This window comes from Paenibacillus sacheonensis (genome assembly GCF_009909195.1).
GTDB lineage: Bacteria > Bacillota > Bacilli > Paenibacillales > Paenibacillaceae > Paenibacillus_Z > Paenibacillus_Z sacheonensis.
Genome location: NZ_JAAAMU010000002.1, coordinates 519,042 through 576,712 on the forward strand (window position 1 = coordinate 519,042; position 57,671 = coordinate 576,712).

Here is a 57,671-nt window from a genome sequence, read left to right on the forward strand (position 1 = left end):
TGGGTCGACATTGTCTTCCCCGAGCTGCGGCAGGTTTACAAACACCTCATGGGCTCCAGATCGCTAGCAACCTTGCGTCTCTTTCCTACGCCTGCCGATCTTCAAAAACTCACGTTTCGTCAAGTCGTCGACGGTTGGAAAACGGTCATGAAGCGGCACAGCGGTGAACGAAGAGCTGGTGAACTACTAGCTCTAGCAGCGCGCTCAGTTGGCGCCAAACATGCCAAGAAAGCCTACAAGCTTTATCTACAACAGTTACTTGCCGAATACGATCTGGCTACGGAGCAGCTGCAGGTCATCGAAGGTGAAGTGGCGGCTACTCTGGCCCGGATCCCACTAGCCAAGCCGCTGCTGGCCATCAAGGGCATGAGCATCTTGTCTGCCGCCGGCATTCTGGGTGAAGCTGGCAACCTCAGCGGCTATTCACACGGCAATGCATTGCTGCGACATGCCGCCCTTAATCTCGCTGAAGCGAGTTCAGGCAAATGGAAGGGCCAAATGTCCATCAGCAAACGTGGCCGACCAAGGCTTCGGCATGCCCTCGTGGAGCAGCGTGCAACAGAGCAGTACAAAAAGGAGCGAAAACTCGCCCCTTCTGTTCCCATGCGCTTCGGTTGCCAAACTTGACAGTACGTCCCCTCTTCTATCCGGGTAGCCATTTTTTCCATTGGAGAGATCCTGTAAATAAGCGAGCATTCGTGAGAAAACTACATTTTACCGAGGGAGTTCAACGTAGCGCAGACGTTATTTCTCGCTTGATGCTTCATTAATGCGAATTCTAAGCTGTTCGCGGGAATGGGATCAAGTTCTTGTCAATTTCGGTAATGGGATCAAGTTCTTGTCATTTGGTTTTGACAAGAACTTGATCTCATAAAAAACAAAAAGCCGCAATATTCGCGGCCTTTAATGAGATAATGTTCTTGTCGCCCGGCACCTCTCCCGCGATTTTACGCTGAGCCTTCCTCCAAAAGTTTTACGCCGTATTGAAGCCGAATGACATCCGATGGCGGCGGCGACCTCATGAACCTTATACTGGGGATACCCCAGCATCTCCTTGGCCCTCGACAGCCGGCGCTCGTGAATATAGTCGGACAAATAGGAACCCGTCACTTGGTGAAAGAGTCTGGAAAAATACTTCGGATTGAAATACATTTTGTCTGCAAAGTCAACGACAAATCGTCGCCCAAGTGCTCCTGAATGTACTGTTGAACAAGAAAGATCGCCGCCGCGGACCGTCTCTCCTGCATCCTCTTCCCATCCTCCTTTGGAACTCAAAGAACGGCCTATTCGGTCGTTTTCCTCACAATATCGACCCAGCCGCCGCGTTGGAGGCAATTCCGCAGCGCAAACGACTGCATGATGCCGTCGATTCCTTCCTCGCTCAGTCCGACGAACTGTTTGGCAAACGGAACTTGAAGCTGAACCGGCGCGATGCATTCGCTCAGATAGAACAATAGGGTTCGGTTCAGCTCCTCCGCCGTCGGAGCCCCATCCAGACCGTCGGTTACTTCGTGGAAATGCGTGCCGAGGGCGCGGCATAAGCCGATCCATGCAGTCTCGTCCGAATTGTCCGCGAACGGATTGCAGTTCAGCGCATCAATGGCGCGGCTGACCGGAGCGATGCGCCGCGCCCATTCCGATTCGGGATCGACATAGACGATGCCGGTTTTGCCGAGATCCTTGTAAATGCCGAACGTCCAGGAGTCTCCCTGCTCTTCGGCGATCGAGAGGATATCTTCGAGAAAGCGCAGCCGCGACGCTTCCGAGACCGTCGACGGGAACGTCGCGCTTGTCTCCCCGAACCAGTTGGGCACCCCGTTTTTCCGCATGAAGTCGGTTCGCTCGATATATAACCGACTCAGCGCCTCCCGGTCCCAGTATTGACCGTGTCTGTCCTTCCCGGGATACTCCATATTCCCCATTCCGCAGTCGGAATATAAATGCAAGCTGTATACCGCATTCCCGTCAAACGGCTTTTCGATCCCCTCGAACCGGGACGAGTAGCCGTCGCCTTCGATAAACACGATATGCCGAGTATCCACTTCGCGGATCGCCCGGATCGACTCGCGGTAAAACTCGTTAAGCTGGTCGAGGTTCGGCGTGATCGGCTCGTTCAACAGATCGTAACCGGCAATGACGGGCTCATCGCGATAGCGGCGCGCGATTTCCCGCCATAGCGCGGCAGCGCGCTCCCGATGCGACCGGTGCTCCCAGAAGCCTGCCGTCCCGCTTATGTTATCCGAATGGAAATTCGGATTTTGCCCGCCTTGAGCGGCATGCAGATCAAGAATCAAATAAATGCCGTTATCGCGCGCCCAACCGATGGCTTTGTCAAGCCACGCGAACCCTTCGGACAAGTAGGCGAAAGGCTCGTCATCCTTCTCGAAATGCCGATAGTTGAACGGGATACGGACCAGATTGCACCCCAGGCTCCGGATGAACCGGAAATCGTTCTCGCTGATGAAATGGTTCATAAAACTCGTAAAAAAAAACATCCCGAGCTCCGGTCCGAGCACGCGTTCGACCGCTTGCCGCAAGCCCGATTCGTGCCCCGGCATGCCGATGATGAAGTTCTCCAAATTCAACCAGCTTGCGAACGAAAATCCGCGCAGCCGCACTTCGGAGCCGCGGCTGTCGACGATCCGCCGTCCGTCAACCTTCAGAAAATCCATTCCTGTACACCTCTTCCGTATGTAATCCATGAAACCTGGAGCGATACCGCTTGCTTCCAATTTTCGTTCATTGTAACAAAACGCACCCGCAAGTTATATAAGGCAATGCTCTAAAAAATATGGCATTCCTATGCCTTTACCCATGCAACGAATCCGGCGCTGCAAATTAAAAAGGGCAACCGCCGAATTCGGCAGCTGCCCTACAGCTCAATCGCGTTACTGGAACACCCTCACGTAATCGACATACATGTCGATCTGATCGTTATACTTGGCCAGATCGGTCGGCCAACCGCCGCCAAGCGCAAGATTCAGCATGAAGTAAAGCGGCGTGCACGCTTGGGAGAACGAAGGCTGGCTCCATACCTGAACGTTATCAATGTAGAAATAGATCGTCGTCGGCGTTACCTTCGTGCCGTACGTGTGCCATGTCGAAGCATTATCCCCGTAAGCAAAGTTGGATTCCGAGCAATTGGTCTGATGCGTCTCCGGACTGACTCCCCACCAATGAACGGAGCTGCACGCGCCCGTCGAAGCGTGTCCGTAAGCTTCTACCGTATCCAGCTCCGCGGTAGAGGAGACATGCGAGGGGCCGGTGCTGTTCTTCGACATGAGCCAGAAGGCAGGCCATGCGCCTTTTCCGTTCGGCATCAGAATGCGCGGCTCAAAATATCCGTTCGTGGCGGCGATCCCCGTTCCATCCAATCGGACGGAAGACAACAATCCACCAAAATGCGTACGCCCCCAGCCTTGCGGATCGACATACCCGGTCGGCGTTTTGGTCGAGCGAATGCGCAAGTACTGATTGCCAAGAATGGCGAACGGATTGTATGCCGACGCGGGATCCGCGAATATCGCGTCGCCGAAGTCGGATCCGTTCGGCCAGTCCGGTTTGACTGCGGCATACGTCGTTCCCGCTCCCGTTAGCCGAATACTGACCGCGCACTTGGTTCCCCAATGTCCATTCCCGCCAGCAGCCTCATACCGAAAAAAACTCCTTCTCGAGCATCATGCACAAAGCATGATAGATCGGAAGATGCCACTCTTGAACGACAGGCGTGCTATCGCTGGGCACGCGAATGGTCACGTCGCACAGCTCTTTCATTCTCCCGCCCGTTTTCCCGGTAAGACCGATCGTCTGCACCCCTTTAACCTTCGCGACCTGCAGCGCGCGAATGACATTCGGCGAATTGCCGGAGGTAGTGAGGCCCAGCAGCGTATCGCCGGGCCTTCCATAACCATAGACTTGCTGGGCAAACATCATATCCGGAGCGACATCATTGGAGTAAGCGGTTAATAGCGCAGATGGACTGGCAAGCGAAATGGCAGGCAGCGCCCCTTGCAAATGGCCGGACAGATAAGCCCCCTCTTCCGGAAAAGCCCGCGCAAACAGACCTTGCTCTTCTGCGGAGAGCACTCTCCTCGACATAAAGCCTTTCATTAGCTCGCCTACGATATGTTCGCTGTCGGACGCGCTGCCGCCGTTGCCGCAAATCAGCAGTTTGCCATCCTGCCGGAAGCTCTCCTTGAGCAATTCATAGGCCCGCACAATGTCTTGCCGGCATTCCTCCAGCTCCTGATATTTCTTCATCAACATTCCCATTACATCATCCATCTGCGCGCTCCTATTCCTGCCATTCAAGCAAGTTGGTCTCCACGAAGGGTTGGCGAATATCCTGCGGAACACGAATAGTCTTGATCTCGCACGGTTCAAACGAGACGGTGATGGTCCGATTCCAGCGCGGCAGTCTGATGACCGCTTCTGTTCGAATCTTCGCGGTTTCGTAGCAGCGAATGATCATATCCGCATTGTCTTCCGCCTTCTTGACTGCGCCAACGACGATATTCGCCTTGTCGATCTGCAGCAGCGATTCGGATTGCGGGAGCGAGCCTTCATGGAACGTTTCAAGCAGGATGACCGGAGGCTGATTCAACTCGGTTGCGCGGTGAACAGTCTCTGCCATCTCCCAAGTTCCTTGATGCGGGTATAGGGCATACTTGAACCTATGCAGCCCCTGATCCATAAACGAGTACAAGCCTTCGGGATCCGGAACGGCAGGGGCATGCTGCGCATAGACGGGACTGCGCAATACGGTCAGGCAGATTTCATTGTTATGAATACTGTAGCTGTACTTGGAATCATTCAGAATGCTAAGCCCGTAAACTTTTCCCGTTCCTGGAATCAGCCCGCTCATATCCACCCACGCCTGACCCGGAACCTCTTCGCCATGATGAGGACGCTCGATATGCCCATAAGGGATTTCATACGTGTAGCGCGTATTCGATAGATGAACCGGGAAGGCGAGCTTCAGCATCTTGAACTGCTCTCTCCAGTCGACGGTTACCTGCACGTCGATCTGATCTTGGTCCGGATACATGATGTAATCCTGAATTAGCTTCGAGCTGCCATACTGGCTGGTTACGCGAATCACCGTTTTGACCGGTCCATGCTCGACGCGTCTGACGCTGACTGCTTTGAAGGCTCCGACTTCGTTCGCGTAGCGCGTTACATCATGGCTCCATGTGTCGCTGTGATCGTCAATTACGACCGGACGGGCAGGCGCCTTCATATACTCGAACTGCGCAGCCTTGTCATAGAGACTTGTAATGAAGCCGGTTTCCGGATCGAACTCGATCCGGAAATAGCCGTTCTCCATGGCATAATCATTGGATTTCAACGGGGATGTTAGTTTCTTATCGACCGTAGCGACCGCGTTCGGCGTTAATTTGAACACGGCATAACCTAACGATGGAAGTTCTGCCCAGAAGCTGATCCGGCAGCGACCCAGGGTGGTTGCCAGCGACTGCACCAGCTGATAAGGAATGGAACGACCCGTTTCGTCCAGCAGCGCATACGACTTGTCAAAGCTGGCAAGCTCCAATTCTACATTTACTTTCGTGGTCCAGGTGTTCGGATTGAAGACCACGATCGGCTTCATGCCCTCCACTTGTTCAATCCCTATATTCCAGGCAAGCGACTGTATGGCATAGTTCAAGCCGCGTTCTGCGATCGCAATCGCCTCTCCGTATTCATTGCGGGCATCCTCATAGGCCGGTTCAATGCTCGTTCCCGCAAGAATGTCGTGAAATTGATTGAAGAGCACATTCTTCCAGGCCCGGTCAAGATCGGCCGGATAAGGCTGATCCGTCATCCAGTTGGCAAGCACGGAGAATTTCTCTGCCATGACTAGTAAATTCTCCGCCTTGCGATTCCATTGTTTAATCCCGGCATGCGCGGAGTAACAGCCTACCGCATGCATTTGCAGCTCGTCATGAATCACGGGATAGACAGCGGACGGTTTATCCATGTCCTCGAAGAACAGGTTCGGCGTACTGAACTCAAGCTCCGGCATATCTTCCCTCTCATTCAGCTTGCGGATGCTTTCGATATTCTTCTTCGTCGGGCCTCCGCCATGATTGCCGACGCCGTAGAAGCACATCAGCTCGGATACCGGCTCCTTCAATTCCGTTGCGCAGCGGGCTACGTGCTGCTCCAAGTCTTCCCACCATGTGCAATATTCGAACATGATCCGAAAGGTGAGCACGCGGGAGCCGTCATCCGACTCCCACCAGAATACCCGGCCGGGCAGCCCCTTCTCTTGCGGACTTGGCCGCATGAAGACATAGTAGTCCATCCCGCTCTTCTTGAGGATTTGAGGCAGCATACCGTGATGTCCGAAGCTGTCGACGTTGTAACCGACCTTAGCCGTCACGCCGAACTTCTCCTTGAAGTAACGCTGACCGTACAAGCCTTGGCGGACGAAGGACTCTCCGCTTGGGATGTTGCAATCCGGCTGAATCCACCAGCCGCCTACGAGATGCCACCTGCCTTCGGCAATCCGCGCCTTGATCTCCGCGAACATGCCGGGGTCGTTAAGCTCGACCCACTCGTAGATCGCAGCAGAGCTTGACGTAAAGAGGAAATCGTCGGATTCGTTCATCCTGTCGAGCGCCGAACGGAAAGTCGCCTTCGTCTCTTGAAACCCTTCCTGCCATCTCCACAGCCATACAGGGTCCAAGTGGGCATTGCCGATCATATGAAGCTTGCTGTTCTTCAAGGTAGAAACGTTCAATGTAGATACTCCCTTCCATCCATCCCAATCTATTTTTCCAGCTGGTCTATCATTTCGTTAATAATCTGGCAATTACTACGGCTGCCTGCGCACGGGTGGACGACTCATTCGGGTAGAAGCTGTCGTTATACCCTTCCAGAACGCCCAGGCTTGTTGCCAGTGCAACACCCGCTGATAAAGAAGCAGCTATGAAGGAGCGGTCCTGGTATGCCGACAGATTAGCCTCGACATTCTTCACTTGCTCATACTGCTCGACGGCAATAAGCGCTCTTGCCGCGATTACGGCCATCTCAGCGCGGTCGATCGGCTCGTTAGGCGCGAAGCTGTGCGCCGTCCGGCCTTGAATGATTCCGGATTGCGCAGCAGAAGCAACCGCAGCATAGAACCAATCTGATTTCTTGACATCCGCGAATGCGGAAGCATCAGCCGAAGAGTCCTCGAGATGGAACGCCTTGACGATCATCGCGGCAAACTCTGCGCGGGTCACAAGCGCATTGGGAGCGAATAGGCCTTGGCCTCGCCCTTCAATAATCCCCTTCGCAGCCGCGCCCGCAATTGCATCGCCGGCCCATGCGGATACGCTTGACGTGTCCGTAAATTCGACTCGATGCTCGACAACGACATAGGTAGAGAATGACTTTCTTACCGCTTCAAAGGATTGATCTTCCTTGTTATAGCTTCCGCCCACATATACGAGCTTGCCGTCCACGACTTTGGCTAACGTCAGCAGCTCCGTGTTCAGCCCGTTAACATCGCGGATCGGAAGCTTGACGGCAACCGGATTGGCGAAGCTGAGTTTATGGCCCTTCACATCCAAAAACTCGATCTCATAGACATCGGATGCAGCCTTCACGCCGCTAACGGCAGGCAATTCCGCGGTCGGTTTCTTCGAAAGGACAAGCGACGTTGTATCAGCCAGATCGCTCAGTTGAACGGAAATCGCTACGCCGTTCACGATGATGGCAAGCTTGTCGATACCAGCGTCCTTTGCCTTCCGGATGACCGCAGCGTCGATGACGATCTCTGACCGGTCTGCGTTTTGCTTGCCAAGATCCAGCGTAACGGGAATCTTGGCTTTATCCGCGGCGGAATCGAACTTGGCCAGCGCCGCATTCACTTTGTCCGCATTAAGCTTGACTTCATAAAAGAGATCGGACAATTGCGCCGCCTCCATGCTCAGCTTGGACTTGCCTGCGGAAGTATCCACGAAGCCGGAGACGTCCAGACGGGATAATTGTTGCAAAGCCATCTCTGCCAGCTCGGTAGCATGTCGAAGGAAGAGCTGTTCCTCATGGCCGGGCTCCGGTTGAGGCATCGCTGCCAGCTTCGTGCCGAGCTCATTCAAGGCCTTCGTCACTTGCTCGGCAGTTGGAGCTGCGAGCTGAACGGCCGGCGGCGGAGTAGATGTACTTCCGTTGCCATCTCCATTTCCGTTACCGTTGCCGTTACCGTTGCCATTACCGTCACCGTCTCCATCTCCGCTGCCATCCCCTTCCGCACGGGTAACAACGACGTTGTACGCATAGGTTCCGATTGCCGTATCGCTCGAAGTCAACTGAATTGGAATGAGGTTCGTTCCTTCCTGGAGCTCGACTGCGACCGGATCTGTTCCCGAATGAAGCACGCCGTTAATCTTCACCGCATCATTGGAGTTTGCGGGCACGGCCGTCAAATCAATCGTGTCAACGTCGTGCTCGACCGAAGCCGAATAGGATCTCGTCGAGATGCTGAAGGCTGGAGTCAAGGGAACAGATCCAGCTCCCGCATGGATAGATAGCTGCTTCAGCGTCGGGTTGAGCGTTCCGTTGGCAATAACGATATCGTCGATGTATCCTTTCACGATGCCGGTTCCGTCGTTCCGGTCATAATTAATCAGAATTTTATCGATCGTCTTGTTATTCAGCCATAAACCGATATCGGCCTGAACCAAATTCCAAGCTCCGACGCTGCCTCTGCCATTGGCAGGATGCAAATTCTCCCCTGCATAATCAAAAGCGCCGCTATCCCGCAAATTGCTGCCATCCGACATGACAAAATCAACGGAGGCGAATCGTCCCAATTCGGTTTCCGGATAGAACCAGTAGCTGAGCTTCGTATCCTTGCTCACGGGAATGTTGACGTCATAGGCGAAGAATACGCTGTGCGATTGATCGTTGCTGTTATCGGACCCGGCATATTTCAGCGCTTTCTCGCCGCCGTGGGCGCGTTCGCCCGATGCTTCGAGCACGGGTTGACCGGTACCGTCCTCGCCGGATACGTTGCTTAAATTCTCGAAGCCGCTTACATTCGGCAGCTCCTGTTCGCTTTCCATGCCGGACTGGAACAGGATGCCTTCTTCGGCTGGGGTGCTCTCGATCGGCACTGTGTCTGACAGGAGGATATCGTCGATATAGCCTTCATACTGACCGATATAAGGATCATCCCCGTAGTCAATCATGATTTTGTTGATCGTCTTTCCGATCAGATCCGTTCCAACCGCCAAGCTTCCCAAGTCAACGACCACCTGGTTCCACTGCCCGACGACGCCTCGCTTGTTAGCGGGATGGAAGCCGATTCCGTTCTGATCCTTCTTATTGGCGCCCCGAAGATCGCCGCCGCCTTCAAATGTCATATCGACAACCGCGTTTCGTGCGCTGTCGTTGACCGGGTAGAACCAATAGCTCAGCTTGGTGTCCTTCGTAATGACGACGCTCGCATCGAACGCACCGAGATTCGCGTAAGAATTGCCATTTGCCTTATCATCCCCGGAGTACTTGATCGAGCTATCTCCGGTATGCTTCTTCGCGCTGCTTTTCTCCAGGTTCGCATTCTCGATGTTAGATACGCCATAATCGTAAGTCGTAGGAGCGATGTCGCCCGCTTCCCCGCCATTGCGGAAATGGATTTCGTTCTCCGGTTCGTTGTTGCTGATGAGAAGCTCATCCAACCAGCCCCTAAAAGGTCCGATACCGGCATCATCTTCGTAATCGAGCATAATGGTCTGAATTGTTTTGCCTGACGCGAATGAACCGACATCGACATTGATTTGGCGCCATACCCCGATTTCCCCGCGGGCATTCGAGGCGTGCATGCCAATATCATTCGCATCCTTAGCGCCACCGGTATCTCGCATGACCGAGCCGTCCGTAAAGATAAAGTCGATGACTGCATGACGGGCCAGCTCATTCTCCGGATAGAACCAGTAGCTGAGCTTCGTCTGCTCCGTTACGGGCAGATTGACATTCTTGTACAAGTAATAATTGACGTAAGAAGGTCCGCTGCCGTTGTCCGTTCCGGAGTACATGAGCGATTTATTGCCTTCATGCGGCAGACCGCTGTTGATATTCAAGCTCGGGCTGCCGGAATGGTAGCCCGCTACATCGCGCTGCGCTTCCAATCCGCCATCCGGCTTCTGCTCGCCGTCTTCAAACGCGTTATCGAACAATACGCCTTCTGCCAGGGGAGGCTTTGGCATTTCTCCGTTCGTAATGACGATGTCGTCCATATAGCCGGAGAACTCGCCAGGCCCCAAGTTCGTCTCGAACCCGATCATAATCGTCTTAACCGTTTGACCGGCCAGCTTCTCGCCAATGTTGACTTTCACTTGCGACCATTGGCCTTTGGTACCGCGCGCATTCGTCGGATGCATGCCTATGCCGTCATAATCGGCGGCTCCCGAATCGCGGAGCGAGCCGTTATCGGCCGTAATGAAATCAATCGCCGCGAACCTACCGCGGTCCGAGGTCGGCTTGAACCAATAGCTCAGCTTCGTATCGGCATTGACGGGAATGTTAACGCTGAACGCTTTGAAATAACTGAAGCTCGTTGTGCCTACGGCGCCAGTCACGTTGCCGGAGTATTTCATCGACTTCTCGCCGGAGAAAGCATCTTCGCCCGAAACCTCCAGCAGCGGGTCATCATTGGCGCTCGCAAGGCCCGACACGTTATTCTGATTCTCAAACTCGCCCAGCCACGAAAGCTGCGGGTCGCCTGTATCGAGACCGGAGCGGAACAAGACGCCCTGCTCATCCGGCTGAGCGACCGGAGGCGTTGTAACCAGCGAAATCGGTTCATGCGGAGCCGGCTTCATGGCCGAGTCGTACACCTCGAACTCATAGATGCTCGCTTTGCCCGAGCCATCATCGTCTTGCGTTGGCTTCGTAATATTCAGCTTCAGATATCTGGCTTGAACCGGCGTGTCCAGCGTGCGGTCTGTTCGGTTCTCCGAATTGCCCGACACCGTATCGACCGTGCTCCAATCGTTACCATCGGAGCTGACCTCAAGCTGGAAGTCCTTCGCGTTCAGCGAAGCGTCGTCTTTCACGCCCGCATGCAGAACGACCCAGCGGTCAAACGAAGTCTCGCTGCCCAGGTCCACTTGAAGCCACTGAGGTCCTTCTTCCGAAGCCATCCATTTCTTCCCGAATTTCTCCGTGCCGTCTACCGCATTGCCAGGACGGCCGGCAACCTGATCCGAGGACATGTCGAAGGAGCTGGCTGTCGCCGGCTTATTCATGGCCAGGTTGGCCGTTCCGATATTCCCTGCTTTGTTCCAATCGATCATGTCCCAATATTTATTGATATCCATGTCATAGTTGCCGGAATATAACTGGCTCTCTCCCAGCCAGAACAATCCTAGTAGATTAGGAATCGTCTGCATGTGGGAGAACATCAGCTGAATTTCGCCGTCGGAGGCATCCAGGTTGGCATTTTCGCCGGCAATTTGGTAGCCTTTGGCGGCTGCGAGCCCGCTTAAATACGTGATCGGACTCGGATAATCCGGGTACCAGTTCTCGGGCGCTTCCGCCCAGCTGCACCAAGGAACGATCTCATCGTCGCTAAGCGACGTTTGTTCGGTCATATCGATCTGCGTAGCCCAGTCCAGACCCAGGGAGAAGGAGTTATCTTTCTCGGCCTGCGTGGACCCGTCGAGCCCGTTCGCTACCGCCGATTCAATTTCTCCCGGACGAAGACCGAGGGAAGGATACAGAATGGCCTTCTTCGCGTTAGGGAAATAGTGATGGAATGCCTCAAGCAAGGCGTTCTGATGATTGCCGAGGCTCTCGAAATAAAACTTCAAGAACGCTGCAGCCTTCGTATGATCGGCATCGTCCGGATCGCCGGGCTTCCAGTCTTTGATCAGATCGGGCTTCTTCGCATTGGCGCTAGCCGAGAATGCCCAGTAGGAATTCTTGTGCCCATTGAAGGCAGCATCGGGATAACGAAGCTCATCCCAGCCCAAGCCGCCGACGCGCACGCCGTAGAAATCATCCTTCATATCGCTGAAATTCTCGGCAAGCTGCGCGATATAAGCAACTTGGGCGTTCTTCACGTCATCGTTAAAGACGGCATCCGGGACATTGTTGCCGATGCCGCCAACCCATGTATCGCCATACTGATTGACGAATTTCGTGTCGCCATTCAAGCCGAACACCCAGGCCGGCGCGTATTGAAAGCCTAGCTCGAAGAAGACTTTGATTCCGTTATCGCTGTATCGTTTGATTTTCTTCTTCACGCTGTTCACGTAGGATTGGTCGAATTGGCCTTGTGTCGGTTCGAATTTATCCCAGTATACTTCCAGCATCACGACTGAAATGCCGGCTTTCTTGTAATCCTCGATTTTGCCCAAATTGCCGCTTCCGTTCATGACGCCGTAGAACGGAGCAGCCTCTGAAGCAGGATCGGCCGCTGCCGTTCCGACCGCGGTGAACAATTGAACCGCCACCATCGTTAGCAGGATGAATACGCTCAGTACTTGCTTCCTTATTCTCATAGGCTATCCTCCTCATTTTTGGAGATACCATTTGTCGCATCATTCCGAATTCGTGCGATGCATAAGCTGCGGATGAGACAAGAAGATCAGCCGCTCTCGGTATAATTCGAATACTTCCTTCGGCTGATCTCTGAAGAACGGATTGCTTGCTTATTTGTTTGCTTGGACTACTTTTTCAGGAAAGCATCGATTTGAGCTTGAAGCTCGGTCTGAATCTTCTTCAAAGGCGCTGCGCCTTCGCTCTTGAATGTTTCCCAGTACTTGTCGGGGTCGATGGCGCCGTTGAAAATTCCCGCATAATACTTGCCTTGAATGCTGGAGAATTGAGCGATCTCGTTCTTAACCTTCGTTGCATCGAACGTAAAGCCGGTCAAGATGTCCGCCGTGAAGTTGTTTGCATCTCGGATGAAGCTTTCGTATTTCATCGTTTCTTCGTCCGTCGTATCGATCGTATATTCCATGACCGGATTCCATACGAGGCTGAACGATCCAAGGCCGCCGCCGTTCTGATCCTGGTTAGGCACCAATTGCTTGAAGCGTTTCTCCCCTGTCTCTTCCCAATCCTTGCCTTTCACGCCATGTTCCACCAGCATGTAGTTCCCCTCTTGGTTCGCCCAGTCCAGGAACATCATCGCGCGCTCTTTGTTCTTGCTGACTTTAGGAATGACGACGAAGTTATCTACCATGAAGTTGGAGATGTTCTTGCCGGGCGTCAGATCGAAGAAGCGAACCGCTTCCAATTCCCCGCCGGGAATTGTTTTCCCAAGCTCTTCTTTATTAATGATCGGACCGAATACGTTCTGCGGAGCAGCCATCGTAATGTTCTTCACGATCGTATCTCTGCCGATATTTTTGGATGTCAGTACGTCCTGCGCGATGACTTTATCCGTATACAGCTTGCGAGCGTCCTCGATCTTGCTCCACACTCCCGGCTCCATCTCGTCGAACAGGTTATACGCCTTGCCGTCGTTTCCTTTGTAGTACAGCACGACGCTGCTGTTCAATGCTTGGGTAGGTCTGATATTCAGGCTCGTATCGTCTCTAAGCTGCCAGTTGACCCACGTATAGCTCAAATCGCTCGCGCCAGGTCCGAGCGTCAAGTTCGGATATTTCTCGTGTGCCTTGTACAAATAGTTTTCCAGATCCTCATAAGACTGGACCAGCGGCAGATTCAAGGCTTCGCGAACATCTTTCCGGATATTTACGGAATGTCCTTGAATCGTGAAAATGCTGAGCGGAACGCCCATTGTCTTGCCGTTGAATGTATTCGCATCCCAAATTTGCTGCGAACGCGCCTTCACCACGTTGGGACCGTATTGCTCCAGCAAATCGCTGATATCCGTATAGAAATCGGAGTTAATCATTTGATTCATGTGCAGCCATGGCGCGTCGTACATCAAGTCGGCGTTCTCGCCTGCAGCCAGCATGATCTTGGTCTTCTGATCCAAATCCGGCCAATCGATATACGTAATATCCAATTTGGTGTTCTGCCCGTCTTCCAGGAGCTTCTTCTCCACGGCTTCCTTGACGGACTTGTAGTTTGCCGGCTCTGTTCCGGGCAAGACCAGTTTCAATGTAACCGGCTCCATCGGATCTACCTTATCCGATGCCTTCCCATTGCTTGCAGCAGCGTTGTTCGCAGCTGCATTGTTGCCTGCTTTCGTGTTCGCGTTCTCGTTTGTGTTGGATGAATTATTGCCGCACCCTGTGAAAACAATTGCCATACTTAGTGCACATAGCAACGCTGACACTCTCTTCATGTTAAACCCTCCCCATGATTGATCATTCATTTTCTATATTTCCATTAGCGAATGCTAACAAAAACCGCGTTTAGCCTTTCACCGAGCCCAGGGTTAACCCTTTGACGAAATACTTCTGCACGAAAGGATAAGCGAATACGATAGGTCCGATCGTGACGCATACCATCGCTAATTTCAGTCCTTCCGCGGGCGGAATTAGAACGCCTGTGGAGAATAGCTTGAAGCTTTGACTATTCAGAATTTGCCTTAACAAAATCTGCAGCGGATAAAGATTGGTATTATCAATAAAGAGCAGGCCCAGCCACCAGTCATTCCAATACTGCAAGGAGAAGAACAAGGAGACCGTCGTAATGACCGGCGTAGAGATCGGCCTTATAATCTGGAAGAAAATACGCCATTCATTCGCGCCGTCGACGGTTGCCGACTCATTGATTTCATAAGGCAAGCTGCGGAAATAAGTGACGAAGATGAAAGCGAAGAACGGATTCATGACGTAAGGCAGAATCATGACCATCATGGTGTCCTTCATATGCAGCCAATTCACGATTAATAGATAGAATCCGACCAAACCGCTGCCAAACACCATCGGGAGGTAGGTCATCATCGACAGGAAGTTGCCGAATTTGGCCTTCCGATGCGCGATGACATACGCGAAGGCGGCCGTTACGAATACGCCTAGAATGGTGCCCAACAGCGTGACGGTGACGGTGACGCCATAACTCTTGAAAATTTGGTTGCTCTTGAACAGATATCGGTAGGCTTCCATGCTGTATTCGGAAGGAAACAGGACATAGCCCTTGTTCAGCAGCTTCTCGGATGCGAATGAATCGATGACGACGATCCAGAACGGAACCAGGCAGCCCAAGCCGGCGAGAATAAGAAAGGCATAGACAACGAACATGAACATGCGCTCTGACATGGTATTTTCTCGGATTTTCGCTTCCATCAGAACAACCTCGAATCTTTATCGATTTTGCGTACGATCGCATTGAAGATGACGATCGTCAGTAAACCCATTACGGATTGATAGAGTACGATCGCCGATGACATGCTGAAATCTCCCAGCTGTCTCAGAGCACGATACGAATAGGTGTCAATGACATCCGTCGTCGGATACAGAACTCCGTTATCGCCGATAATGCCGTAGATCATTCCGAAGTCTCCATAGAAGATTTTTCCGATGCCTAGCAGCGTTAGTACAATGATGACCGGGCGAAGCAAAGGAAGCGTGATCTTCGTCACCTGCTGAAACCGCGTCGCTCCGTCGATGCGGGCACTTTCATAATAGTCCCCGGAGATACCGACGATGGACGCGAGGAGAATAATGGATAAGTAACCGGCATTTTTCCACACGGACACCATGGTCAGAATGATCGGCCACACCCATGGGGTTTGATACCAATCCACCGCTTCCCAGCCGAACCAAGCGAACAGCCGGTTAGCAATTCCGTTGGTGCCGTTAAACAGCCCGAAGACCATAAGAGAAACAACAAGCCAGGAAATGAAGTAAGGCAGAAACACGAAGGATTGTACCAGCCTCTTGAAGACGGCTGCCCGGATCTCGTTCAAAAATAGCGCGAACAGCGTCGCAATTGCAATTTGAAAGAATAGAAATAAAGCGTTCAGATACACGGTGTTCCACGTGATTTTTAGCCAGTCGGGGTTGTCGAAGAAGAACCGAAAGTTATCAAATCCGACCCAATCGCTTCCGAACACCCCCTTCTGCAGCTGGAAGCTCTTAAAGGCTAGCAAATGACTGCTGAGCGGCGCATAAGAGAAGACCGCCAGAAAAATAAAACCCGGAATCGCCAATGAATAAAGGTATTTGTTCTTGATTAATTCCTGTAGTACTCGCACTGCATCCTCACCTTTCCAATTCAGTGTCTCGTCGATGTGCAAACTGTATCACCAGCGGCAACCCATTGGAAAGTCCTTATTCTACAAGGAGTATCGGATATGACTTTTGCAAAGAATCGCAAGGAATACTGTCACTTTCAACACCGGATCAGCACCGCTAGTACCTATTAACACCTACAATAAAGGCCAGTAGTCTCGAATAGACTACTGGCCGGCATGATGCATCTGCATCGCCATAACACTAGTTATTTCATCATGTCCCGATACTGCTTTGGCGTTAAGCCTGTCACCTTCTTGAATACGGAGAAAAAGTGGCTTTTCGTCAGGAAGCCGGAGCGATCCATAATCTCGGCTATCGTCTGATCGGAAGAAACCAGCTGCTTCTTGACGAATTCGATTTTGTTCTCAAGGATGTAATCGCTGATGCTGATGTTAGTGATCCCTTTAAACAGCTGTCTCACATAACTCACCGACAAGGATAAGTGATCCGCGATGCCTTCGAGCGACAACAGCGGGTCATGCAAATTGGTATGAATGAATTCCTTGATCTCATTTACGATCTCCTCTTTATGCCCGGTCACCTTAGGTGCGGATATTTCCTCCACGATACGGCCAATCAGCCTCTCCATCCATTCAACGGCCTCATGCAGGGCGTGAAACTGGTCCAGCGTTCTGCTAATTCCGTTAATCTCTTGAATAACGTTCAACCGGCCGAAAGCTTTCGTAATCTCATACACGAACAAGGTGAGCTGCAGCTTGCATTCCGCGTACGAAACCCCAGCCATAACCCGCAGCTGCTGCCGAAGTCTCAGAATGGCCTCTTCCCCTTGTTCGTGCCGGATGGATAATATAATATCCTCTGAAATATTCTCGAAGGATGGAACAGTCCCCACCAGATCCGTGTACTGCTCTTCCGTAAATATCTGATTATCGCCTTTAATAAACTTCAGCATGGTAAGCTCGTAAATATGTTGGTAGAGCTGATGGAAGTCTTCCTCCGCAGTGCCCGGTTGGCTAATGGCAATGGCGGTTGATAGCTTGATGACGGATTCAATATGCGCTTGAATGTCGAATAAGCGCTGCTGCAAGCGTTCGCCGGATTCTTCCTCATCGGCGCCAACCCATATCAGAATATGGTCGCTCCCCATGTCCAAGCATTCGACGGCATAGCCCGAATGACTGAGAATCTCTTCGGCGATATTCCGCATTGCATATTTCAGAAGCTTGCGTGAAAGGAAGTCATATTGCTCGCAGAAGAGCTGGTAGGACTCAATGCGAATGACGGCCAGATACAAGCAGCTTCTGCTGAGCAGCTTCGTCTCAGAACGAAGAAACTCGCTTCCTGCCAATGATAATTCCCCTTGATACAACCATTGTCTGAGCTGTTCCGAGCGAACCAGGTCATGCGTTTCCCGAATCGACGAATGTAGCGACTCCACATTATCGAGCAGCATATCCAGACTCTTATTCATGAAAGAGAATTCGCTGTGCGTCAGTATGTTGGAGAACGATACCGTTCGATTGTCTTTGGGAAGCTTGATTTGCAATTTATCGACCAAGTGCGAGAGCGGACTCAGCGAGCGTCGCGAGCTCCAATAGAACAGCGCGGCGATCAGCGCCAATACCAAACAGGAGAAGACGATGATTTGCTGCTTCAACAGGCTGACCTTTGAAGTCAGCTCGGAGTAATCGACGGCATAATAGATCTGCCAGTCCGATTTGGTTGTCGCTTCGTTAATGACCCAACGGTTGCCCTCTGCCCGAACGTCGAATTGATTCTCGGCGTTCTTCAGATAGGCATCTCCGACTTGCTTGACGAATTGGTCATCGCTCTCCCCCAGCAGCCTCTTGCCATCCGCTGAAAGAATGAATAACGCCACGCCTTTAACCGAGTCGGGACCAAACAGGAAGTTCATGATCATTTGCTCGTCAATCAACAGAACAAGAAAGTTATTCTCGTTCTTCTTCGGCGAGGCCGGAGAAATCATCGCCAAATATTCATTCCCCTCCACCTCGTGATTAAAGACGGTGAGGTATTCCTGTTCCTTCGCCTTCTCCAGAATAATCCGATCGTTGAATGCTGCATAGTCGATCTCGCCTTGTTTGGAATCGATCACCTTCCGAGTCAGCGTATTAATGAGATAGGAACGCGCGATAAACTTCTCGTTGAACATAAAATTATTTTGCGTTCGTATCGCGGCAGTCGTGTTTAAGACGTTGTCGGGATCGCCGTAATACCAATTCTGAATCGTTTGATCATTGTAAATCGTATAGGCGTTATCCTTTAATTTATCGAATATAAACTCCGTATTGTACCGGATATTGTTGACTTTGGACTGGGCCGTCTCGTTGAGCTCCATCATCGTATAACGGGCAAATTGGGAGAATAGCAGAATGACAAACGGAATAAAGACGATGACGAACAAGCAGATAAAAATAAGAAAATTCCGGAAATAGATTCGTTGATACCCCGTCTTGGTCATGTGGATTCCCCTTAATCAAAATCGATGATAAAGCGCTTTCTTAAATTTGTATCACATTGTCTCTCAGCCAACCAGTAAACCATTCATTAAATAAGTAAATAGATGGAAGCTTCGCGAATATCGCATACAAGCCGGCACCGATTGGGAATCGATGCCAGCTGGTTAGATCTTATTAAGGTATAAGGTTGGCGTAATCGCTTAATGTGGCATTAGTACCCGTTCCGAACTGCGACTCGTTCATCCAGAACGTAGCGGTCATATTAAGCGCTCTTGCCTCCTTGTCGATGAATGCCATTTGCGCCGCCGTGTTGTTCCCCGAATTCTCTCCCGCGATCCGTAGTCCTTTCACATTCGCCAGGTAAGCCATATATCTGAGCGGGCTTTCCAGGTTATGCGTGCCGCCTGTTCCAGGCTGCTCGGTCCATGTGCAGTATGGAATGGCCTTTGGATTGGTCAGCGCATTGATCTGTCGCTCCCAGTCCAGTCCCATCTGGAGCTGACCGTTGATTTCAGGCGCTGTGCTCCCGTTAAGCCGGACATTCACGGCCCCTGCCACATCGCCAGGCCGAATGCCCGAGGACGGATAAAGCACGTATAAATAAGCATTCGGATATTTATTGCTGTACGTGCCGATCAACCAATTCGAATAATCGGTAAGCTTCTGGAAGTAGTAATCGATAAATTGTTGAGCTTTTGTCGTATCGGTATCTCCCGGCTTCCACCCGGGAACAGAAGAGCCAGCTTGGGCATTGGCGTCAAAGACCCAGTATGAATTCGTATGCCCGTTAAAGGTCGGATCCGGGTATCTTAATTCATTCCACCCGAGTCCGCCGACCCGAATCGCGTATACATCCGGAAAGTCTTGCTTTACCCTGGCGATATAATTCGCTTGGGCATTTCGCACGTTAGCGTTAAATACGGCATTCGGCACATCATTGCCGATGGTGGAGGAGCTCCATACATCGCCATATTGATTCTTAAACCTCGTATTGCTATCCAGATTGAATACCCAGGCCGGCGGATATTGGAGCCCGACATCCAATGTGATTCTAAAACCCGCATTCTTGTAGGCGTTATAAATCGCTTGCTTGCTGCTGATGTAGCTGGAGTTGAACGAACCCTGCGACTGTTCATACTGATCCCAGCCAAGCTCAAACGTCAAATTGGTAATTCCGGCAGCCTTCTCATCGGTCAGCAGGCTCGTGCTTGAAGGCGTTTTCAACAAGGCATAATCGATTCCCAGCGATGAAATCATCAGATCATCAATATAGCCTCTGAACTGTCCCGTTTCGGGTGCATGATCGTACGCGATCAGAATACGGTCGATTGTTTTGCCGCTTGCCCAGGCTCCTATATTGCTCTTGATTTGGGTCCATTGATTGGCCGTTCCCCGCGGCGCGGAAGGATGCATGGATCCTCCATTCGTATCGACCGCCCCGCTGTCTCTCAGATTCGTGCCGTCCGTATAGATGAGGTCAACGCCGACATATCGGCCCAGATTCTGTTGCGGGTAGATCCAGTACTCCAATGTCGAAGTGGGATCCACGGGAATGTTCACATCGAATACTTTGAAGTACACGCTGGACGCGGACGTGCTGTTATCTTTGCCGGAGTACATGAGCGCTTTCGTGCCCGAATGCGCCGACTCCTGTCGGACTCCGAGCTCCGGCGCTCCGGTGCTGTATGCGCCGACATTGTTAATGCTCTCTGTTGTATCGGTCCAAGTCGGCTGGATCTGCTGTGATTCCACCCCTCCGAAGAAAGCGCCCGGATTGGATGAGGTAATCTGGATATCATCGATTGAGCCCTTAAATTGCCCGGTATCAGCCGCGTGATCATACGCTATGAGTATGCGGTCAACCGTCTTGCCGCTCACCCAAGCGCCGATATTGCTTTTGGTTTGAGACCACTGATTCACGGTTCCCCGAGGCGTATTGGGATGGAGCGCGACGCCGTTCATATCGACCGCACCGCTGTCCCGCAGGTATGTACCGTCCGTAAATACTAAATCCACCGCGACATAGCGGGCTAAATTCTGTTCGGGATAGGTCCAATAGGATAACTTCGAGGTTGCGTCCAACGTAACGTTGACGTCAAACACTTTAAAATAAATAGAGGACTGCGAGGTGCTGTTATCTTTGCCGGAGAAATGAAGCGATCTGCTCCCCATGTAAGCGCGGTCGGTGTCCACGAACAGTTCGGGATTGATTCCCGTGCTGTAACCCGCTACATTGCTCGAGCTCTCGATTGTACTGGACCACGTCGGATAAATGTCCGAGGTTTCAACGCCGCTTGCAAATGTCCCAGCAGCATTAGCAATTCCGAGTGGAAATTGAAACACCGTACACATCATCAACACAACGAGTACTGCAAACGATACCCTCTTTCCGAACCCATCCATTACCATTCCCCCTTATAAAATATCAGTCCTAGCACCTGAATTCGAGATTGAATTCAAATGCATGAGTAAATGTATCATCCCCGTTTGGAAGCGATAAAGTCCTTATTCTAGCTGCTGGTATTCGATCTGACTTTTTGGCAGTAAACTGGAGACTTGACCCAGAAACGAGTTCAGGCAATGGAAGGGCCAGATGTCCCTCAGCAAACGTGGCCGGCCAAGGCTTCGGCATGCCCTATTCATGGCAACCATGGCCCTCATCATGAACGATGAATCGTTTAAACGACAGCAAGAAATAAATGTAAAGACGAAAAGCATGAAGTGCCGATGCGCTCAGTGATGAAGCTTTGCGGCATACTGGCTCGCCTTCTGGTTGCCATGGCACGGAGCGGTGAAGCTTACGAACCGCATCACGCTCTTTTCAAAAGGACACAGAACCGTACCGTTAGGATACCCACCGGATAGGCGTAACGAAGGAATGAAAGGGCATCGACCCGTCGAGAAATGGGAGTGAAAGCCTCCGGAAGTACGTGGAGCAGCGTGCAGCAGCGCAGTACAAAAAGGAGCGAATACTCGCCCCTTCTGTTCCCGCATGCGCTTCGGTTGCCAAACTTGACAGTACGTCCCCTCTTCTTTCCGGGTAGCCATTTGTTCTTGTCATTTGGTTTTGACAAGAACTTGATCCCATAAATACAAAAAGCCGCGATTATCGCGGCCTTTAATGAGTTAATGCTCTTGTCATCCGACAATATCGAAAATCTTTCTCACGAAGCATCCCGTTTAATGAATTATCAATCCGTATAGAAAGGTTTGCCAAACAACAGTTCGAATTCCTCCAGTCAATCCAGTATAGGCATATTTTGTTCACTGGTTTTTTATGTATACTCACCATTCGAGGTGTTGTGAATAGGATGACATGTGCCTACTATCTGCCGACCTTGGAGGAAAGTTATGAATTATGTGAATCCTTATTGGAGAGCTCCTTCTCTTGTTCCCGTCTGGCTCACCACTCCCCAGCAAGCAGCTGAACTAATTAAGGAGTCTGTACAAGGAGAACGAAGTGACGAACTGTTTTATGATCAGTTGATCAAGATGGCTCCGAATGCACAGCAAGCTGCCATCATCGCCTCGATAAGAGACGATGAACGGGGGCATAATCGCATGTTTAGGCAAATGTACCAGGACTTAACCGGCTATCAAGTCACAGGGACATTGAACGAAGATAATCCGATCGTGAACTCGTACATGGACGGCTTGCAGAAAGCGTTCGATGGCGAATTGGCCGCGGTTGAGAAATATAGAAAGATCTGGTTTGGGCTCCCGAACGGTATCTATAAGGATACTTTGTACGGCATTATCGTGGATGAACAGAAGCATGCTGCTAAGTATAACAATTTACTTTTGCGCAATTTAAACACCGGGTTATATCGGGGTATGTCGCAGTCATAGTCGCTCACACCTTCCCACCTCCATGTAGCTCTTGGTGAGATTCCAATCTTTGGGGCTGTCATCATAAAAGGCAACTGGTCTGATTGTCATGAACCTAATGCAAAAGCCCGGACGATCTCAAATCGCCGGGCTTCTTTAATGATGACGTTCTGAATCATTGTCACATCCTTATACTGTCGGCCGGAGGTAACGCCTTCCCGCATTATTTGCATACAATACGTTAGGGAATTTTGTATGTACATCCGGGATCGTAGCGGAAAGGAAATGTCATATGGAAAATTTAAACGAATTATTAAAAACTACTAGAGAAATTCAAATAGCGAAAATTGAATTCATTGCTGCGTCAATTACTGCAATCGGAGACAGTTTATCAGTAGTCGCTGCCGGTCTTGCCCTAGATGCTTTGGAAAACCCGATCGATCAAATGTCGCAAAATCCATCGAATCGTTCAAAACAGTTGGACTCTATTCATCAAAATTTGGATTATTACATTAACGAATTGATACAGATCAGAAATCGCATTTGATCAGGTTTACGCTCTACGCTGCTCTGCCGAATTAACCTGAAGCTGAATGCTCTTGTTGGTGAATCATGGTACAACCCCGGCAGAACAAGAAAAATTCGCTTGTTTCTGGAACACGAGCAAGGGAACCTATTGACGCAAGTATTATTTGCCGACGACTGATAGACAAATTGAAAGGACGACTCGTCGCCTAACGTTGCTTTTTCCAGTCACGGAAGTAACTCATTATCATTTATTGGGGGCCCTCCCAAACGTGTTACAACCCATAATTCGCTCTCACGAGGAAAAAGGTTCAGTAATCGAACAAACTTTTTGACGATACTCGCTAGAAATCTCTTTAGGTGTAACGCAAAACAGCCAGCATCCGGTTTCCCGGTTGCTGGCTGTTTCACTTTAGATGTTGGAACTATCAAGTTCATCCAGCGAGAGGGAATCGCGCTTCGAATACCGTCTGCCACATGTCGCTCATCGCTGAAATCCGTCCGCCATGCGCTTCAATGATGCTCTTGACGATGGCAAGCCCAAGTCCCGTCCCGCCGGTTACTTTGGAACGGGATTGCTCAACCCGATAGAATCGGTCGAATATGAACTGCAGGTCGCTATTCGGAATTGGCTCGCCGTAATTGACGAAACGAACGATCGCTTCCCCCTCTTCTTCGGCAATGGCAATCACAACTTGCTTGCCGTCAGCGCCGTACCGGATCGAATTGGAGAGCAAGTTCTCGAAGCTGCGAACGAGCAAGTCGCCGTCCGCCCAGACTATGACTCGATCCACCTTCGCCGTTATACGAAGAACGACGCCGGCACGCTCCGCAGAGGGAACGAACTCCTCCGCGAGCTGACGGAGGAACCCGACCAAGTCCAATTCAACCGGTCGGATCGGGTAGCCGTTGTTCACACGCGTATATTCGAAGAGATCGTCGATCAGCTTCCTTAAACTCTGTGCCTTCTCGTAAGCGATGTTGACATAATGGCGCAGTTCCGTCTCGTCTCTATACCGGTCTTCCTCGATAACTTCGAGGAACCCGAGAATCGAGGTGAGCGGCGTTCTTAAATCATGCGATACACCGGTGATCAGATCGTTCTTCGATTTCTCGGCGTTTCGCTCCTCCTCGATGGATCGGCTCAGACGGGCAGCCATTTTATTAATGCTATCCGCGACTTCGGCAAGCTCACCATCTCGCACCGGAATCGGACTGTCAAACCGTCCCTCGGCTATTTTGTCCAAGCCATCCCGGATCTCCACCAAATACACCCTGAGTTCGGAAGCCATCCTGTTAATGCCAGCCGCAACTGCACTTAGCTCGTCCGAGGCATTCACTGGCAGCGTTACATCGAGCTGCCCGCTCCTGATTTCATGCAGCGCGACCTCGATTTCTTTCAAGTAACGGGTCAAACCGCGTGCGAACAGGAAGAACATTACGACGAAGACGATAATCCCTGCAGTGATCATGACGGGGTACGAACCGATATGATTAATGATCCAAGGCAGAGGCCAGACGAGGAGATTATAGATGAGAAGCCATTGGAGCAGCTGCCTGCACAAGTAAACCAGAATCAATGAAGCGACCGCGCTTTGGAGCAATAGAAGCAGGAGCTTTACGCGCAGCGAGTAGAACCTTTTCCAATCCATCCGAATCCCTCCAAGGCAATTGCTCTTAGCTGCTCTCCATCTTATAGCCGATCCCCCATACCGTCTTGATGTAGCGGGGATTTCGGGGATCACACTCGAGCTTCTCACGAAGTCTGCGAATATGAACCATGACCGTATTTTTCGATTCCATGTAGGGTTCTTTCCACGCTTCTTCGTATATTTTGTCCATACTGAGCACAATATCCTTATTAACTGCCAGCAGATGAAGAATCGCGAACTCGCGCGGAGTCAGCTTCACTTCCTTCTGATCTACCGTGACAGTATGCGTGGCAACATTAATGACCAGATCCTCAATGACAATTTCGTCCTTACTGACAGCCGTCCGCTTGTCGAACCGGTTGTAGCGGCGAAGCTGGGATTTAACGCGGGCAATCAGCTCCAGTGGATTAAACGGTTTGGTGACATAATCGTCAGCTCCGATACTCAACCCTGCGATCTTATCGATATCCTGGCTTTTCGCCGACAGCATAATGATTGGCATGTCTCTCTCTTCGCGTATTCGCATACACGCCTCGATGCCGTCGAGACGAGGCATCATGACATCAAGGACGATTAAATCCACTTCGTTCTTAGCTAGCAGCTCAAGAGCCTCAAGTCCGTCGGACGCCTTCAATAGCTTATAGCCTTCATTCTTCAAGTAGATTTCCATGAGCTTCAGAATCTCTTTCTCGTCATCGACGATGAGGATCGTTTCTTTCGTGGACATAAGTTCCTCCTGGGACAAATAAACAATTACTTCCAGTTCCCACTATACCATTAAAAGCTTGCTGTACAAATCATGCCTAACTGCCCGATATCCCCAAATTTGTATTCATCAGCTGTGCCCAACTTGTTGTCCGCGCTGCAGTTGAGCTGTTAAGGAACAGGACATCCGTAATTTTTTTGCTTTTCACGATGGCCGCAAGGCTTCCCTTATAAGTGCGAGGATCAATCATATCAATCTCCTCGAAGTGCGGGATTAGGAACGGAATAAATGCATTTGCATAAGAATCTTTCACCACGACTAATCTCTTACCATTCTTGTTAACGGTCAAGATCTGACCTTCCGGGAAATCTCCCCCGAGAAACACCGCGTAAAACCCGTTGCCAGCAGTTGCATAATGAGGATCGACAACCTGGCGACTTGTGCTCTTCTTCGTACGCACAGTATACGTATATCCACCATCCGGCACATAGTAGGTGATTGTGTCTGGATGCGACTTCAGGTTGCTGCTAAGCGTCGCCTTGTAACTGGAGCCTAAGAAACCCGTGATCGTTCCTTTCTTATAATCGCTAAGCGAATCCGGCTTCTCCCCCATCGACTTCATCAATTGCGTGTACGCATAATAAGCGCCGAGAGCTGTCCAATGATGATCGGTACGGAAATAAATATACTCTGACCTGTGCTGCTCAAGTGCGGAGTAGGCGTCTACCCCATTAACCCCTTTGGACAACTGCTTGTAGATCGCGCTGAAAGCATCCTTCTGTGAATCAGACATCTCTCGGTACTTCGAATCATTTAGAAAAGCTGCTGCTGACGGGGCGAGTAAGGCGTATACGCGCACATTCGAATGAACCGATGCCTTGAACTTGTTGATCGCTGCCGCGTACTGCTTGCCTGCTTCGGCAGAATAGTTGAACAGCGTCACGGCTTGGTTGTTCATGATCAGATACTTCACTTTATCCGAGCCGGTTACGGAACTGCTTGCAGCCGTGTTATCTCCGCGTTCGAGAATGCTGACTCCGTTCTTCTCAGGTAGTCCCTTCAATCCCTTCAATCCCGCACCTGCCTGTACAAGCGAAGAACGAAATACAATGTTGTCTGAGAAATAGCTCTCTAATTCACGGGCATACTCGCCCTTGAACAACTTGTTCCATGTAAACGTTGGCGTTTGTGCCAATTTACGCTGCTCCAGTTCAGACAATCCCGCCGAATGGGCGCCAAGCAGATTAAATGCTCCTAGTCCGAATAGAATGAGTAAGAACGTCCCGGCATTGAGGGCGACAAACGATTTCTTATTGATTTTCATATACGTGGTCTCCTATTAAAATCTGTAGTACAAGAAAGGGTTATAGGTGCTGCCAACCAGCAATACTGTGGCAATGGCAAGTGCGGCTGCGTTTCCGATGATTGTCGCCGCGTTCTCGAGCCGCGGGAAGCTGCGTGCGAGTCGTGTTAGCGCGTTCTTCGCGAGCGGCGTGCACCCGATAATGGCGATAACGAACAACAGCAGATTTTCTTTGAAATAGATCCATAGTTCCTGGTTCGCCCACTCGCGTCCATAGAGCCCGAACATCGTTAACAGTGCCTTTGCAGCAGCCTTCAAATCGGTAAAATAGAACCAAACCCAGCCAATCAGCATCACTGCCGTTGCATACAGATGTGCGAAGAACGACGGGAGCTTATCCAGCCATGCACCAAGGAACTGTCGTTCGATATAAATGAGAAAGCCGAAATAAAGTCCCCATATAATGAAGTTCCAGCTCGCCCCATGCCAGAAGCCAGTCAGGAACCAAACGACAAACAGATTGCGTACCATATGCTTGCGATTACCGCCAAGCGGAATGTACACATAGTCGCGGAAGAATCCGCCGAGCGACATGTTCCAGCGCCGCCAGAAGTCACCGGCGGACTTCGAGACGTAGGGATAGTCGAAGTTTTCTCGTAATTCGAACCCGAACATTTTGCCAATACCGATCGCCATATCGGAGTAGCCCGAGAAATCAAAGTAAATCTGCAGCGCGAATAAGCAAACACCGAACCAGATGCCAAGAACAGTTGCATCTTCTGAACCGGGTTGTAACAGTTGAGAAACGGTTTCCCCAAGTAGGTTGGCGAATATCACTTTCTTGCCGAGACCAATTACGAACCGGGTGACACCTTCGCTGAAACTTGCCAGAGATGCTTGAGGACGCTCGATTTGTTTCTCAATGTCACGGTAGCGAATGATTGGACCAGCGACTAAATGCGGGAAGAACGAGACGTAGAGCAAGATATTCTTAGGCGTTGCAGGAGCAGGTATCGTTCCTTTGTACACATCTGTCAAATAGCAGATGATCTCAAACGTGAAGAACGAAACACCGATTGGAAGTGCAATATTGGGCTCAGCAAGCTGGAATGGCAGCACAGCATTCAAGTTTTCTACGAAGAAGCCTACATACTTGAAGAAGCCTAATATGCCGATGTTAACGGCGATCGCCGCGATGTATTGCGCTTTGGCCAACCAGGTCCCTCGTGTCTTGGCTATACCAAGCGCAAACAAATAACCCGTTAAGGCGGCCGATAATAGAAGTACGACCCACACCGGTTCACCCCATGCGTAGAACAAGAAGGAAAAGCCGATCAGCAGCCAGACGCGGAACGCCGGTTTACGACACGCATAATAGAGAACGAGTAAGGCGGGAAGAAACAAATACAGGAAGAACAAGCTGGAAAAGACCATGATGTTTCATTTAACTCCTCTCAATCTTCATCTGAGAAGGAGTGTACCAGCTAAAACTTAACGGGCTTGTGCCGAAAAACTTAACAAATTCTTATCGTTAGCTTAGGATTGGACGAGGCAGGCTGAAAATAGAAAAAGCCGCGAATTACGCGGCTTCCGGATGGGATATTAGGAGGAACTCGTCAGGAAGCTGTTCAGTTCCCAGGCGATTATTTTCATAATATTACACGGAGGACGTCCCTCAGTTCTACAAGATCATCGTGCCCATTGTCTAGCGTTTTCAGCACGCGCAGAAAAAAGCCTGATTCCGATCAGGCTTTCCCTTATCCTTTGAAACGGTACCCGGTTCCCCACACCGTCTCGACATACGCCGGGTTGGCCGAATCGGCTTCGATTTTTTCGCGGATTTTCCGGATATGCACCGTTACCGTTTGAAGATCGCCCTGGGCGTCGATGCCCCAAATTTTTTCAAACAGGTGGTCCTTACTGAATACCCGGTCCGGATGCCTCGCGAGGAAATAAAGCAGGTCGAATTCTTTCGTCGTTAGCACGGTTTCGACTTCGTTCACGAAAACTTTTCTTGTATCCGGATCAATGCGCAGACCCCGAACGTGGATATCGTTCTTCGTTTCCGCGACGCCGACCAGGCGGTCGTATCTCGCGAGATGAGCCTTCACCCTCGCCACGAGTTCGGCGGGTTTGAACGGCTTGGTGATGTAATCGTCCGCGCCTAGGCCAAGCCCTCTGATCACATCGATATCCTCACGTCTAGACGAGACCATCAGTATGGGAATATTCTTCTTTTCCCGAATTTCTTTGCATACTTCGAAGCCGTTCTTGTTGGGCAGCATCAAATCGAGAATAATCAAATCATACAAACCGGATAAGCCCATTTCCAAGCCCGTTTTGCCGTCCATCGCCATCTCGACCTTATAGCCGTTTATCTCCAGATAATCCCGTTGGAGCTCCGAAATGGTCACGTCGTCTTCGATGAGAAGAATGGTTTTCACTGTTCATCAGTCCCCTTCATTATGGGAAGGCTTAACTTGATCGTCGTACCGCTACCAAGCTCGCTGTAAGCCGAGATAATGCCGCCATGCCCGTCCATGATTTGCTTGGCAATGGCCAGGCCGAGTCCGCTCCCGCCCGTATGCGCATTACGCGATTCGTCAGCGCGATAAAAGCGTTCGAAAATATGCGCTAGCGCGTCCTGCTCGATACCGATTCCGTTGTCCGTAATTTCAAGCATGATCTCGGCGCCCTCTCGGTAAGCCGACATATGGATGCTCGACTCGGCTTTGTCCATGTACCTCACGCTGTTCTGGATGATATTGCCCAGCACCCGTTTGAAATGATCTCTGTCCAAAGAAACCCTCGCGCGGGGATCAAGATCGATATCGGCGTGGAACTTTATCTTCCTTTTCTCCAGCTCGAATTGCAGCTCTTCCGTCCAATCGTGAAGGAACGGCACCACGTTTACCGCTTCAAATTGGAATGGCTGCCGGTTTAAGTCCAATTTTGAGTATAAGAATAGCTCTTGAATTAAGTGATCCATCTCATCTGCTTTGATGTCGATGGTACGCAGGTACTTCGCGTTCTTCTCCGGCGTATCGGCGACTCCCTCCATAATACCGTCGATATAACCTCTTATAGCCGTAAGCGGCGTTCTCAGGTCATGCGAGATATTCGCGATTAATTCTCTGCGATTGTTCTCGTACTGCATCTGTACTTGAATGGATTGCTGCAATCGAGAGCGCATCTCTTCGAAAGCGATGACCAATTGGCCGATTTCATCCTTGCCGGCAATCTGAAGCGTAAAATCCAAATTGCCTTCCTTGATCTCTCGAGCCGCGTCTCGCAGCGTTTGAAGCGGTCGAATGATATGTTTGGACATGAGTGACGTTAGGAATACATGCGTCAGCACCAGAATGCAAAGCAGCGCAATGAACAAGGTCGGGAAGTATTTGCGAACGAAATACGTAACGGGATCGATTTTGGAAATAATGAAGATCGTACCTTGCTCTTGATTAAGGTACGCAAAGTCGTATTGCAAATATAAATAATTTACATTTGCGACCTTCTTGACCGGGTACTGACTGAATGTATCTTGCCCTTTGAAGAGAGGCAAGTTCATCGTCAACTCTTGTATTTGCTGAATGCCTGGCGAACGATATAAGATCACACCGTTCAAGCGGACAGCCAGGTAGGCGTTTTTGCTCTGTAACTCTTTTGTCATTTCATTCAAGTAAGCGGGATCCTTCAACAAATCAGGCTGGCGTTGGGCCGATCTTTTGATCTCCTTGGCGATATGTTCCACGTCTTCATGGTCGAACCGGTCCTCTGTGGATTCATAAACTCCTTTTAAATTTTGCAAGTCCCCTTTGAAGAACACGACCATGAGCAGCGAGACCAGCAGGATCGAGACCAGCGGGATGACCAGCATCGCCGCGTAGGACAGTAGCAATTTCATGCGAATGGACATGCTCGGAACACTCCTCGCTTTCACGATTCTTTGCGATCAAACATAAGGCATCCGAGCGAAGAAAACAAGACGAGCCTGGAAAGCATAAAGGCTAATGAATGAAAGCACCAATCCCTGCCGGCATATTCAGAATAAACATAGCCTCTAAACTAGTCATGAACTAGGTCTTAAAATTCTGTTAACTTCAATGGAACCGCACAACTTCAATACAGAATCGATTATAAATGAGGATCGTCACGTTTGATGTTCCTTTTCATTTTCGCTTGCCCTAATTTCCGAATTCCCATGAGCACGATCAATCCGGATAGCGTAATGGCAACGACTTCCCGGACAATAAAGAAGATAGGATGACGGTTGGGCTTTTCCTGTACGTTATGAATCCGGCGGTTCGTCTTCGCTTGGATATAGGTAGCCTGCGAAACTTGAAAGTCGTATCGGCTCGCCTTCGATCCCGTTTGGCCAAGGAGGCTGACTTCGGCTTCGTAATCGCCGGGCTTCAGCTCGGTCATCTTAGGCAGGTAAACATTGAACATCACGTATTTTCCGTAACGTTCTAACAGTCTCCGCCCGCCTCGGACATCTGCATAATAGGCGATAATCGAACCGACAAAATTCCCGAGCACGCCTGCCGTCACCACGCCGGCATAGGACATCAAACCGTTTGCCGCTGCCGCACCTCCGGTCAGCAGAATGACTTCGCTATGTATCGGAATTCAGGCGTCCTAAATTTGGGCTAGTCCTGCTCCGTAATGGTCACGTCGTCCTCGACGAGAAGAATCGTTTTCGTTCTGTTTCTCCTTTCCAGGACATGATGAAAATTCGCTGCGAAACCTCGATGCCGATGCCGTTCACACGAGACGGAATTTGACTCCGCATCTTTCCACTCAGCATAAACAATGCATCTAAACTGATGGTGAACTACTTCTTAAAATTCTCTTAACTGCCGGTTAGGTTAAGAAATGCTGCCCATTTCCACCATTTTCAAGGAAATGCTTGTCCCGACTGCCGAAACCTTGATTCCAATCCGAATGATTAAGCTGAAACAACGAAAAAGAGTCCCATAACGGAACTCCCTCTTCATTATTTCTTAGGATAGGCTTTGGAATATTGCATGATTTTCTTGAATACGCCGGGATCGGGATGTTTCTTGAAGATATAGGGATCCGGACAAGTATTCACTTCCAGAATCCAAGGATGCATCGTTTCGTCCATCGCGATATCGAGCCCGATCACATGAATGCCCGGGAATGCGCTTTGCATCGCCTGCCCCGCTTGTACGCCCAGCTTTGCGAGCGCTAGCAGCTTGGATTCCGGTTGGCTCGAATATGCCTTAAGCAACCGCGTCGCTGAGACGATTTTCCCGCCGCTGTGGTAGTTGGTCACGATTTTGCCCTTCGCCGCTACCCGACCGATGATGCCCGTCGTTTCCCAGGTTCGGCTGGGTGATAATTGGACCATCACTCGGATATCGAATTTACGGCCATCGTGCTCGAGCAAGCGAATTCCCTTCTGCACGAGATAACGTTTGCCGCCGGTTTGCCGCACGAGCGATTGGTACATGGGCCCGTATTGAGCGAAAGTCCGAATGGTCTTGCCAAGCTGGAACCGGTAGCCGCTTTCCAACCGTTCCACGCGCATGACCCCATTGCCGAAGGAACCAAATTCCGGTTTGATGTACACCATTCCGTACCGTTTCAAGCAATCGAATAAGCTCGTTTTGTTCATTCGCTGGGTCTCGGGGACATAGCGTGACAAGGCTCTGGTCTTGGTTAGGGCTGCCGTCTTTCTCCATTTGCTGGCTACATATCGCGTCATCGTCGTCTCCTTTTTAGATCAGATGGTTCTTGTAAATCGCCATCAGCTCGAAGCGGTTTTTCCCGTTACGCCGGCGACGGATAAGCGAAGAGACGGTACGGACTTACGGGCAATTCCGAATGCCCTCAATAGAGTCGGGACACCTTTTCTGGCAATAAGCCTTCACCTTCCGAATCGCGTTCGCCAAATACGTTTGCTTCGACCCGCCGGCTACTCGCAAGATCGTCGTATTGCCGATGATAGCTCCCCTTGGAGTTGTATTACAAACTATTCGATGCCTCCTGTAAGTTGATAGGCTGCTATTTATACGAGCGAAATTTAATAATTGAAAATGGGTACATTCTCGATGGAGGATAAAAGCTCCCAATTGGAGTCATCACCACGATATCCGTCAAGTCGCAAACGTACACGCTGCCTTTCTGGGTCAATTCATACATGACTTGCAGCCGTTTTTGATCGGATAAGGCTTTAACACGCTGGGCAGCAGGCCAATGCCGGCTGCTTGAAAACAGGTTCCCTACCCACTACCTTGCCAAAATGACGGTATCTCCTTTTTCCGTTTCCCCATCCGACCCAATTACGCCATCCATGGAAAGTTAATGAGATTTTCGATGCTGAATCAGCGTTCACTAATATAATTATTTACTTATATAATCAACCGTGTATAATACGAATTGAATAACGAAGAAGTTTTGGTATTGAAAGGGGTCTGAACCAATTTGCAAACCATCGAAGAAATGTCCGAATCGCTTAAGCTTCTCTCCGATAAAACCAGATTGACGATTATGGCATTACTTCGCCATAAAGAGATGTGCGTCTGCGACATCGTTGATTTATTGGAAACGACACAACCGAACGTAAGTCAGCATCTGAAAAAATTAAGGACCGGTGGTCTGATCAATGAAGAACGCCGGAGCCAGTGGATTTATTATTCTTTAAATGTGGAAGATAAGCCTCATTTGAAACAAGTTATCGATCAACTTCCATCCATGAAAGAACGAATCGATGCTTTTAAATCACAGGGTTGTACCTAATCTCGGGAGGCACTATGCTGGCTATTGCGTCGATTATTTTTCTCATTACGTTAGTATTTGTTATCTGGCAGCCGAAAGGCCTTAACATCGGCTGGTCCGCTTGTGGAGGCGCCGTCATTGCGTTAATCTTCGGTGTCGTCAGTTTTCAAGATGTATGGGACGTCACCCAAATTGTTTGGAACGCTACACTTGCGTTCGTGGCTGTTATTCTGATTTCGCTCATACTCGATGAGATTGGTTTCTTTGAGTGGGCGGCGCTTCACATGGCTCGTTTCGCCAAGGGGAACGGTAATCTCATGTTCGTCTATGTCATTCTGCTTGGCGCCGCGGTTGCTGCATTCTTCGCAAATGACGGTGCCGCGCTCATCTTGACGCCAATCGTCCTGGCGATGGTCCGGGCGTTGAGGTTTGATGAACGCATGATCCTTCCATTCATCATGGCAAGTGGCTTCATCTCCGATACCGCTTCGCTTCCGCTGGTCGTCAGTAACCTCGTGAATATTGTATCGTCGGACTTCTTCGGCGTAGGATTTGCAGAGTACGCCAGTCGGATGATTGTTCCGACGCTTTTCTCGGTCGCTGCCAGTTTGCTCGTGCTCTTCCTTTTCTACCGAAAAAGCATACCGAAGAATTATGATCTGGCTCAATTGAAGAAACCGGTCGATGCGATAAAGGACATGAGATTATTCAAGATCTCTTGGATTATCCTTGTCGTTCTGCTCATCGCGTATTTAACGAGTGAGTTTATTGAAGTGCCAGTATCCATTTTTGCAGGCGCAGCAGCACTCGTGTTCTTGTTCCTTGCCAGGCGAAGCAGGGAAATTCATACCTGGAAGCTTGTAAGAGGCGCACCCTGGGCTGTGGTTGTCTTCTCTATCGGGATGTATGTTGTCGTTTATGGTCTTCGTAACGTCGGCTTAACGGATGAGCTGGGTAATCTCTTCAAATGGACCGGCGATCAAGGCTTGTTCGTCGGAACCATAGGTTCCGGTTTCATCGCGGCCATTCTCTCCTCCATCATGAACAATATGCCGACCGTCATGATTGATGCGCTAGCCATTCATGGTACAAATCCGACGGGCATCATTCGTGAAGCGTTCATCTACGCGAACGTCATCGGTTCCGATCTGGGTCCTAAGATAACACCGATCGGATCGCTCGCAACCTTACTCTGGCTGCATGTGCTATCCAGCAAAGGCGTGAGGATCTCTTGGGGCACTTACTTCAAGACCGGCATTATTCTAACGGTTCCCGTGTTGTTCATTACGCTATCCGGCCTTTATCTATGGTTAAAAATTGTAGGCTGAATTTCTCGCTAACTAATCCTTCAAGCGCAAAGGGGTAATTCGAAATGAGTAACAAACCACTGGTTTATTTTCTGTGCACGGGTAATTCTTGCCGCAGCCAAATCGCCGATGGCTTCCTGAACGCCCTTGGAAGCGACAAATACGAAGTGAAAAGTGCAGGGCTTGAAGCGCACGGATTGAATCCTCGTGCCGTTCAAGCCATGAAGGAAGCTGGCGTCGATATCAACGGCAATAGCTCCAATGTCATTGATACGGAGACGTTAAACCGCGCAACTTATGTCATTACGCTTTGTGGGCATGCCGACGAACATTGCCCTGTGATCTTGAACAAGAATGTAATCAAATGGCACTGGGGCTTCGAGGATCCTGCAAAAGCGGCTGGGACAGAAGAAGAAATTATGGCCCAATTCCGGGACGTTCGTGACGCCATTAAAGCCCGTATCGAGCAATTTCTGAAAGACGGTGAATAGGCATGTCGGCGTCGGTCAAACGGATGCACGTGGCCGTCAACTGTTCAGAGCTGGAGAAGGCGCTTGCGTTCTGGCGCAACTTCATCGAAAATGTCTTGTCACCCGACACTGAAAGCGAAAAAAAGGCCGGCAGGCATCGCCTGCGGGCCTTTTTTTCGATTCGATAGGACAGGACGACCTGTTACCACGCGTACGCGCGCGGTGCATCCCCGCCCGGGCCGGGGAAAATTTCGTCGAGACGCTTCAACGTCGCTTCGTCCAATTCCAGCTCGACCGCGCGCAGCGTTCGGTTGAACTGCTCGATCGTACGGACGCCCGTAATTGGCGCGGTAACGGCCGGGTTGGACAGCAGCCAGGCCAGCGCGACGATATCCTCGCGCTCCCCAAGATCATCGCACAGCTTGGCGAACGCTTCTAGCTGCGGACGGTGCTTCTCCACCCGCTCGATATCGCCGCTGCGTCTGCTTGCGTCGCCGCGAAGCGCGTTGCCCGCAAGCAGGCCGCCGTCCAACGGGCTCCACGGCATGACGCCAAGACCCAGACTTTGCGACGCCGGCAGCACTTCCAGCTCGGGCAGGCGACAGAGCAGATTGTACTTATGCTGCTCGGATACGAGGCCGATAATACCGCGCGTTTTCGCTTCGCCCTGGGCGACCGCGATATCCCAGCCGGCGAAGTTGCTCGAGCCGACGTAACCGATTTTGCCTTGATGCGCGGCGATTTCGAACGCATGCCACAGCTCGGCCCAGCTCACGTTTCGGTCGATATGGTGCATTTGGTACAGCTCGATATGGTCCGTTTGCAGACGGCGAAGCGAGCCTTCCAGGTGGCGACGGATTTTGTATGCGGACAAACCGGCTTCGCGGTTCGGTCCGTCGTTGTCGTCGTGCATATCATTGTAGACCTTCGTCGCGAGCACGGTGCGTTCGCGGCGGCCTCCGCCTTGTTTGAACCAGCTGCCGATTATTTCTTCGGTGCGGCCCAAGGCGTATTGGTTTGCCGTATCAAAGAAATTGATGCCCGCATCGAGCGCTGCATCCATGATGCGAAACGCTTCCTTCTCCTCCGTATTCCAGCCGAAATTCATCGTGCCAAGGCACAGCCGGCTGACCTTCAGCCCGGACTTTCCTAAATACGTATACTTCATGAATCCCTTCACCGTCCTTTTATAATTGAAAGACGGGCGTTACGTTCGGTTTGACGCATACCCATAGACGATTATACCTTAAACCCTCCATTGTCCAAACTTATGTATCTATGAATAACCGCCGTCTGCGAAAATAGCAAACGCCGCCCGAATACTCCTGTTAAGGAGTTCGAGCGGCTTTTTCTTCGAGAACGTATAGCTGCTTGCGATTATATCGTACAACTTCGATTAAACCGCAGTCCGGAGTTAACCCAAGAACGCGATAGAACGTTTTACTTTTCTCGCAAAGTCAACGGGATTATCGATCGACTCCCAATGGATATACATGAGACGAGGGTTCTCAAACAGCCAGTGATTATGGACTGCCGTTACTTTTATCCCGTTTTTGCGAAGATTGGAAAGCAACCGATTTACCTGGTTTTGGAAGAGCGCCGTTTCCCCTAAACAGAGTGCGCGCCCTGAACTGTCCAATGACTCGAACGAGAACAATTGATAGCGAACCAAAGGAGACGCGGTACGTCTTCCCAATATTGCGGCATTGATCTTTCTGTTTCTAGAGACAAAGCAGACGGGGCCTTTTGTGATTTCATGCTCCGTACCGCCTAAAATAGATGAGAATTGATTGCAAATCCTTATAAAACGCGGGCTAGCTTTCACCGCCATACGAATCATCCTCTCTTGTTTCATAACCTATAGACATTGCTCCGCCATTAACCCAGGAACGCAATGGAGTCTTTGGTTTTTCTAGCAAATACAACAGGATTCATGATGGCTTCCCAGTGCATATACATTAAGCGGGGATTTTCTTTCAGCCAGTGATTATGAATCGCAGTCACTTTGATTCCCCGTTTACGGAGATTCGTGATCAATCGATTAACCTGATTTTGATGCACGGCAGTTTCGCCCAGGCAAAGAGCACGACCCGATCGATCGAGAGATTCAAACGAGAACATTTGCATTTGAACGAGAGGTGATTGCGTTCTCCTCCCCAAGATCGTCTCCCTGAGCTTGGTCATCCGGGTGACAAAACAAACCGGACCTGCCTCTATTTCTGATTCGCCTCCAAGAATTTTTCCGAATTGCATACAGAGTCTTTTGAATTGCGGGCTTACCTTCACTTGTTCGGCCATATTTTTCCTCCTTTAGTCGCGTTCTGGATAATGTATGTTCAAGGCCGGAAATTGGAGTTGGACAAATTACCGGTAACAAAAAAAAACCGCGTCCGCGGACGCGATTATTCCCCGTCAGCTTCGTGCAGTTCATTTATTTTCCTATGTTTTTGATTGATGTTCGCCTTTTTCTTAAGCTGCCGAGCAATCGTATAGCCGATAAGAAAAGCCGCTGCCGAGGTGTTCCCGTCGACAGTAAACGGGATTATGGAAGCATCTGCAACGATTAAATCCTTTACCCCATGAACCTGGCCTCGTCGATCTACAACTCCTCCTCTTGTTAAAGGCGCCATACGCAATGATCCCTGTTGATGGTGGTTATGGTCAAAATTTTCCTTAATGAATGCCTCCAACCGGGAATCGTCCTCAATCTCTTCCAGGGTCGGCGCAACCAATTGATAAGAAGGATCGATTGCTTTCAGCTCCGCCGCGATAGCCTTCATGTAAATTTTGTAACTGTTCTTAACCGATTCTAAATCGTCCGGATTCATCAGAAAACCTTCATCCGCCAAACCTATGGTCAAGGGGTCATTATTCTGGATCTTGATGCTTCCGCGGCTTTTCGGGCGTAACCATAAGATCGCAATAGTCAGCGTTCCTTCGGCAGGTATGCCGATAAGTTGAACGGCCCGTCTGTCGGGATCCTTTCCGGAAGGGTCCGGCAGGAAAGCTCCGCCTGCATATAAGGCATTCGGATCACCTTGAGGCAAGGCCTGATCACCGGGATTCGTCGTGAACGATGCAAAGTTAAGCGTATGGTTTCTTAAGTTCTTTCCGACATTGGAATTATCGAATACGACAGGTATGCCTGCTTGCCGAAGAAGTTTGGCGGGTCCGATGCCGGATAGCATTAATAGCTGAGCGCTGTTGATTCCAGCCGAAAGGATAACCTTCTTCCTGGCGTATGCGCAAAGACGCTCTCCTTCCTTGAGAAGCTCGACTCCGATCGCGCGCGTATGGGAGAAGAGAACGCGGAGCGCGGTTGTCTTAACGAATACCCGCAGCTTCCGTCCTTTCGCGCCACTCCCGTTTGGGAGCATAATATCCGATGATAAGAAAGCGCTAGACGAGCTTTCTCTCGTTCCATCCGGTTTTTGATAGAGCTGCCAGCGCGTAAACGGTCCTAATGGAGTTCGGGGATCATTATAATCGACAATTTCCGGATATCCGGTGGCTCGTTCAATGGCTGCGGTTAATTTGTCGGCCATCGTTGTCGGATTCCTCGGTGCCTGCCGGATGTTGATTCGCCCTCTAAACCCTCGAAACTGCGAATTGTCCGATTGACCGTTATACTTCTCTAATTTTTTGAAGCGAAGTATTGCGCGTCTAGGCGACCATAATGGTCCAAGCAGCTTTTCCCACTCTCTAAAAACAGCCGATGTAGGCCGCACGTATTGTTCCCCGTTAATGGATGAACCTCCGCCCAGAAGCCGCCCCGTCGTCCATTCGAAAGAGCGGTCATCAACCCCTTCTTGAGGTACTCCCTCCCCTTGCCAGAAATACCGAGGGGAAAAGCGCATCTCTAATTCCGAGGCAAACGTGGAATCTCTGATCGCCTTATCCTTGTCGCGATTCTCGCCTGCTTCTATAAGAAGGACCGACGTCTTTTTATCGTCCGATAACGTTTTGGCAATTACCGCTCCAGTCGGTCCCGTTCCGACAACAATATAGTCGAACATTAATTTTTTGCCCAACTTAACACCTCCAATAAGCTTATGTAGCCTATTTCATCTTCAATATACTTGTGCCTGTTTATAAAAAAAATAGACCGTCCAGCGCGGATGGTCTACTCCCTGTTTTTTCGAATAATAGTTCGTCTGGCAATGAGCATCGCGCAAGCATGCGATAGATAAACCTACTCCTCATTCGGAATTTGCAATCCCCTATACATACGCAGCGTACTCTGAAAGGCACGTTCAATGACGATATGAGGCAGCCGGTCAAATATCAGCTGCCGTTTACATTGAAGTAACGGGCAGAATCGCTTACTGATAGATATTGAATCGAACGAATATAGTCACGTTCCGACGGGCTTAGGGGGCTGCATGTGGTCACTCGCTTCCCAGAGTAACCCGGAGCGTCAATTTGGTGTTAGCCGAAGGAAGTTCTGGAAGCAGCCATTGCATTTAAGGCGTTCTCAAAATAGCTATTTACTTCAGCTGTAATTCCCAGAAACTCTTCGACAAGTACATTACTATCCAAGTAAGAAGCATACAGATAATCAACTAAAGCGGAGTCAATCTCACAATAGTTTAATATGGCATTCTTCATCTTAATAATGTCATCTTGCCATGCACCTGTATCTTCTAAAACCAAAGAATATAATGCACGAATTAATCTCTTAGAGTAACCCTTAATATACCTAGTTTTCATTGTGTTATCAGTAGCATTAGAAAGTAAACGATGTATGCGATCCACTTCCTCCTTGGTCTCTGTATTTAAGTCTAAAATGAATTCTGGAGAAATGATTATCGGTGGTACTTTTTCACCAACGTCATGACCATATATGCAAACACAAATTATCTTAACCCAGAAACCCCACTCATTTGGTTTACTTAATACATCGTCAATCGAGCAAATTATCGTATCAATCTTAGTTACTACTGGATATTCTTCCAAAAGCTTGTCTTTAATATTTGACAATCTTTCGTAATCAATATCTTTGGGATTTACGCCTACAATAGTAAAGTCTGCATCTGACTTAAAAGGTGTAGCAGTTCCTTTTGGAATCGAGCCGCACATATAAATGCTATGAATCTTACCTTCAAATTCGGAAAGTATAGTATCTTTATACTTATCAACAAAATCCTTATATTCACTTTGTATTATAATTTTATTTATAACTTTTTCTAATATCATTAGACTCCTCCTAAACTAAGAAAATCTTTCGGCTAACGTCTATTTGCGAACTTCGTTAATTCGTCATGACATAAGTTTATTCGCGGAATCATTCAACTATCCTGCCCAAATGCTTAACGACAAAAGGAGCAGTTGTCGCTGCGACAAACTGCTCCAGGCGAATAGACTATGGATCTAAGCTCGTTCAACTGCAGGAGCGGGCGGCCGGCGCCTCCGCGGGAAGCTCGACCGGGACCTATTTAGGAGGAATCAACGCATCCAGCAATTCCTTCCGATACGCATTAGCTGCCGGATCATATACGCCGAAGCCCGCGCAAAACTCCCAGTAAGACCAGCCGAAGCCGTGTTTCTCTGCTTGTTCGCGCACGAAGCTCGTCCAGCGTGCCCGCGAAGCCATATCAGCATTGCTGTACGCGCCGAATTCGCCAAGCCAGATCGGGCGGTTGTTCTCCTTTACCCAACTTTCCGCTTTATCAAAGGCTTCCACAATCGCATGGGGTCCTGCCGGATTCGTTTCCGTCGGTTGCGTATTGTAAGCGCCGAACCAATCGTTCACCCACTGTACCTGCTTGGCAGCATCGACCGGCTCTACCTTCTGCGCAGGGGGACCCGGCCAAACGACGCCGGCGGTTCCGTTTTCCGGGCCTACCCAATCTGCCCCCTGGTGAGTGAAGAGAAAAGGATCGTAATAATGGAACGAAACGATGACGTTCTGTTCGTTATCCGGAATATCGAGCGACACAAGCGAGGCGTAATTGCTCCAGTTGGCGGAATCGATAATGACGGTATGCCACTGATCCTCGCTCCGAACCGTTTCAAGACCCTTTTTCAGCATTTTATTCCACTTTGACCAGGTCAGAGAACCGTTTGGTTCGTTGGCTAGCTCGTAATACACATTGTTAGGAAGCTCTTTATAGCGGGCCGAGATTTGCCTCCATAACGCCAGGAAACGAGTTTCTTGCTCATTTGCATTCGCATTGAACTCATCGTAATTGTGCATGTCGAGAACGACGTTCAGTCCCTGCTTCAACGCATGGTCGAGAACCCAATCTATACGATCGAAAAACGCGGCTTCAATGGCGTAAGGGGCATTCGTGTCCGCGTGCCCCGACCACTTGATCGGAACGCGGACCGTCTCGAAGCCTGCATCCTTGATCGTCTTGAAGTAGCTTTCTTCTAATGTGACTCCCCATTGCCCTTCTACCGGCGCCTCAAGCGCATTGCCGAGATTGACGCCTCTTCCGAGCTGCTTCGATTGTTTAAATACGTCAAGCGGCGCCGCCTGCGGGTCGCGCTTCGGCAGCTTCGGGTCCGGCGTGGTCAAAGGAACTTCAGCCTGACTTGGAGCCGGGTCGGGAGTCGGTACGGCAGCTGCGCCTTGAGATGGCGCAGTCTTCTCATCTTTGCTTGGCGATTGCGTAACATTCTCCGCTTTGTTAGCTGCCGCCTTTTCTTGGTTTGGCGTGCCGTCCGTGCACCCTGCTGCCCCAAAAAACACGAGCAGCAAGGCAGTGAGCGTAATCATCCGTTTTTGCAACGTCACGGGCCTCCTTCACCCCTCATTATTTAAACCCTGTCGTTAGCGAAGTGAATTCATTCTAAATATTTTTCAAAGATGAAGATCACTTCTCTTGGATTATATCTGCGTCTTAGGTCTTCTCTTCGTAAATGACCGCTTTCGTAGTCATCTACTCGGATTCTCTCCATTTCCTCGAAATTCGGGCCTTTGACTACCAATTCCGTTGGTTTAAATCCGTTTTTTAGGTAAAAAGCTTCTACCTTTGGATCATCCGCTGAACCTACGCCAATTTTATAACAGCTTCTCTTCTTCACCGCTGTTTCAAAGATAAGCAGCATGTTTGTTCCCAGCCCAACTCTGGCATAGTTCTTGGTTTCATCCAGATTAACCGCGATCCCGTTCAAATTCATGACGGAATCGTGTTTCTTAGACAAACTTCCATAGCAAACGCCGACCACTTCATTGCCATCCACCGTTACAATGTACAAGTCAGGATCGCGCTTCACTCGTCGCATAAAATCCTCGATGGTCTCCATGTCCAAATACTCGCATTGAAAGGCATGCGCTTGTTCATAATCCGTTTTTTCGATTAATCGAATCTCTGTTTTCACCAGGCAACTCTCCTAATTGAACCGGCTCTTAGGCCGGGCAGCCGACGCATTTCAGCTATAGATAGCCGCCCGGATGCTTCGCTCGAGCGGCGAGTAGCCGCCTGGTCCTTCTCGCTGCAGCGACAGCCTCTCTTTCAGCGGCGAAGTCCGGTTGCACATGAAACGGACCTTCCCACTGTGGTTCTGCGACGCGGCATGCACGAGGAACGGATGGCACAGAATGACGTCCCCGGCTTCCCCCGTCGTCTCCACAACCTGCAGCCGCGCGCCATCTTCTCCGATATAGGCCTGATCCATGAAATACGCGTTCCGTCCCGCTGCGCTCAGCTGTTCGCCGTCCCGCCCCGTCAGCTTGGCGAAATACGGGTGCTCGGCATGCAGGGCGCGAATGCCTTCCCCCAGCTCGACGCCTTCCGGAAACTGGGCCAAGTGACGCGCGACCGTCTTATGCGAGCCTTCGACGACCAACGTGCCGCCTCCGTGCGGCGCGATATCCGAGAAGAGGCACAGACAGAGCAGCCCTTGCTCCGGCGAGTCGACGTAATGCCGGAAATGAATGCCGTCCCAATGCCAGCCGTTCGTCGGCACGCACCAAGGCTCGCCCTTGCCCACGAAGAAGTTGACCGGCCACCAGCCCCAGCCAGGCAGCTTGTCGCCCTCCGTCTCGCCGGCGACGAAGCGGTGGATCGTACGGCTTGCGCCCGTCAAATCCTCGACGGCGTCGGCGAACAGCGCCGTATTGCAGACGTCGAATGCGGCGTTGCGGTAATTTTCGCGGAGGTTGACCATCGGCTCCTGCCACGTCGAGGGGTCCTCGCGCACGACGCCGGCCTTCTCTTCCAGCTTGCCCCACAGGAACGACTGCGCCTCCAGCGCCGCGTCCCGCGGGATGGCGCCTTTAATATGCACGTAGCCTTTATCAACGAACTGTTCGATCTGTCCTGCCGTCAGCACTCGCAAACTCATGCTTCTATCAGCTCCTATGCTGGAATGGAATTGGAATCACACTTAATAATAACATCGGGTCTCAGATCGCTCCCGGAAGCATCTTCGGCTTTGCGTACCATTCCTTCACGATCCGTTCGGCCTTCTTCCCGTAGATGTCGAAGCCGACGTTCGAGCCGGCCGCTTCGCGCTCGTAGAGCTTCACGCTCCAGTCCCACCAGAAGAAGCCGGCAAACCAAGGCTCCTCCCAGAACACCCGCAAGACCGAGCTGTAGAAGTTCGCCTGCTCCTCCTCGCTGAAGGGCAGCTCCGTTTGCGTGAAATCCCATGGCATCGTCGCGCAGCCGAGGGCGCTGCGGCAGCCGATTTCCATGAAGAGGATCGGCTTGTTGAACGCCGCATGCAGCGCGGCCATCTTCTCCCGAACCGGCAGCCAATTCGCGATCATCGCTTCCTCGCCGTCGCCGGGCTGCTTCGCAACGGGGTAATAAGCGCTCGTGCCGATATAATCGACGCGGTCAAACCATTGGATTCGTTCTTCCGAGCCGTGATTGGCGTTATAGACGATCGGACCGCCGTAGAGCTCGCGAACGCGTTCGATCAAGGCGATCCAATGACCGGCCTTGGATTCGGTCTTCACCATCTCGCAGCCGATGCAGAACATGTCGCAGCCCAGCTCTTCGGCGAGCTCCGCGTAATGGGCGACAAAATTCGAATACGAGCGGAACCACGCGTCCCAGTAAGGCGCGGCTCCCGCTTCCTCCGGAAACCCGATATGCGCCCGCCAGATGCCGTCCGCGGAATTGACCACGGGTTTCAAGCAGACTTTCAGCCCGAGCGCCTTCGCTTCCTTGACGGCGTGCTCGATGTCTCTGTCCGTCATCGTGAATCCGTAATCGAAAGGGATATCCGTCGCATACACGTTCGCTTGATGCGTGTAGAAGGATAACGCCATCCATTCGCTGCCCGTCTCCTTGAGCTTGCGGAGCGAATCGGTCGCATACGGCTGCCTGTACGCGCCGCGTTTGCTGTTCCAGCCGTACGTCATGCCTTTAACGAACATCATGGTCGGATTCTCCTTCTCGCCGTCTGTTAGGGATGATGCAGGGGGTAGCGGATGAGATCGGGCAGCTCGTCGCGCGTCACCGTAAATGGATGCCGATAAACCTTCTTCAGCATCTCCCGTTCGGTGTATTGATCCGATACGACCGTCTCGCGCTCCTCCTGCTTATGCACGAAATTGCCGTACCACGTACAATTCCACAGCCATAGCGCGCCGTCCTCGATCATCCGGTCTGGATCCGGGAGCGGTCCGTTCTCGGACAGCGCGATGATCTTCGCGGCATTCGTGTAGCTCAGCGCCTGCCGGAACCGGTCGACGTTGGATTGATAATTCCGTGCGGGCGAATACACGTCTTCGCCGATGATGTCCACATACGCATCGCCGGGATACCAATCCTTGTGCTGCCCGTTCCAAACCCAGATCAGATTGTGCAGGCCGTGCAGCCGCGTCATCCGGTCGTACATCAGTTTCCAGAGCCGGATGCACGGCTCCGGTCCTTTGGCGCCCCACCAGAACCAGCCGCCTGAAGCTTCGTGGAGCGGCCGCCACAGAACGGGCACGCCGGCTTCCCGGAGCTGCGCCAGCAAACCGGAGATCGCGTCGATATCGCGAAGCAGCAAGGCGTATTCCTCCGAAGACGGATCGTCCATGGCATTGGCGATGTCGAACGTCGTGGCCGTGGTATAGAAGCCGCGATGCCAGCCGTTGTCGGGCGGCTGGTCGACCAGATCCTTCGGCGCGTTCCAGTGCCAGCAGAAGGTGACGATCCCGCCAGCCCGCCACCATTGCAGCGCGAGCGCCGTATCCGTTCCGACGGAGCCGCGCTCCGTGCGGGACGGCGAATCGTTCATGAAATCGAAGCCGCCGACAGCCGGATAATGCCCCGTCTCGCGTTGAATCACGTCCATCTCCGGCGTGGCGTGGACGCCGATCTGCTGTCCGGTCAGCATCCGTTTGCCGTACGCATCGCACAGATAAGCCATCAGCCGCCTCGCGCAATCGTCGGCCTGCGGGTTAATCAGTTTCGGTTCGACCTTCATCCGCTGCGACCAGTCGTTCATTCCGCTTCCTCTCCTTGTCGCCATCGTTATTTTCGCGTAATCGTTACCGCTAAATCCGGCTGCTTCGATGCAGGCGTCTCCACGACGAGCGAGCCGCACTCCCTGCCGCTGCCCCGCGCTTACCCGACGACGCCCGAACGCTCGACGCTCTCGACGAAGAAGCGCTGCACGAAGAGGTACATCACGATCAGCGGGGAAATCGCGAGCAAGATGCCCGTATCGACGATCAGGGAAACTTGATTCGGATCCACCTTGACGTTCTCTCCGCCGGCGAGGCCCATGATGCCAGGTAAGTACTGGTTCGCGTCGGCAGGCAGCGAGGATACCTTGATCGACATCAGGTCGCTCGAGCTGTTGAACAGCGAAGCGTAGAAGATATCGTTGTACTGCCACACGAAGGCAAACAGGATGACGGTAATGAGCGGCGGAACCGCGTTCGGCAGCATGATCGTGAAGAAGGTGCGGATGCCGCCGGCGCCGTCGATGAGCGCCGCCTCTTCGATTTCGCCGGGCATGCTGCGGAAGAACTGCCGGAAAATATAGATGAACAAGCCGGACTTCAAGCCGTTGGCGAGTGCGGCCGTAATCAGCGAAGGGCCGTACGTGTTGAGCATATTGATCCCTTCTTTGCCGGTAGCCAGATGGATGACGCCGAAGAGGTCGAACGAGCGGAAATGGATGTACATCGGCACCATCAGCGTACTGGATGGAATCAAGATCGTCAGCACGACGAGCGTGAACAGAATGTTTTTCCCGGGGAAATGAAACCGGGCAAAGCCATAGCCCGCCAGCGAGCATGAAGCGGCTTGGAGAAGCGTCGTGGATGCCGCGAAGATGAGCGTGTTCTTCAGGAGCGGCCAGTAATTCAGCACGGCCATCGCATACCGCACGTTCTCCATCGTGAAATGCACCGGAATCATGTAGATCGTCGGATTGTAGATATCCGTCTTATCCTTAAAGGCGACCGACAACTGCTGCAGGATCGGATACAGAATGGTGAACGATATCCCGATGATCAGAATGTAACGGAAAAGGAGCCACAGCAGCGATGCCGTCTTGCTGCGCGCCTTTTGCATTTGTATGACGACGGCTTCGTTTTGCAAATCGGGTAGTTTCAATGCTTTCGCCCTCCTATCCCGTCAATTGTAATAGAACACTTTTCTTGACACGAGGATGCCGACGATGATGAGCACGACGCTGATCACCGCGGTATAAATCCAGGACATCGCGGCGCTGAGGCCGAAGTTTTGCGCTTGGAACGCCGTATTGTAAATCGCCGTCGTCACTTGGCTGTTCGTGAACGAATCGATGATCGTATAAATGATATTCGTCAAGATTAACGGGCTGACCATGGGGAACGTAATCTTCCAAAACGTCTCGTACGCCGTCGCGCCTTCCATCTTGGCTACCTCGTACATGGAGACGGGTACCGATTGGAGCGCGGCCAGGAAGATCAGAATCTGCACGCCGGAGCTCTTGATGATTTCATAGATCCGCTCCACGGCGCTGATGATGTACTCGATAAACCACATCGGGAGTCCCGCGTCGGATAACGTGAAGGCGAGCGTCAGGGGGTCGAAGCCGTTCTGCTGCTGCCCCAATTCCTTCGCGATCTCCGAGCTTCCGGTCAATTGAATGAGGCCCGACGTCTGGGCGGCGGCAATGGCGCCGGATGCCAGAATGACCGGCAGGAAGAAGATCGCACGCGCGAACGGGCGTCCGACGAACCGGGTGTTCAGCAGCGTCGCCGTAAATAGGCTGAAGAATAAGATCATCGGCACGTTCCATGCCATCTCGCTCAAGGACTGCGTCAGAATGCGGTTGAAATTCGGATCGACCGACAGCGCGTTCTTGAAGTTGGCCCATCCGATGAAGTCGAGCGTATACCCGCCCCCCGGGGCGATCTTCATGTCGCTGAAGCTGAAATGGATCGATTGAAGCAGCGGCGTCGCGAACAAAAACACGAAGCCCAGCAGCCAAGGCATGATGAACAGGATGCCGAGCAGCGAGCGTTTCTGCGTCAAGGTCAATCGTTTTAAGTTCACGGTTCGTCACCGCCCACGGTAAAATTTTTCGCGCCGATTTGCACGTCTTGCAGGTCTTGCGCGTCTTGCACGGTGACCGGCTGATCCGTATAGTTCACGTAAATCGACGTTCCGTTGCTGTAGCTGACCTTGACGACGCCGGGCTTCAGCTGCGCATGCTCCGTGATCGTCTCGCGCTGCAGCCCGGCAAGCACGCGGTTCAGCTTCCCGTATAAATCCGCTGCGTCCTTCAGCCAATCCGAGTAATGCGTCGAGAACAACGACTCGTACGTCGTCAGCTTCAGCTTGGCAGACGACTCGTACGACCAGAAGAAATGCGGCGCGGCGCCGTATTCCAGCGAACGGAGCAGATGATACGACAGGTCCTGCTCGTCGTCCAGGTTGATCGGCTTGCCGGCGTATTCCTTGAAGCCGTGGAGGACCATCTCGTAAAACGGCACGGCCTCGTCCTCGATGCTGAATGCGCTGGAAGCCATCGGCACGTTCAGCAGCTGGTCGGCGTACTTCAGCGCGTATTGGTTGCCGCCGGTCATCATCACGTTCGGATAGCTCTTCTTGATTTTGCCGAGCTGATCGGCCACGATATTCTTGGCGACGTCCCGGAACACGACGCGGTTGACCCGATAATCGGCCGTCAGCGTATCGCCCATGTCGCGCAGCGCGACCGAATCCATCTTGTACTTCTTATAACTGTCGACAAAGCGGTCCACGAAGTACGGCAGCTTCGCGGGCGACAATAAATAGAAGGAACCCCATTGGGTATTCATCGCGTTCAGCGCGCGGTCGTACGGCTGCAGCAGGGCCTGCTCTCTCGTGACGAAGCGGGCCGCGTCCGAAGCCGGCTTGAAGTCATGGTTCTCGCGCAGCACATGCTGGAACGCGACGTCCGGATATAAGTTCCCGCCCATGTCCTTCAGCTGAGCGGCCAGCTGGGACAGGTCCGATTTGCTTCCCAGCTGGCTGTCGAGCTTGACGGTCTCCGGAATTTTGTGATCGATGCCTTCGTTGAACCAGCCGACGTATCGCATCTGCACGTTGGACACGCCGGCGTCCTTGATCTCTTTGGCGATTTGGCTCGCTTGGTCGATCGTCGTCATGGCCATCAACCCTTTATAAGGCACGCCGAGGAACGATTTGCGTTTGTCCACCGCGCCGAGCAGGTCGACGTAGAACGGCAGCTGCCCTGGCGCTTTCAGCGGCTGCAGCACGCCTGCCTTCACCAGATTTTTCCGGTACAACGCGGCCATGCCCGAATACGACGCCTGGTTGCCGGAGAGGAAGTCGTACCGGAGCTGGATGTCGCCCGCGAAGCGGTCGCCCGTAAGCAGCTGGAATTCGTCAACCTTGTTGCCCTTGTACAGCTCGAGCTCGTCTTCGCCGCGGATGGCGAAGCTGGCGTAGGCGCTATTGTAGGAATTTTTGCGGCCGCTGATGTCCGCGTTAATGCTGGCGATGCCCTCGCCCTTCTCGATCGTGGCGAACCACGCCTCTTCGCCCGCTTTCAGGCCGAACACCGGCAGCCGCGCGGCCTCGGCGATCTGCCCGCGGCGCTTCGAATTATCGTTCTCGTCGTCGCCGTACACCCGCTGCACGTAGACCTCTTCGCCCACTTTGCCATTATTCAGGTTGATCAAGCTGCCGGAACCGTCGGGAACGAGCATATAGCCTTGCTCATCCCGGCCCGCCGCCCCGAAGAAATCGAGCAGCTCGACGGAACGGATCTGATAGCCCTTGCTCTCCTGGATGTCCTTCACCGGAACATGCACGAGCAGCGAATCGCCGGAGAGCCGGTATTCGATCGGAATCGTGAAGTTCGGCTTTGCCTGCGCGCTGCCGGCGGTCGTGCCGTACTCGTCGTTGTCCGCCTTCAAATCCTCCGCCGTATACCCAGCTTTGGTGAAGGCATCGAGCATCCGCTTCAGCACGAGCGCTCTCGATACTTCCGTGTCCAGCCGCTCCAGCACGTCCGGCTTGCCGTCGAGCGGATAATACCGGTTCGATACGTAAGCGGCCGTCTTCTTGTCCAGCTTACCCAGCACCTTCTCCTCGAACCGCTTCTTGCCGATCCGCTTCGGCAGCGCATCGATTCCGAGCGACGTATCCCCGATCGTATACGTAATCCGAACGCCGTTCTCGATCGCCTCCACCTTGAACTGCTTCCGCTGAATGCTGTCCGTATAATTCGTGATCGCACCCAGCGTCCCGATCGAATCGCGATAGTTCAGCGTCACTTGCGCGGCCAAGCGGTCCTTCTCGAATGGCGAGGCTTTCGCATCCGAGCCGATATCCCCTGGATTGCTGTGCCACACCTTGCCGCTCGACCGGTTAAGGACGGCGATTTCGGTCGTATCCGGATTCATGTAGAGCGCGAGCGCATCCGTCTGCGCAACGAGCTTCATGCCCTGGACGGCGTTGCCGGCGTCAGCCATGTACTTCAGTTCGGTCGCCGCGGCAGGCCTCATGTCCGATCGTGCGAAAGCCGCTATCTCGGCGGAAGGAGCCCCCTTCGTGTATAAGCTATAGCCGAATGCCCCTACGCCGACAATCCCGATACAGGCCAGCGCCGCATACCATTTCGTTCGTCTTTTCAAGGGTGCGGCCTCCTTTAAGTCCGGAATATGAGTTCACGGTAAACGTCGTAGATGAACCAGTAGATCTGCGAACCGAGACTGAACGCCAAGGTGGCGATAAAGACGACGAACCCCATGGCGATGACGGTGAGCGCCATCGTCAGCACCGTCTTGGCCGGCGTGTACTGGTGGACGGTCATTATCCCGACGAATAGCAGCACGACGAACCACAGGCTGGAGATGCTGTTCAGGAGATAATAGAACGCCGTCTCCTCCTGCGTCATGAATCGGCTGACGAACGTCATCGGCAGGTTGATGAGCGCGATCGGCAGCAGCGCGTAGCCGGCCGCCATTACGATCTCTTTGAACTTCCCTTCCCCTTCCATGAGCGTCGTGATCGACCAGTTCGCGATGCAGAACAACATGAAAGGAAGAACCGTGAACTCCAAATCGTCCAAACTGTTGAGCGAGCGCGGATCGACCATGTTGACGAGAAAGCCGGCAAATTGCTTTTGCAAAATCGTCGTCAGGATAACGGCGAGCAAGATCAGCAGCGCGACTTTCAATTTGCCCTTGCCTTCGTACTTCATGTCCCAGAATCCGTCGAACGGCCGCACGATAAGATGGAGCGGAAATTTAAGATAATCCTGCTTCACGTTTCACAGCCCTCCTTCGGATGACTTGTCTCGCAACGCGATACGCGATAAACGCGACGACAAGGGTAAGCAAGACGGTCATGAACGTGCCGAACTGCTCCTTCAGCACTTCCCGGCGATAACGCTTGTAAGCGACCGAGTAGTTTTTGCGGCTCATGCCCAGCTTGAAATATTCCATCGCCTTCACGTTGTTCTTCTGCATCAGAAGCGATTTGCCGATGCCGAGATAAGCGATTTCATAGTTCGTGTTCAAGCGAAGCACGTCGCTCCATAGCTGGACGGCGGCGTCGTCGTTGCCGCTATAGTGCTCCGTCGTGGCTCGTTGGACGAGCGTGCCGAACTTCGTCGGACGGAAGATGACGATGTTTTTCTTGCCGCTGTCCAGCACCGCGAGCTTATCGCCGATCTGCTCGACGGCGACGGGCGTATTGAAGACTCCGAGCTGGTTGCCCCGGCCGCCGAAAGCGTACAGCAAATTGCCTTCGTCGTTGTACGTGAACAGCCGCGCGCGGTTGGCGTCGAGCGCGACGTACATGCCGCCGCCCAGTACCTTGATGTCGGTGAACTTGGACGGACCGGAGTTGTTGCCGAACATCCGGAAGCGGATATCGCCCTTGACCGCCCAGTAACCGAGCCGCTTAAGGACGTCGTCGCCGGACGGATTCAGCCGCCTGATCGGCGTGTCGGACGCGATGTCGATCGCGGTCGCATAGACGAAGCCTTTGCGGTCGATGTCGACGTTCGAGAATTCGGTCGGGATGAACAGCTGCATCTGCGCCTTCTGCGCCTTGGTGGACAACGACTTCCAGAGACGGTCCCAGACGGATGGCGAAACGTTGATCGTGCCCACATACCCCATGAACGTGTTCTTGTCGTCGAATTGCATAATGCCTTCGAATACGCCGCGCGCGATAACGAATACGCGATCGGCCGCATCGACGGTGACTTTGAGCGGGACGAACTTGAAATCCGCAGGCAAAATATCCGATTTCGGATTGGCGATGATACGGATCAGCTCGCCCTGCCCGGACAGCACGACGACGCGGCCGTGGTCGGTGTCCGCCACGTATAATTCGTTCTTGTCGGAGACGAACAGCCCCTGCGGAGCCGCGAAACCGTCTTTCTTGCCGTTGTTCGTGAACGTCTTGATGACGCGGTTGACGCGCATGTCCGGATCCAGCACGATGATCCGCGCGTTGCCGGTATCCAGGATATACGTGGTATTGTCCGGCGCAACGTACAGATCGCTCGGCTCTTTGAAGTCGCCGACCCCCAAGCTTTCGCCCGTAATCGCGGCGTCCGGCACGTAGGGAGCTGGCAGCGGCGATGAATCGCCGTAATAATCGTACGTGTAGGCTTCGTACGGCACGGCTGCCGACGCCGCAGGAATGCCGATCGAAGCGGCCAGCGCTATGATGGCCGCCAGCAGCAAAACTCTCTTCAATTGCACGCTTCCACCTCCTTTAGTCCTTCATGCCGGATGTCGTCATCGTTTCGATAATGCGGCTTTGCGAGAAGACGAACAGGGCGATCGGCACGCTCATCAGAATGAGCGCGACGGCCGAGCCGACGCCGGCGCGGGCAATGCCGCCGAAGATGATTTGGTTCGAAGCATAGTGAAGCGTCTTCAGCTGCTCGCTATAAATAAAGCCGTTGCCGTCCGTTCCCCAGAGCATCTGGAAGAGCAGGATGACCAAGGTCAGCCAAGCCGGCTTCACGTTCGGCATGACGATTTGCCAGAAGATCCGGTATTCGTTCGCGCCGTCGATCTTGGCCGACTCCAGCAGCGCATCGGGAATTTGCTCCATGAATTGTTTCATGAGGTACAGTCCCAGCGAGAACGCGAATGCCGGCACGATAACGGCCCAGTACGTATCGATGAAACCGATCCAGGACATGACCATGTAGTTCGGAATCGCCGTTACCTGAGGCGTGAACATCAGAGAGAGCACGACGATGGCGAAGACGAACTTCGATCCGGGAAACTTGTGCTTCGCGAGCGGATATGCCGCGGCCGAAGCCAGCAGCACGTGACCGACAACGCCCATTCCGGTAATGAAGAACGTATTGAAAATGTAACGGGAGAACGGAACCCACGATTGGCCGAGCAGCGTCATCAGATCGATGAAGTTGCTCGTCGTCGGATGCCGAACGAAGAGCGTCGGCGGGAACAGGAAGATTTCGTCGAGCGGCTTGAACGCCGCGTTGATCGCATAGACGAGCGGCAGCGCCATGAAAGCGGCGAAGGCAGCCAGAAACACGAACATCCAGAACGTTCCGGCAAACGAACGGTTTACTTGTTTTTTTCGAATAGGAAGCGCTAACCTCATCGTCTATTCCCCCACCCTCCTGAGAAGTCGCTGCACGACCAGGTTCGTTCCGACCATCAACGTGAACAACACGGTCGCGATCGCGGATGCGTAGCCCATCTCGAATCGGATCGTACCGAAGTCGATCAAGTGCGTGACGATGGTTTCGGCCGCGTAGTTGACGCTCGGGAAGCCGGCCAGGTAGATGGACACGTCCGCGATCGCCAAGGACGAGGTGATCTGGATGACGGCGCCGAACATCAGCTGCGGCTTCATCGAAGGAAGCGTAATGTACCACAGCTCTTGCCAGCGGTTCTTGATCCCATCGACCGCGCCCGCTTCGTACAGCGTTTTGTCCACGGTTTGGAGACCCGCGATGAAGGCGAGGAAGCCCGTTCCGAGACTGAGCCAGAGCTGCACGAGGATGATGATCGGCATAATGTATTTCTCCGTCTTCAGCCACTGGATCGGGTCGAGCAGCACGCCCATCTTGATCAGGAAACCGTTCGCGATGCCGTAACGGTCTCCAGAGAAGATCATCTGCCAGAGGAAGTAGACGTTCCCCGAGATGGAAGGCGCATAGAAGATCAGCGTCATGAACGCGCGAAGCTTCGGGCGAAGATCGTTAATGATCCAGGCGAAGACGAAGCAAGCCATGTAGCTGAGCGGTCCGGTAATGACCGCGAAGAGGATGGTGTTCTTGATTGCGATCAAGAAGACATCGTCTTCCAGGAATAAGCGGGAGTAGTTCTGCCAACCGATGAAGCGCGGAAATTCGAGCATGTTGAAGTACGTAAAGCTGATGACGACGGACATGATGACGGGAAGCACGGTGAAGACGGCAAACAGCAGCATATAGGGCGACATCAGGATATAGGAATGCTTATGCGCCTTGATTTCCTTCCATTTGATCGCCCACCAGCTTGTCGTTTTGACGGCTGGCTTCCTGGCGGCTGCAGTCACTGAAGGCTGAGTCGGTGTACCGATCGTTGACACGTGGATCCCTCCTTATTCCGGCAGGCCGAATTCTTTGCGCTTCGCTTTGATTTCGTCTTGAATGTATTGGGTGTAATCCATGATCGCTTCGCGCGCTTCCGTGTTCTTCTCGACGACCACTTTCAAGAACGCGTTCTGCAAGTGACGTCCGGTGAAGTAGCCGCCCGGCACTTCGGGAACGCCTCTTACGTATTCGAACTGCGCTTTCAGGTTGTCGTAATCGGCGACCGGCCAAGGCAGGCTGTCGAGCGCTTTGATATTCGCCGTCGGATAACGCGCGGAAGCTCCCATGAGCGCTTCCATCTCCCGGCCGAAAGTCGTTTGGGTCTTCTCGCCGGTCCACCACTTCATGAATGCCCAGGACGAGTCCTTGTCCTTCGCGCTGTTCAGCATCAGCGTGCCGTTGCCCGCGCTCGGCGTATCTCTGCGGATGGTGCCGTCCGGCTGCTTCGTGCCCGGAATCGGCGCGAAGCCCCACATGCCGCGGATTTCAGGCGCGAATACGGTGAGCTGGTTGTAGGTGGTGTAATCCACGATTCCGATCGGCATCTCTCCGGTTCGGAAACGGTTCGCGAAGTCGAATTCGCGTTCCAGCTTGTAGTCGCTGTACAGGTCCGTCCAGGTCTTGAACGTTTCGACGCCGATCTTCGAATCCAGGTCGGACTCTTTGCCGCCGCCCCGGTAGAATTGACCTCCGTTCTGCATGAGCAGCGAGCCGTAGATCGGGTTCGGCGGGATGTTCTGGCCCGGTACCGGCACCGATGTCTGCGGAACCGTGATCGGCATGCCGAACTGCATCCGGTTCTTGCTCAGGACGGTGAGCAGCTTATACACGTCGTCCCAGGTTTGCGGCACTTCCAGGCCCAGCTCCGCCAGAACGTCCTTGCGGTAGAAGAGCATGTTGAAGGTTTGCGTCTCCGGCAGCGCGTAGACGCCCTTCTCGTACGTGTACGGAACAAGCGCGCTGTCGCGGAACCGCTTCGCCACTTCCGGATAATCGGCGAATTGCGTCAAGTCGGCAGCCGCATCGCGCATCGCGTAGTTGACCGGAATGTCGTTGCTGATCTGCATCGCGACGTCCGGGCCGCGGCCGGCCAAGGTTGCCGGCAGCAGGGTATTCATTTGCACGAGCTTCAAATTCACGTTGATGCCCGTCTGCGGCGTGAACGTTTCGTCGATCATCGCCTTAAGCGTGTTCGCCTGGTCGCGGCCGCTGCCGATCCAGACGGTTATCGACTTCTGGTTCTTCTCGTCCGAATCGTTGCCGATTTGGTTGTAATCGATCACGAAGGAATACGCGAACGTCGACAGTTCATGCTTCGTCTTCGAGATGAAACCCTCTCCGGACGAGGGGAATTTTCGATCCGGCGACGCAATGTAAATCTCGTCGAGCTGGAGCGGCATTTCAATCGCCTTCTGCAGCCACGTGCCGAGGCCGCCCGCGTTGCTCTTGAATGCGGTAAGGCGACGCGGAATCGTATCGGGATCCTTCACCAATTCTTTCAGCTGCAGCGCCATCGTCTTCAGAAGCGCTTCGGAATCGCTGCTTCCGCCCGACAGCCGTTTCAGTTCGGCGCTGACGGCGGTCAGCCGGTCGCTCTCGGTTTGAAAGGTTTCCAGCATTTTCGGCACTTGTTTGTCCAAGCGGTAATCACGGTATTTATCCGGCGACGCGCCGGTAATCATGATGATTTTGCGATACATGGCATTGAGATTGTACAGGCTCTCTTTGACTTCGCGGATGAGCGGAGCGAATTCGCCGAGCGTATCTTCCATTCGAATGACGTTCTTGCCCTTCTCGAGCCTGAACAGATACGGTTCGCTGCCGCCCATGACGTCGATGCGGTAGCCGTTCTTGTAGCGGAACGGGATTTGTTCGGCTTCCTTGAACGGAACCTCGCCATTAATCAGCAGACGGCGCGTCGCGTACAAGCCGCGAACGAATTCCTGCTTGGATTTCATGGCGATTTTATAGAGACCCGCTTCCGGCGCGTCGACTTCCCACTCGATCCATTGCCCCGGGAGACGCCAGTTATAGCCGCCGATCGTATTGACCCGGATGAGCTTCGGACTGTAAGGCGTAACCGAGGAGGTGGAACGTTCCGTCTGCGGGTACAGCGTCGGCGATGACTTCGCGACGGCCGCTTCGGCTTGAATGGTAATCAGCCGACTGCCCGTCTTCTTCAGTCCGTCCTTCTCGTACTGCTTGAGCGCCTCTTCATATGCGGCGGGCTCTTGCTGATGGAACAGCTTCAACTGTCGAATGACCATCGGCTCCCGCTGCGAGACGAACGTGAGCGTGTGATGGCCGGCGCTCAAGTAGAACTTGAAGGGATCGGCGTAGAAGCCGTCCGAATCCTCGAGCAGCGCTTCGCGCCAAGCCGGCTTCTCGATCTGCTCCGGACGCAGGTCATTGCCCATATTGTCCTGCTTCACATGATTCAGCTCGTTGTCCCACACGCGATCGAATTGCAGATACGACGCTTCCGTGAACGGAACGGCGCCGTCGATTTGCAGCGAACGCTCGATGCTCGAGCTCTTGCCCGCGACCGGGTAATATCGAAGCGCGATGTTGAAGAAGCCCGCTTGCGTCACGTCGATGTCCCAGGATACGCTGCCCTGCTCGCCGGTCTTCAGGGACATGCCGGCTTGGCCTTCATAATCGTCCAGCTTCTCGAAGCCGTCGCCCTCCGTCCTGGCATAGCTTGCGGCATCCAGAACGATCTCCTGATCGGCGAAGCCGGCGTTCTCATGCTTCGACAGATAGGCTGCGTAATTGCCGCGGGCGTCCTGCAGGCTCGACCAGGAGCCTTCGGCGAATGCCGATTGGCTTATCGCGGCAGCCGTGCCGTCATTCCCCGATCGGGTCCAAACGACGAGCAGTACGATCGCAATGATAACGCATGCCAGCGTCGTTCCCCATTTCTTTAGCCGTGTTCTCCCTTTCAATATCAGCCCTCCCAGGCGGCTTGATCGCGGTTCACGCATCCCGCTGACGAAAGCGCACACGCGTCCCATCGTCTTAGTGGCACAAAACAAACCTATATTATTACCAAACATATCATCCTAATGTTCGATATTCGTTATCCATTGTTTTGCTGTTTGTTATCTCGATTTGCAAAGAAAAGGAGGCAGTACCGGCACATCCGGCCTCCCTCCCTTCCATACCAGCAAGTGTCGATCAATTACTTCATTTTATCCAGTGCGGCTTGCGCAGGCGCTTTGTACTTCTCGACCGTAGCGGTAACGGATTGGTTCTTCTTGATGACGTCGTCCATGATCGCGTAAAACGGGTAGTCGGCAATACCTTCTTCAAGCGAGATACGGCCGGTATTGTTGATGTGCTGAAGCGTCATATCGATGTCCTGTTGGTTTTTGAAGAGGGCTTCCAAGCCGTTCTGGCCGAAGTATTCTTCAGTCGAAGGAATGTCTTGCAGCTCTTCGTAAATCTGATACACGACTTGCGGATCTTTTACGCCTTTCGGAATGACCCAGCCGTTTTGAGCCGTGTTGGCATACGTGTATTTACCGTCGCCGCTTGGACCTTGCGGGTTTGGCACGACGCCGATTTCG

The 57,671-nt window shown here is 52.2% G+C and carries 45 protein-coding genes and 2 pseudogenes (2 of these 47 cut by a window edge); 8 read left to right on the plus strand and 39 right to left on the minus strand.

Features of this window, described 5'->3' with window-relative positions; translation table 11 throughout:
• Positions 1-543 (plus strand): annotated as a pseudogene (locus GT003_RS05320) (IS110 family RNA-guided transposase) (its annotated part extends 483 nt beyond the left edge of the window); the annotation flags it as partial.
• A 360-nt stretch (positions 544-903) separates the two neighbouring features.
• On the opposite strand, the gene GT003_RS33120 reads toward GT003_RS05320, so the two are convergent.
• The 11 genes from GT003_RS33120 to GT003_RS05375 all read right to left on the minus strand — a co-directional run bounded on the left by GT003_RS33120 (position 904) and on the right by GT003_RS05375 (position 20,995).
• Positions 904-1,152: a helix-turn-helix domain-containing protein gene (locus tag GT003_RS33120; protein WP_420831486.1), complete on the minus strand. Its 249-nt coding sequence runs from the start codon at positions 1,150-1,152 to the stop codon at positions 904-906.
• A gap of 131 nt (positions 1,153-1,283) precedes the next feature.
• The gene (locus GT003_RS05330) at positions 1,284-2,672 is read right to left on the minus strand and encodes a glycoside hydrolase family 5 protein (protein WP_161695168.1); all 1,389 of its coding nucleotides are present in this window, start codon (positions 2,670-2,672) and stop codon (positions 1,284-1,286) included.
• Between the two features lie 216 nt (positions 2,673-2,888).
• A complete protein-coding gene (locus tag GT003_RS05335) occupies positions 2,889-3,467 on the minus strand; it encodes a glycoside hydrolase family 16 protein (RefSeq protein ID WP_161695170.1) in 579 nt (192 codons plus the stop codon).
• 181 nt (positions 3,468-3,648) lie between these two features.
• Positions 3,649-4,284: a D-sedoheptulose-7-phosphate isomerase gene (locus GT003_RS05340; RefSeq protein WP_161695172.1), complete on the minus strand. Its 636-nt coding sequence runs from the start codon at positions 4,282-4,284 to the stop codon at positions 3,649-3,651.
• Positions 4,285-4,294: 10 nt separating this feature from the next.
• Positions 4,295-6,742 (minus strand): alpha-mannosidase, encoded by a 2,448-nt coding sequence (locus GT003_RS05345; protein WP_204798980.1) that lies wholly within the window; start codon positions 6,740-6,742, stop codon positions 4,295-4,297.
• A 49-nt stretch (positions 6,743-6,791) separates the two neighbouring features.
• The gene (locus GT003_RS05350) at positions 6,792-12,494 is read right to left on the minus strand and encodes an S-layer homology domain-containing protein (RefSeq protein WP_161695174.1); all 5,703 of its coding nucleotides are present in this window, start codon (positions 12,492-12,494) and stop codon (positions 6,792-6,794) included.
• A 167-nt stretch (positions 12,495-12,661) separates the two neighbouring features.
• Positions 12,662-14,068, minus strand: coding sequence for an extracellular solute-binding protein (locus GT003_RS05355; protein ID WP_161695176.1), 1,407 nt, complete (start codon positions 14,066-14,068; stop codon positions 12,662-12,664).
• A gap of 256 nt (positions 14,069-14,324) precedes the next feature.
• On the minus strand, positions 14,325-15,173 hold the full coding sequence (locus tag GT003_RS05360; protein WP_161695179.1) for a carbohydrate ABC transporter permease: 849 nt from the start codon (positions 15,171-15,173) through the stop codon (positions 14,325-14,327).
• 26 nt (positions 15,174-15,199) lie between these two features.
• Positions 15,200-16,111, minus strand: a complete 912-nt coding sequence (locus GT003_RS05365; RefSeq protein ID WP_161695180.1) for an ABC transporter permease subunit — start codon at positions 16,109-16,111, stop codon at positions 15,200-15,202.
• 245 nt (positions 16,112-16,356) lie between these two features.
• Entirely contained in the window at positions 16,357-18,594 is a 2,238-nt protein-coding gene (locus GT003_RS05370; RefSeq protein ID WP_161695181.1) for a helix-turn-helix domain-containing protein, read from the minus strand.
• A 172-nt stretch (positions 18,595-18,766) separates the two neighbouring features.
• Complete coding sequence (locus GT003_RS05375) at positions 18,767-20,995, minus strand: hypothetical protein (protein ID WP_161695182.1); 2,229 nt, start codon at positions 20,993-20,995, stop codon at positions 18,767-18,769.
• Between the two features lie 190 nt (positions 20,996-21,185).
• On the opposite strand from GT003_RS05375, the gene GT003_RS05380 reads away from it, so the two are divergent.
• The 3 genes from GT003_RS05380 to GT003_RS05390 all read left to right on the plus strand — a co-directional run bounded on the left by GT003_RS05380 (position 21,186) and on the right by GT003_RS05390 (position 22,967).
• Positions 21,186-21,332, plus strand: coding sequence for a transposase (locus GT003_RS05380; RefSeq protein WP_161695183.1), 147 nt, complete (start codon positions 21,186-21,188; stop codon positions 21,330-21,332).
• A gap of 611 nt (positions 21,333-21,943) precedes the next feature.
• Positions 21,944-22,441, plus strand: a complete 498-nt coding sequence (locus GT003_RS05385) for a ferritin family protein (RefSeq protein ID WP_161695185.1) — start codon at positions 21,944-21,946, stop codon at positions 22,439-22,441.
• A 271-nt stretch (positions 22,442-22,712) separates the two neighbouring features.
• Positions 22,713-22,967 carry a translation initiation factor 2 gene (locus tag GT003_RS05390; protein WP_161695187.1) on the plus strand — a complete coding sequence of 85 codons (255 nt, stop codon included), beginning with the start codon at positions 22,713-22,715 and terminating at the stop codon, positions 22,965-22,967.
• A 412-nt stretch (positions 22,968-23,379) separates the two neighbouring features.
• On the opposite strand, the gene GT003_RS05395 is transcribed toward GT003_RS05390, so the two are convergent.
• The 9 genes and pseudogenes from GT003_RS05395 to GT003_RS32410 form a co-directional block, all read right to left on the minus strand.
• Positions 23,380-24,597: a sensor histidine kinase gene (locus GT003_RS05395; RefSeq protein WP_161695189.1), complete on the minus strand. Its 1,218-nt coding sequence runs from the start codon at positions 24,595-24,597 to the stop codon at positions 23,380-23,382.
• Between the two features lie 25 nt (positions 24,598-24,622).
• Positions 24,623-25,324 (minus strand): response regulator transcription factor, encoded by a 702-nt coding sequence (locus tag GT003_RS05400; protein WP_161695191.1) that lies wholly within the window; start codon positions 25,322-25,324, stop codon positions 24,623-24,625.
• A gap of 76 nt (positions 25,325-25,400) precedes the next feature.
• On the minus strand, positions 25,401-26,627 hold the full coding sequence (locus GT003_RS05405) for a DHHW family protein (RefSeq protein WP_161695193.1): 1,227 nt from the start codon (positions 26,625-26,627) through the stop codon (positions 25,401-25,403).
• 15 nt (positions 26,628-26,642) lie between these two features.
• Entirely contained in the window at positions 26,643-28,040 is a 1,398-nt protein-coding gene (locus GT003_RS05410; protein ID WP_161695195.1) for an MBOAT family O-acyltransferase, read from the minus strand.
• 323 nt (positions 28,041-28,363) lie between these two features.
• Positions 28,364-29,050, minus strand: coding sequence for a response regulator (locus GT003_RS05415; RefSeq protein WP_161695197.1), 687 nt, complete (start codon positions 29,048-29,050; stop codon positions 28,364-28,366).
• A complete protein-coding gene (locus tag GT003_RS05420; RefSeq protein ID WP_161695199.1) occupies positions 29,047-30,522 on the minus strand; it encodes a sensor histidine kinase in 1,476 nt (491 codons plus the stop codon). The genes GT003_RS05415 and GT003_RS05420 overlap by 4 nt, the downstream gene beginning before the upstream one ends.
• 218 nt (positions 30,523-30,740) lie before the next feature.
• Positions 30,741-31,178 (minus strand): SNARE-associated domain-containing protein, encoded by a 438-nt coding sequence (locus GT003_RS05425; protein WP_161695201.1) that lies wholly within the window; start codon positions 31,176-31,178, stop codon positions 30,741-30,743.
• 424 nt (positions 31,179-31,602) lie between these two features.
• Positions 31,603-32,337, minus strand: coding sequence for a YheC/YheD family protein (locus GT003_RS05430; protein WP_161695203.1), 735 nt, complete (start codon positions 32,335-32,337; stop codon positions 31,603-31,605).
• A gap of 371 nt (positions 32,338-32,708) precedes the next feature.
• A pseudogene (locus GT003_RS32410) lies at positions 32,709-32,849 on the minus strand (hypothetical protein); the annotation flags it as partial.
• Positions 32,850-33,056: 207 nt separating this feature from the next.
• Between GT003_RS32410 and GT003_RS05435 the strand changes: the two are divergent.
• The 4 genes from GT003_RS05435 to GT003_RS05450 are packed head-to-tail and all read left to right on the plus strand — an operon-like array spanning position 33,057 to position 35,315.
• Positions 33,057-33,371 (plus strand): ArsR/SmtB family transcription factor, encoded by a 315-nt coding sequence (locus GT003_RS05435; protein ID WP_161695205.1) that lies wholly within the window; start codon positions 33,057-33,059, stop codon positions 33,369-33,371.
• A 14-nt stretch (positions 33,372-33,385) separates the two neighbouring features.
• On the plus strand, positions 33,386-34,678 hold the full coding sequence (locus GT003_RS05440) for an arsenic transporter (RefSeq protein WP_161695207.1): 1,293 nt from the start codon (positions 33,386-33,388) through the stop codon (positions 34,676-34,678).
• 44 nt (positions 34,679-34,722) lie between these two features.
• On the plus strand, positions 34,723-35,148 hold the full coding sequence (gene arsC, locus GT003_RS05445; protein ID WP_161695209.1) for an arsenate reductase (thioredoxin): 426 nt from the start codon (positions 34,723-34,725) through the stop codon (positions 35,146-35,148).
• Between the two features lie 2 nt (positions 35,149-35,150).
• Positions 35,151-35,315 (plus strand): hypothetical protein, encoded by a 165-nt coding sequence (locus tag GT003_RS05450; protein WP_161695211.1) that lies wholly within the window; start codon positions 35,151-35,153, stop codon positions 35,313-35,315.
• Between the two features lie 14 nt (positions 35,316-35,329).
• Here the strand turns inward: GT003_RS05450 and GT003_RS05455 are convergent, their stop codons facing one another.
• The 19 genes from GT003_RS05455 to GT003_RS05545 form a co-directional block, all read right to left on the minus strand.
• On the minus strand, positions 35,330-36,295 hold the full coding sequence (locus GT003_RS05455; protein WP_161695213.1) for an aldo/keto reductase: 966 nt from the start codon (positions 36,293-36,295) through the stop codon (positions 35,330-35,332).
• A gap of 246 nt (positions 36,296-36,541) precedes the next feature.
• Positions 36,542-36,958 (minus strand): DUF1259 domain-containing protein, encoded by a 417-nt coding sequence (locus tag GT003_RS05460; RefSeq protein WP_161695215.1) that lies wholly within the window; start codon positions 36,956-36,958, stop codon positions 36,542-36,544.
• Between the two features lie 47 nt (positions 36,959-37,005).
• A complete protein-coding gene (locus GT003_RS05465; RefSeq protein WP_161695217.1) occupies positions 37,006-37,425 on the minus strand; it encodes a DUF1259 domain-containing protein in 420 nt (139 codons plus the stop codon).
• Positions 37,426-37,529: 104 nt separating this feature from the next.
• Positions 37,530-39,143, minus strand: coding sequence for a GMC family oxidoreductase (locus GT003_RS05470; protein ID WP_204798982.1), 1,614 nt, complete (start codon positions 39,141-39,143; stop codon positions 37,530-37,532).
• A 412-nt stretch (positions 39,144-39,555) separates the two neighbouring features.
• Positions 39,556-40,323, minus strand: coding sequence for a nucleotidyltransferase domain-containing protein (locus GT003_RS05475; protein WP_161695221.1), 768 nt, complete (start codon positions 40,321-40,323; stop codon positions 39,556-39,558).
• Between the two features lie 235 nt (positions 40,324-40,558).
• Positions 40,559-41,860, minus strand: a complete 1,302-nt coding sequence (locus GT003_RS05480) for a glycoside hydrolase family 5 protein (protein WP_204798979.1) — start codon at positions 41,858-41,860, stop codon at positions 40,559-40,561.
• A 56-nt stretch (positions 41,861-41,916) separates the two neighbouring features.
• Positions 41,917-42,453: a GNAT family N-acetyltransferase gene (locus GT003_RS05485; RefSeq protein ID WP_161695223.1), complete on the minus strand. Its 537-nt coding sequence runs from the start codon at positions 42,451-42,453 to the stop codon at positions 41,917-41,919.
• 51 nt (positions 42,454-42,504) lie between these two features.
• Positions 42,505-43,419, minus strand: a complete 915-nt coding sequence (locus GT003_RS05490) for a phytanoyl-CoA dioxygenase family protein (protein ID WP_161695225.1) — start codon at positions 43,417-43,419, stop codon at positions 42,505-42,507.
• Positions 43,420-43,480: 61 nt separating this feature from the next.
• Positions 43,481-44,464 carry a glycoside hydrolase family 113 gene (locus tag GT003_RS05495; protein ID WP_420831484.1) on the minus strand — a complete coding sequence of 328 codons (984 nt, stop codon included), beginning with the start codon at positions 44,462-44,464 and terminating at the stop codon, positions 43,481-43,483.
• A 26-nt stretch (positions 44,465-44,490) separates the two neighbouring features.
• A complete protein-coding gene (locus GT003_RS05500; RefSeq protein WP_161695227.1) occupies positions 44,491-45,522 on the minus strand; it encodes a glycosyl hydrolase in 1,032 nt (343 codons plus the stop codon).
• A 119-nt stretch (positions 45,523-45,641) separates the two neighbouring features.
• On the minus strand, positions 45,642-46,598 hold the full coding sequence (locus GT003_RS05505) for a carbohydrate ABC transporter permease (protein ID WP_161695345.1): 957 nt from the start codon (positions 46,596-46,598) through the stop codon (positions 45,642-45,644).
• Between the two features lie 63 nt (positions 46,599-46,661).
• On the minus strand, positions 46,662-47,507 hold the full coding sequence (locus GT003_RS05510; protein WP_161695347.1) for a carbohydrate ABC transporter permease: 846 nt from the start codon (positions 47,505-47,507) through the stop codon (positions 46,662-46,664).
• Between the two features lie 56 nt (positions 47,508-47,563).
• A complete protein-coding gene (locus GT003_RS05515) occupies positions 47,564-50,158 on the minus strand; it encodes a DUF5696 domain-containing protein (protein ID WP_161695229.1) in 2,595 nt (864 codons plus the stop codon).
• Positions 50,159-50,172: 14 nt separating this feature from the next.
• Positions 50,173-50,793: a YIP1 family protein gene (locus GT003_RS05520; protein WP_161695231.1), complete on the minus strand. Its 621-nt coding sequence runs from the start codon at positions 50,791-50,793 to the stop codon at positions 50,173-50,175.
• Positions 50,774-52,243, minus strand: coding sequence for an NHL repeat-containing protein (locus tag GT003_RS05525; RefSeq protein WP_161695233.1), 1,470 nt, complete (start codon positions 52,241-52,243; stop codon positions 50,774-50,776). Before GT003_RS05525 ends, GT003_RS05520 begins: the two co-directional genes overlap by 20 nt.
• A 13-nt stretch (positions 52,244-52,256) precedes the next feature.
• Positions 52,257-53,123, minus strand: a complete 867-nt coding sequence (locus GT003_RS05530; protein ID WP_161695235.1) for a carbohydrate ABC transporter permease — start codon at positions 53,121-53,123, stop codon at positions 52,257-52,259.
• 3 nt (positions 53,124-53,126) lie between these two features.
• The gene (locus tag GT003_RS05535; RefSeq protein WP_338046025.1) at positions 53,127-54,014 is read right to left on the minus strand and encodes a carbohydrate ABC transporter permease; all 888 of its coding nucleotides are present in this window, start codon (positions 54,012-54,014) and stop codon (positions 53,127-53,129) included.
• A 96-nt stretch (positions 54,015-54,110) separates the two neighbouring features.
• Positions 54,111-57,047: an extracellular solute-binding protein gene (locus tag GT003_RS05540; RefSeq protein WP_161695237.1), complete on the minus strand. Its 2,937-nt coding sequence runs from the start codon at positions 57,045-57,047 to the stop codon at positions 54,111-54,113.
• Positions 57,048-57,283: 236 nt separating this feature from the next.
• Positions 57,284-57,671, minus strand: the end of a protein-coding gene (locus tag GT003_RS05545; RefSeq protein ID WP_161695239.1) for an ABC transporter substrate-binding protein. Its footprint extends 1,031 nt past the window's final position; 388 of the gene's 1,419 nt are visible here — the last part of the coding sequence; its start codon lies beyond the right edge, outside the window; the stop codon is at positions 57,284-57,286.

Bases quoted from the DNA above. Each gene is read 5' to 3' on its own strand.
- GT003_RS05505 (WP_161695345.1), bottom strand. From the start codon at position 46,598: ATGCAAAAGGCGCGCAGCAAGACGGCATCGCTGCTGTGGCTCCTTTTC.
- GT003_RS05385 (WP_161695185.1), top strand. From the start codon at position 21,944: ATGAATTATGTGAATCCTTATTGGAGAGCTCCTTCTCTTGTTCCCGTC.
- GT003_RS05375 (WP_161695182.1), bottom strand. From the start codon at position 20,995: ATGGATGGGTTCGGAAAGAGGGTATCGTTTGCAGTACTCGTTGTGTTG.
- GT003_RS05510 (WP_161695347.1), bottom strand. From the start codon at position 47,507: ATGCCTTGGCTGCTGGGCTTCGTGTTTTTGTTCGCGACGCCGCTGCTT.
- GT003_RS05410 (WP_161695195.1), bottom strand. From the start codon at position 28,040: ATGGTCTTTTCCAGCTTGTTCTTCCTGTATTTGTTTCTTCCCGCCTTA.
- GT003_RS05380 (WP_161695183.1), top strand. From the start codon at position 21,186: ATGTCCCTCAGCAAACGTGGCCGGCCAAGGCTTCGGCATGCCCTATTC.
- arsC (WP_161695209.1), top strand. From the start codon at position 34,723: ATGAGTAACAAACCACTGGTTTATTTTCTGTGCACGGGTAATTCTTGC.
- GT003_RS05350 (WP_161695174.1), bottom strand. From the start codon at position 12,494: ATGAGAATAAGGAAGCAAGTACTGAGCGTATTCATCCTGCTAACGATG.
- GT003_RS05460 (WP_161695215.1), bottom strand. From the start codon at position 36,958: ATGGCGGTGAAAGCTAGCCCGCGTTTTATAAGGATTTGCAATCAATTC.
- GT003_RS05490 (WP_161695225.1), bottom strand. From the start codon at position 43,419: ATGAGTTTGCGAGTGCTGACGGCAGGACAGATCGAACAGTTCGTTGAT.
- GT003_RS05530 (WP_161695235.1), bottom strand. From the start codon at position 53,123: ATGAGGTTAGCGCTTCCTATTCGAAAAAAACAAGTAAACCGTTCGTTT.
- GT003_RS05395 (WP_161695189.1), bottom strand. From the start codon at position 24,597: ATGGATTGGAAAAGGTTCTACTCGCTGCGCGTAAAGCTCCTGCTTCTA.
- GT003_RS05440 (WP_161695207.1), top strand. From the start codon at position 33,386: ATGCTGGCTATTGCGTCGATTATTTTTCTCATTACGTTAGTATTTGTT.
- GT003_RS05405 (WP_161695193.1), bottom strand. From the start codon at position 26,627: ATGAAAATCAATAAGAAATCGTTTGTCGCCCTCAATGCCGGGACGTTC.
- GT003_RS05420 (WP_161695199.1), bottom strand. From the start codon at position 30,522: ATGTCCATTCGCATGAAATTGCTACTGTCCTACGCGGCGATGCTGGTC.
- GT003_RS05430 (WP_161695203.1), bottom strand. From the start codon at position 32,337: ATGACGCGATATGTAGCCAGCAAATGGAGAAAGACGGCAGCCCTAACC.
- GT003_RS05450 (WP_161695211.1), top strand. From the start codon at position 35,151: ATGTCGGCGTCGGTCAAACGGATGCACGTGGCCGTCAACTGTTCAGAG.
- GT003_RS05400 (WP_161695191.1), bottom strand. From the start codon at position 25,324: ATGTCCACGAAAGAAACGATCCTCATCGTCGATGACGAGAAAGAGATT.
- GT003_RS05500 (WP_161695227.1), bottom strand. From the start codon at position 45,522: ATGAACGACTGGTCGCAGCGGATGAAGGTCGAACCGAAACTGATTAAC.
- GT003_RS05465 (WP_161695217.1), bottom strand. From the start codon at position 37,425: ATGGCCGAACAAGTGAAGGTAAGCCCGCAATTCAAAAGACTCTGTATG.
- GT003_RS05340 (WP_161695172.1), bottom strand. From the start codon at position 4,284: ATGGATGATGTAATGGGAATGTTGATGAAGAAATATCAGGAGCTGGAG.
- GT003_RS05455 (WP_161695213.1), bottom strand. From the start codon at position 36,295: ATGAAGTATACGTATTTAGGAAAGTCCGGGCTGAAGGTCAGCCGGCTG.
- GT003_RS05475 (WP_161695221.1), bottom strand. From the start codon at position 40,323: ATGATATTAGAAAAAGTTATAAATAAAATTATAATACAAAGTGAATAT.
- GT003_RS05330 (WP_161695168.1), bottom strand. From the start codon at position 2,672: ATGGATTTTCTGAAGGTTGACGGACGGCGGATCGTCGACAGCCGCGGC.
- GT003_RS05470 (WP_204798982.1), bottom strand. From the start codon at position 39,143: ATGTTCGACTATATTGTTGTCGGAACGGGACCGACTGGAGCGGTAATT.
- GT003_RS05495 (WP_420831484.1), bottom strand. From the start codon at position 44,464: ATGATGTTCGTTAAAGGCATGACGTACGGCTGGAACAGCAAACGCGGC.
- GT003_RS05390 (WP_161695187.1), top strand. From the start codon at position 22,713: ATGGAAAATTTAAACGAATTATTAAAAACTACTAGAGAAATTCAAATA.
- GT003_RS33120 (WP_420831486.1), bottom strand. From the start codon at position 1,152: ATGTATTTCAATCCGAAGTATTTTTCCAGACTCTTTCACCAAGTGACG.
- GT003_RS05370 (WP_161695181.1), bottom strand. From the start codon at position 18,594: ATGACCAAGACGGGGTATCAACGAATCTATTTCCGGAATTTTCTTATT.
- GT003_RS05360 (WP_161695179.1), bottom strand. From the start codon at position 15,173: ATGTCAGAGCGCATGTTCATGTTCGTTGTCTATGCCTTTCTTATTCTC.